Raw genomic sequence first — 57,380 nt, forward strand, 5'->3', positions numbered from 1 at the left:
TTTATTTATTTTTAAATAAATCATTTTTCTTGCATCATAACTTATTAAGATTGTAATTATTTTTGAAAATAAATAAAGGGATACTAAAGATAAAAATGCACTGATAAAACCAAAAAACCACCTTTGCTTTTTTATTAAATTATTAATGTAATTTATAGAAATCTTATCATTAAAAGCATCACAAATTAAACCCACTGAATCTTTTGAAAACCTCACTGAAAATTCATCTTTATCACATTGTTCTTTGGTAATGCGCCAATCCTTAGCATCATTTTTGATAAAATTGTATTCTACCGCCTCATGGCTATTAAACCAAAACCACCCAGTGTCATCAAACTTGATCAACCCAGCTGGTTTTACTGCTATTGTCGTGCTATTTGAAAAAATAAACGCGATTATGATTAATAGAAAAAATATACTTAATGGGATCAGAACATGTATTTTTTTTACCTTTAAATATTCAATATAAAAACAAAATTTTAGCTTTGAAATAACTTTAAAATCTAGTTCATATTTTTTAACCCAAGATTCAAAGTTATATTTTTGCCTTTTCGATATTGCATTCATATTGTAATCATAATTAAATTTTTCAACTTCTTTTATATCAGACAATAAATCATCATTACTTTCAATGTTATGTCCAGTCCAAAATCTAAAGAATCTATCTGATATCGAAAAACCTGATTTTGCTTTGTTTTTTATAAACCAAATAGAACCTATAATAACAAGAGAGATTAGAATAAAAAGTAAGAGTTTGTTTTCTAAAATAGAGAACAAAGGTGAAATTAACGCATCTAGCATAGTGTTCATTATAATCATCCATTATTATGGTAAACTTAATTATCAAATATATAATATATAAACATCACCTTTCAAGTGTTAATATCTGAGAATTTTGTGCTCTACTCGATTTTAGCAAGTTCAAGGCAGCTCTTTCCCTTTAACTGTAATTAATTTCAAATCCATTTCAGGAACTATTTGAAATTTAGAATTACCCCACAATAAAACCAGCCTTATTTAGGAAACTTTCGACACCATTAGGGTAGTGATATCTTACTTTCACACCAACCCAAACTTATTCTTTTCTTAGCTGTTAATAAAGGCTCAATCCTTGGCAATTTAAGCTACTTAATCCTGCCAAATGAACACTGAATATCCATCACTTACAAGGGGCTTAATTCTAGGCCGGTAGTAAATGCCCGAAGATAGCTTTTTCAGCCCGCCACTGCTGTAAAACAATCGAGCCAGAAGATGTATGAGTAATCAGCCAGTTTATTTTAGATGACATTTTTACACCTTAGGTATGAATATGATATAAATAGCAAACCCATAGTTTATTATTTGTGATATTTTAACACCTTTAGTGTTAAAAAACACAAAAATATAAACCACCTGATATAGCTTATATTCTTATTTTTTTAATGTATTCAAATCTGAAACTAACAAAGACTCTCTGAACTCAAATAGTGCTTGTTGCGCTACTTTCACTCCTTCTTGAATATCTAGCTCGTGCGCTTCGAGGTTTTTTGCACTTCTTACATTCTTGCAAACAATATCATGCCAAGAATCAGTTAATAAGCATTCCGTATATTTAGCAACTAAATCGTCATGATTATTGACATACCATTCAACGGAGGTCTTATCATTACAGCCTGATGTTGTGATAACAGATATAATAATGTTAACTAATAAAAAATATTTGGTCATTATACGTATCCTTACCGATTTTTTTGAGTCCGATACGGATGTATTTAACAGCTCAACTCGTGCTTTTTTCTTTTGTCGTAACAGTAAATTAAGATTTCCAAAGTCTGACTAATATTTAAATAACTTCAGCTAAAGCCACTTCTGGAACGCAAACATTGCCTTCAAATAATTTTCGGGCAGTTCGGAGCACAGCAGCTTGAGTATTTTCGATTTGATTTCCATCCTTTAACAATGAAACTATAATTTTCCCACTTGGATGCTCAATAGTTACAATATTAGTCAATGCATATGCAGGTTGGCTGCTAATGATTTTTTGCGCAACGGAACCTTTTATTATTGTTGCAGTTGAAATACCAATAGAACCTGTAATAGCTAGTGACTTGTGGCAATTGTGAGGCATGAAATAGCGAACTTTTATCGTACCATCTTCCGTAGGTTTACTAAGAAGGACTGGCTTTGGTATAACTTTGCCAGTTACATCGCCAAATCCCATTGCCGCTCCGGCCTTAAGGCGGATTTTTTCAAGTCGTTGCATAAACACCAAGTCAGAATCTAGTTCGGATGGAGATTCACCACCCATTTTACCCATTTGATGTGCATCGATTAAGATCATTGGCATTGCCATATCAATACATGTAACTTCAACGCCATCAAATACATCAATTGTATTGCCAGTAGGAAGCAATTTACCCGTTTTACAACCTGCGGAATTTAGAAACGTCAAACCAATTGGCGCAGCTGAACCTGGCACACCATCAATTTGAGTATCTCCGTCATAAGTCACTTTGAAATTAGGGGTCTGTACTTCTGCATTAACTAATGTTCCAGTATTGAGATTCCGAATACGTACCGTTGTTACTGGATTTTTGGGAGCAACTAATCCCTTTTCAATCGCAAACGGGCCAACTGCACACAGCATGTTTCCACAGTTTGGAGTTGTATCAACTCTCCTCTCTTTCACCATGACCTGAGCAAAAAGGTAATCTATATCAGCATCAGGGCTATCCGAAGCACTCACAATAGCCACTTTACTGGTTTGCGGACTTCCCCCACCGATACCATCAATTTCAAGCTCATGACCTGCTCCCATCAAATTCAGCAGAACAATATCTCTCTCTTGAATGTTATCAGGCAAATCACTCGCAAGAATAACTGGCCCCTTAGAAGTACCACCACGCATCAGAACGCAAGGGATGTTGAACATAGTTTTTTCTCTTTCCACATGTTAAATGATGCGCTAAGCGTCCCATATACGAATAAATAACTCTAATGCCAAAAAATGAGAGATTAATGCGTTTTACACATTAATAGGCCTTCGGTTACTATGATTTAATTCCGGTATAAATGTGAGGTTTGAGAAATGCAGCATGAACTACAGGGGATTCAATCTTTTGTTAAAATAGCAGAAACTGGGTGCTTTACAAAAGCATCTCAATTTTTACACATATCCCAACCCGCGTTAACGAGAAGAATAAAAAAGCTTGAAGATAGTTTGGGCGCAGCACTATTTGAACGCTCTACTCGGCGAATAAAATTGACTGCAGTAGGAAGAGACTTTCTACCTAAGGCAAAAGATCTCATCGATTTTTATGAAAACTCGATACTGAGTATTAAAGAAATGGCTACGCATCAAACAGGTGTAGTTACCCTATCCTGTTTACCTACCGCCGCCTTCTATTTCTTACCCTCTGTTATTCGTGATTACAATGAACATTACCCAAATATACGTATCCGTATACTTGAACATAGTGCCAGCGATTGCCTCGAAGCTGTACTCAATGGAGATGCGGATTTTGGAATAAATATGATCAACATCACACACCCGAATATAGAGTTTACACCTCTGGTTAATGAACCTTTCGTTCTCGCCTGCAAACGAGACCATGAGCTTGCAAAAAAATCCCTTGTGATGTGGGAAGATCTTGCTGGACTCAAACTTATTGGAGTCCGTAAATCGAGTGGTAACCGAATTCTGATTGATCAAGCCCTAGAAAGTTTTGACTGGAAACCAAACTGGTTTTACGAGGTAAGACATCTATCTACTTCACTCGGGATGGTTGAAGCTGGATTGGGTGTTGCTGTTGTACCCAGCATAACAATGCCTATAGATGAGCATCATATACTGGTTAGCCGACCACTTATAGAACCTGTAATCAGGAGAACGCTTGGATTAGTATCAAGAAGAGGAAATACTCTGAGTCCTGCGTCCGAGAGATTACGTGAAATGTTGATGAAACTTTGGTCTCAAGACAAAACCAGCCTTTGGATTGATAAATTCAGTAGCTAAGTTACAAACTTGCACTAATACTTATTTACCACCTATGTACGAAACTGAACTATTACGGATAGTATTTTATACAAAAAATATAATTCATTAATATTTTAGTATCTATTTTTTATAATCTACTAATATTTTTCTTTGATATTTATAGCGTTAGGTTATTATCCCCTCAACCATTTGACACAATAAATGGTGTAATTGTGTAGTTATGGGCAAGCACATAGCTACTTCATTCAACTAGCAAAAAGAGAGTCTCTTATGCTAAAGATTAAATTTAGTAAAAAACGAGGTATTGATGTCAATAAAATACGAGGGGAACCTCAATGAAAAAATAAATGAGCTTGTATCTGCGGAAGGTCGTGGTGAGTTGCAAGTAAGAAAAGCAATTGCTGAGAATTGCGAATACTTCAAAGTACAAGCTGAAAGCTACGGCGGTAATGGTGTCCATTTTAATAAGACATCCACAAACCGCTTTTCGTTATCTGACCATGCAAAGGGGGTTATGTACATAGCTGACTCCCCTCATACTGCATTGAATGAATTTTATCAGGAAGATAAATTTATCGATCAGTCAGATTTCACAAACAACTGTATAGCTGAAATCCAGATAGCCCGCCCTATCGTTGTATTTGAGGAAACCGCACTAGCTCCACATATTGGAGTGCCCGTGGGTGACCTTATGGGGCCTAAAACTGTTTATAATGTAACACAGCAACTGGCGAAAGAGCTTTCAAAACATGCTGACGGATTAGAGTATCTGTCACGGCACACAGGGAATAAATGCGTAGTTCTCTGGTCGGTTCAAGAAGATGGAAATGGGATGGTAACAAGTAAGTCCGTTACTCCACTAAAAGAATACTCTCATAAAGGGAAAACGGCCAAAGAAATACTTAAGTCTCAATTAAACATAAAAGTTGTTTGAGACCTCAAATGGGCCTAAAGGCCCATTTTTTAAACCGCATTTTGTGTTCCTAAATTCTCAGCTAGGATCTTGAAATATTCCATTTCATCTTTTTTAGCTCCTCTTCGCAAAACTTCGAGAATAGATATTTTCTCTTCTGTCAATGGTAATTCAACTTTCTTTAAGAAAAAATTACATTTTCTCACCGCACTCACTTCATGTTTCATTGATGCCAATAACTCAGGGACACCTTTCAGCATACCTTTTTCGCTATTTTTTTCATTTGTTGAAAATTGAAATACGGGATAGAGATTTTCAGCCCCCCAATTCAACACAATAAGTTTATTTTTCTCACCGTACTTAATAACTGTAGGCACACTTGCATGAATTATTTTTTCAACAGCAGAGGATTTGTGTACACCTCCGTATTCTTGCAAATACTCCATGAATGCCACTCTGTTCTCTGCAAACTCATTTTGCTCAGTTTTTTCTGGTGTAGGAGTTGAAATAATTCTTTCGGCAAGAGTTTTAAGCTGAATAGCAGACCAGAAATCTACATCACGTAAAGTCAATAATGACTGTTGCTCTTTAACAGAGAGAAGCTCCAGGGAGGATTCAATTTCTAGTCGAAGTACCTTAAGCCTCTTTTTCAAGAGAATAGTGTCTGGCGAGCCTTTCGTTTTCAAAGATGTTGTTTTCATATCAATAGCGCTCCGCTAGATTAACACACTCGAAACTTTAAGATTTAATAAATACATTATATTATAAATCTTAAAATAAGCAAGCTAAACATAAGCACACCATAGGTATGAGCACCGAGGCAGAGCTGCTCTATTTCTAGAAAACTCCCTTCCCTTCTTTTATACTCTACTCCGTGTATATTCCCAGACCTGATAAATTATTATTTCAATACGACGATGGATAGAATCGCTTCATCGATAACAACCACCTAGATGAATAGCAACTACTCTCTGTGGGGCCAGCACCCCTTGCTCCATCAGCCGCTGACAGCGGTGATCTGTTTTGGCCATGCGGGACAAAATTAGGTCATATTCAGTGATGTTAGCTTCAATATGATCAACGTGTTCCTGCAAATCATCAACACATTGCTGAACCTGAAGCGGCAAAGAGCTATTTTGCACAGAAACCATGTGGCGTAGGGCATCAGTACTTTGTGGCGCGATGACACCGAATTCCGATATCAATCCTCGCAGACGATTATACGTTGCTGTTTTCTCTTCGATAAAGCCCTGACGGGTACGATGTAAACATTGCATGGCCTGCTGACTCTCATCTTTCACTGGTATGAAGCACATATGCGGACGACGAACAGCTTCACAGACAGCCTGAGCATCAGCTGCATCATTTTTTCCTGATTTGCCAGCCATACGATAAGGCGATACAAACTTAGCTGCCATAAGACGCGGCTCATAACCATATTGCCGAAACAATCTTGCCCAATAGTGAGTCCCTGAGCATGCTTCCACCCGATAACACAGGGAAGCAAACTCGCAATTAACTCAGGAAGTGCAGCACGCGATACTTTAGGCTTAATCAGAACAGTTCTACCATTTTGATCAAACACCGTGAACAGCAAACACATTTTTAGCAAGACCGATACCGATAGGCGTGATTGTCATAACGAATTCCTCTGAGACGATGTGCACCCCATGATTGAACAAAAGTTCATCAGATGCATAATCAGGGGAAGTCCCTTCCATTCGTTAAGGCTGTATTTTGACTTTTCAACTTGGGGTGTTTTGACGTAAAGAACGGTTTGTCCGATGAATTATTTTAATCTCTTATAATTCAATGGATAAGACGAAACATTGATTTCTTTTTTGAGAGACACATCCTATTCAACCAATTGAATTTTAATGGTTTTAAATTTTTTCGAAATTCATAGTTTAAAGGAAGTTATTGTATAGCTATTAACGACCGTTAAATGATTTTCACCTTATCTAAGCAATATAGTCTATAAGTCATACTCAAAATGTTATGTTTTACGTGGAATTTCTGGTTAAAAGTTAACACTGTATAAAATATCAGCTCAATACAGACTATTTTTATCTGAAATATCTATTAATTTAATGAAAACACCAAAACTAATAGTTTTTTATATTCATGTAATTAAGAAACTAGAAATAAAACCAACGAAAGATAATTAACCATGTAACATACTGTTTTTTAATCTAAAAGTTAGCAAAATCCGACAAACCGTTCTTTACGTCAAAGCCCCCCATAATGGTGAGCCAAAAACTCAGTCCCACCATTTTATTTGCAACAGTGCCCGTTGATTCCATATTACGTAATTCTATGCTACACAATATATCTATGCTATCACCAATCGACCAAGAGTTTAAGGCACCAAAACGCCATGTATATTAGCCAATTATCTATCGTTAACTATAAAAACTTCAAACAGGAAACGTTTAAGTTCCGAAAAAAATCGGTAAACAACATCATTGGTGAAAATGCATCTGGTAAAACCAATGTTTTCCAGGCCATGAGATTGGTTCTAGATGATTCATTACCTGCAAATGCAAAATTTCTTACCAAAGATGATTTTCACCGAGGACTAGGAGAGCCGTTTGGGCACTGGATAATAATCTCTCTCTATTTTTCCGGTTTAGGTGATACAGAAGAACAACAAGTTTTAGCAAACTACATATTAAATGATGGAGAAGACCAAAAGACCTCAACAAAAGGAAATTACACCTTCATATTTAGGCCGAAATTTTCATTCCGACAAGAGCTTCACGAAATTAGCAATGCTCATGAAAACCTTTGCACTCGCAGAGATAAAATTCTTGAGTTTTGCTCCTCACATGCAATATCAAGAGAAACTTATGAACCAGTAGCCTTTGTTCGAACAAAAATCGATCTCACTGACGAAATCGTATACAGTAACCACGTCGGAGACTTCAAACAGTATATATTCCCAGATCCAAATTTAGAAAGCGAAGAGCTAGTTGGGAACAAAAAACCTCCATACTTTTCTTTAATAAACGAAGTCGCTTGCACATACGTGAAAGCACTTAGAAATGTCGTTGCAGATCTCAAGTACTACAAAACTAATCCGCTGTACAAGCTACTAACACTAAAGAGCAAACAGATAAATGATGAAAAAAGTATTGTTGACGACATAGTTAATATAAACCAAAAAATTTCCTCGATACCGGAAATTGAAAATCTCAGCAATGATATTTCTCGCTCATTGATAAATACCATAGGATCAACCTACTCGCCTAAGATTCAAGTATCATCACAGCTTCCGGAAGATTTTATCGAATTAGTACAATCACTTGGTTTAGTAGTGGAAGATTCTTTAAGCTATCAGGGAACTGGTAGAATAGAAGATCTTAGCCTAGGCGGAGCGAACCTTATATATCTAGCTCTAAAACTTTATGAATATGAAGCAATTCGTGACAGTGAAGAACATATAACACACTTCTTGATGATTGAAGAACCTGAAGCTCATATCCATACCCACATCCAAAAAACACTTTTTGAAAACTTCAACTTTAAAAATACACAAGTATTTGTATCAACTCACTCTACACAAATAAGCTCTGTGTCAAACATTTCATCTATGAGCATACTTTCGAGAAAAGATACAAATACGGAAGTATATGCGCCCTCTAGCAACCTAGAACCTGGAAATATTCGGTGCATTGAAAGATATCTAGATGCTATCCGAGGTGATATCTTATTTGCAAAAAGCGTAATACTTGTAGAGGGTGACGCAGAATTAATACTTATACCTGCACTAGTAAAAACGACGCTAGGTGTGAGCCTAGAAGAGATGGGCATTAGCCTAATAAAAATGGATGGAACTGTATTCAAGCATATCTCTGATCTGTTTCATGAAGATAGAATTCGCAGCTATTGCTCCATTCTCACTGATTTAGACAAGGCATTCATAACCCGTGAAAATGACTCTTTTGCAGATGCTGAATATATAAAATCACAGTTAAATGCTCAAAATTCAGGAGCAGAGAGGCAGACTGCTCTAGATGAGTACACAGCTAACAACAGCTACGTCAGTGCTTTTTATGCGGAAAACACATTTGAAACCGAGTTAATTAGCTACTCCGAAAACGTCAACTTGTTTGAGTCGGTGATAAAGACAACCTATAAAAGAAAAGCAGATAGCGAAGCAGTTATCGCCAATATAACTTCTAGCGATATACCTACAAAATATCATCACGCATTAAAATTCGCAAAAAAGATAGGGAAAGGATGGCTTGCTGCTGAGATGGTAGAACATATAACAATTGAAAACATAATCCCTGAGTACATCCTAAAAGCAATTAAGTTTTCGCTTTCTGATAGAAACATAGATGCAATAGCTCTAAAAATGATGGGGTATAATGTTGAATTGATGCGTCAAGAAGAACAGGATGAAATAAATGCAAGTGATAGTTTTGATGAAAAAATAAATGTTTATAAGACCCATTATGATAATGATACTTTCATACGTTTTTGGAAAATATAATGCCTTATAGGAACTTAACCGATGAACAGATGGATGCTGTCGTACTCAATGACAGCATGTTGCTATCAGCCTGCCCCGGTTCAGGCAAGACCAGAACGCTTGTCTCAAAGCTTTATCATATAATAGACAACTCTGAAAAACTTTCAATTGGGAAACGAAAAGTAGCAGCGATTACATACACCAATATTGCCGCAGATACAATTCAAGAAAGGCTTCTATCCTATGGAGTTGAAAGAAAATCACTCTGGGTCGGAACAATCCATGCGCTCTGCCTTCAATGGATAATAAAGCCAAATATCAACATGATACCAAGGCTATGCGGCGGTTTTGTCGTTATAGATGAACATGAGAAAGAAACTAAGTTATCAGAACTTAAAGAAAAATATAAATTCCGATTTTATGACAACATCGACACTGCTCTTAATCAAGATTATAGAACAAAATACCCAGCAGGGACTAGAGAGCATAACCTGACCCTTGACTATCACAGATATTTAGCAGAAAACAATTATATTGATTTCAATTTAATACTAAATATCAGCCATAGACTTCTACAATCTAACCCTAAGCTATGTAAGCGCCTAGGAAACCTTTTCTACCATATACTTATAGATGAATATCAGGATACCTCGGTAATGCAGTATGAGATACTGAAATGTATTATCATACAAAAGCAGACAAAAATAACATTAATAGGAGATCGAGAGCAGGCTATTTACACAGGCCTAGGCGCAATTGTTAAGAACAAACCTGAGCTAGAGAGTTTTTTTGAGCTCGATTCCCCTTTGCAAGAAAAACGCCTGACGGGGTGTTTTCGCAGCAGTCAAAGAGTAATTGACCATTATCTTAAATACCAGGATGAAGGCTACAAAATAGACTCTAAATCCGATCTAATAAACCACCCTTCTGTCGTTCATTTGGAGAGAAATCTTCATAAAGACAACCTTGCCGATTATGTGGCAGATATTGTTACACAGCACCTTGCACAAGGCATTCCTGAAAAAGAAATAGCAATCTTATGCCCTAGCTGGTTCGATGTTATAAGTCTCTCAAACAGCATTGGTGAACTAAATAAAGACTTTAATATTGACGGCGTCTTAATCTCACCGATACCAAAAAATCAAGATAACTTTTGGCTTACATTAATAAGACTAATTCTTACTAAGCCAAGCATTAAAAATTACATAAAAAGAAGACAGTACGCTAATGAACTTTCAGAAAAATTAAATAATATATCCTTTGATGAAGAATCCATAAATCCAAAAACTATCCTCAGCGCAGTTAATTCTATCTCCGTTCAATTTGACAATGAAATTGATGAGTGGATAGAAGAAGTTATAGCTAGGTTTTGCGAAATACTTAGAATAGAGTTGGCAAAAAACAACTTATTTAATGAAGAAATGAAAAGCATATTAAATTCAACAAGGGACAGAATAAATAAGTATAAAATGAACTACAAAGCTTCAGACCTAGAAAAATTTTTCTCCTCTTCCAATGGAGTAAAAATAACAACTGCGCATTCAACCAAAGGTGACGAATATGAAGTAGTTATATGCACCGGATTGTTGAGAGGAAAAATACCACACTGGAATGACATAATAGATTGTAGCGATGTACATCAAGACTATGTTGCTAGAAGACTGCTGTATGTAATTTCCTCACGCGCTAAAAAACATCTTTACTTAATTTCTGAGCATGGGCACAAAACAAATAGGGGAACACCATATCGGCCTACAAGGCAACTATAGTAGCTTCAATAAAAGCTTAGAGAAAGCAGACAAGCTAATACCCTGATGGTTTTCAACCTTAACGGATAAGGTGTATTGTAATGGTTAACAAATTCTGTAGAAGATCTAAGCGGCATTTTTAAGTTCATGATATTTTTGATGTGGTGTTAAATAGTCTATCGTTGAATGGCGGGGATAGAATTGGGATCAGGAGCCCGCGGCGTGAGCGTGCAAAGTTACAAACTTGTGGTCATTAAGCGTTGTTGGCCAAGATTAATGAGCCATTCAAAATTATGGACAACACAGCGGTGAAACCGTTTTTGTTTCAATGCTGTTTGTAGCCAGCGGAGCAGAAAAAGATTTTCATACTAGGCGTTTAGGGTCGCTTTTCCATCCCATAGAGCTAGTTTGAGCTCCATAAAAGCGGCAAATGCTAATTTACCTAACCAAATATTTTTTTCTTCAACAGAAATCAGGGAATGGGTTGCCTTTGTCATGCGGTTCGTGATTGTTGTTTAGCCAGTTTTTGTATGCGTTTTAACGTATCGGCGACATCCGATTCCGTGACAGTCCCGTTCGGTTGACCGTCTTTATCGTATCGTACCGCGCCAGGCATAATCGTGGTGCGATATTTCACACTGTGGCTAATGGCCGCAAGGCTGCGCTTTAGCTTTTTGATCGAAATTGGCAATTCACGGGCTTTTTTATCGGCAATTAGTCCTTCACGCGTGCCTACCGCCATTGGTCGAAGTTGCCCATCAGGAAAGAGGTGTGGCCAATATTCTGAGAGGTTCGCGATAGCCTCCTCTAATGGGAGATGCTGTTTCGGTGGCGTCGGGGGAATGACTTTTTCCTCTAACGGGATGACAACAGCTTTCTGTTTTTTCGTCAGCTGGGGGGGCACTTTTTTAGAGGGTTGGGTAGGCGCTGTTTTGTCGGGTTTATTGGATTTACGCTGCGTATTGACCACCACCTGTTTACGGCGACGCCTAATACCGAGCTCGGAATTTTCCGCGACGTTTTCGGTCGGGGGGCGTTTTAACGTCAGTGTTTTGCGTTCCATTTCATCCTTACACCAAAATCGTGTTTATTCTCAATACATTAATAACCAGAGTATCACGAAATTTCACCGAAATCACCCGCCCAAAGGGCTGTAGACGGCAAAAAGAATCACAGAGAACGGATTAAGGTGAGGGCCGTCGAGATCCGCGTCAGCGGTTAGGCTTTGTTTAATACCCCAATCCGCCCCCTGGCCTGGTTAAGCCTAATGAAAGTAAAACCGTAAATTTGTTTTTTGACCCTTTGAAAAACGCAGTGAGACGGGCAAGAGGCGTAGCCTCGATGAACGGCTGTATCTGCGCGTTAAGGTGGCCGTAGGCCACCTTAACGGGGGCAATGGCACGATATTGACACTGTTATCTGAGCGACAGCCATTTATGGCTTGTTAGCGAAGGCTTTATTGGTTCTATCGCTTTAGAGTGTGCGGCTTGAAAAAGCAGAGCCGCAACTCCTTATTTATAAGGTCGTTTAGTTCAGAACCTAAAAACGAATTTAACGATAAAACCCGAATATTGTTCGAAGTTAATTGAAGTAAATGAAAACATTCGAAGTTAGTCGGTTAAATAAAGAACTAAAATGTTCGTGGGTACACCCATCTGAATAATTGAAGCATTAATATAGCCATCCTATCGCTCGAAAAATGAGCTATTTAGATTTAGGGCGAACGGAACCACCGCCAGTCAAGGCGGTAAATTTAACGGGGAAATTAGGAGTCGGGTAAGTGTTCCAGATAATGCAGGTAGATAGCCAGCCCTTGAATACTCGGGTACAAAGCTTTCATTTTGCGCTCAAAGGCCATGACTGCCGCAATAGGCTGCGTCACCTTCCAGGCTTCAAAGCGACGCCATGCGGCATGCTCTGCGCTTTCTGGTACTTCCAAACTTTTGGCTAACGCTTTCTTTTCCTTCAATGCCTTGGCTAAATGTTTCTTCTCTTGTTTAAGCGTTTCATCTTTCCCAACCACGAGGGTTTTTAGCTTATTGAGCAGGTTGCGAAGTTTATGCTTAGTATCGAGTGATGCCACATTCGCGCGCGCGAGTCGTAAAACATGTTGGGCGTAGCGTTTTTGGTAGCTCTCTTTTAATCCCTTTTTTTCCATCCAACGGCTAAAGCTAGCGACCAATTCGCGCAGTTCTAACGCCGAAAACCCGAGTCCATGGAAAAATTCAGGACGTATCCAAATCCGCATGGCTTTATATTGTTTAGCCTCGATATCAAAATCGCGGTCAATGACAATGAGGTTGGCTTGTTCCCAATCGCGCAAAGCATAGAGTATGGGGTCATAACTTTTACGCCCACTGTCATAGCGATACAGCTGACCACACAATTCCGCCAACTTCTCCACCGAACACATCACTTCAAACAGCGCGTCACTTTCAGGGTTATAATCCGCATAGGCAATCATGGCCATAGCCAAGGCATCAAAGGTCTCTCGACGCTCTGAACGCACGGATATCCGCTGCTTTCTGCTATAACGTAGTTGGTAAATATGGGGGTTTCGGTTCCAATCGTGACGCTTTAACGCCGCAGAAAAGCGACGTACAGGTACCAATTTCGGTAATTGCCCTAAAAATTTTGGCGCATAGTGACGATGAATTTTACCGATGGAACAAGAGATTGCAGGAATTGAGTTCCCATTATACATGTCTCTCCGCACTTATGTTGTACGGAAAGAGTTGAATTTTCTTGCGCATAATTCTATACTCCCCGCTAGGAGTTCAACATTACCCCTAGCGGAATTGCTCTGATGACCCCTGATAATCTTTACGTCCCGCCAAGAATGTAGAAGATTTCAGGGGTTTTCTATTTGGGTTCACAGCACATTTTTGTGTGTTACATCCCATCGCTTGCCACTTTTCGGCGTGGCGACCACAAAATTCACATCAATTGTCGGCTAATTTAGCACTCTATGCGCATTCAAGCAACGCCTTCACGATAAAGACGCGATTTATTCACAAAATTTGTGATAAAACTTGAGGTTCGACGCGAGAGAAAACTAAATAGAACTGGCGGAAATCGTCAACAATCAATGTGGTTAAGCAGGGTTATTTGCGGTGTTTAGCAAGTCCAGCAAGATACCAAGCCAGTGCATTCCCATTGTGGGAAATCACCTTCAGTGTCACCAAGTTCGCAATATGCGCCTCAACAGTGTGTGCCTGTGCCGCGCCCAATATATGGATTAAACTGCGACGTAACCCCGTAAGTTGCTTCGGAAAACCGTTGTTACGTTGGAAAAAGGGCGTTTTAAGTACCTTTTTGGTTTCCTCGAGCGAAAGTGCCACTTTTTGCTTGGTTTGAATGACCCCTTGCAGCGTACAAGATCGCCCGAGTTGTTTTACCGTATTCACTAAGGGCGTAAGCCCTTTATCGTTGGTAAATACGGTAAAGTGACACGTTTTATCCGCTTGCTCATGCGCCTGTCCTAAAGACCAGGCAAGGTGAAAGTCCACATTATTCTGACTGACTTGGCTCACTTTAATGATGTTGAGAATATAGCGGGCGGTTGTTTGTACGGGTAATTTGAGATTGGCTTGCTTGGGGCCTGCAAAAATAAAGACTTGCTGATACTGCTCAAACGCTATCGGATCTAAATGCGGGACATTTTCTAAATCGACAAACGCCCATTGGGTTTTGGCTGATGTAACTGGCTTTTCCATAGATAATCGGCATCCTTAATCACCAAATTCACGGTCACGGGATTTTTCCATCACCATTTCACGCTCTTGTTGACGCAAAACGTCTCGTTGTTGTTGCTGATGTTCACGCTCAAACTGAACGGCCTTTTCAATGACTCGCTCTTTCGCCTCCATTAAGTCATGTTCCCCTTTCAGTAAGCTATCACGCTCTTGCGCCATCACCTGCCTCAGTTCGTCCTCACTCAGTTCTGGCACTTTAGGCTCGCTGTTTGCTTGCTGACGTAGGGCAGCTTCAGCCTCTTTTAAGGCTTTATCAATCGCCTGCTCCTCGGGGGTTTGCAGGTTTTTCGGGTCACTGTCCGCTTTATCGGTTTGCGTGGCACTTGGGTTTGCATAGGCGTTATCCACTTCCCCTTGCGTGATTTTCTCAATCATGGCCGTGTGTAAACGTTCATCAGGATTGAGTTGCACCACCACACCCTGTTCGGGTTGCTGTGCCATTACCTCAAAGGCTGACTCTAGAGTGTTCACAATCACGGTTTGTCCGTTTTGACTGGGTTTGACGACAATAAATTGCGCCTGCTCGCTCCCCAGTAAACGCCCTTCAGCACGAAGCCCCTGCAATTTATCCTCTTCAAGTTCAATCGCTTGTAACACGGTGCCTTGGGCTTTACCGTGTTCATCAAAAGCGGGCCACGCCACGTGCGGTTCGGGATGCTTGGTGGATGGATAAACAAACTTCCCTTCATGGGATTCACCGAGCCCCATTTGCCGACTTAAAGCGCGACCAATCGCCGTATCATTAAGGGGTTTCGCATGGTCAAACAGTTGATTACCGACTTTGGCGGCACGGTCTTGCTCAGCCAGCAACACATCATGCGCGGTCTTCCGGTTTCCGGGGTTTTCAATGGCTTTTGTCCATTTATCCAAATCATCACTGTAGGTTTGCACGTGCGCTTTAGTACGAGATAAAGCCACATACGCATCACGTAAGGTGGCCAGCATACGTCGTCCTGACTCCACACCCCCAAGGACAATCACATACAAGCTACTTGCCCCTTGCGCTTTGTGTGCCGTGCCCGCATAACCGTAATCCAGATGTTGGTCTGTCAATTCGCTATTCGGGCTAAGCACGCGTGACTCATCGCCCTTAGTAATGGTGATTTGCCCGTTACCACTGACTTCACTGACCGTCCAGTCACTGTTCATCACGCGTCCGCGCTCTTTATCCGTGCGAGTAAAGTTGATTTTTTCCCCTGCGGCGATATGACGGGTTTCTTGGCGGTAAATACCAATATCCAGCAAGCTACTTTCAAAGGCCGAAAGTAAATGCCCTTTGCCTTGTTCATCAACCAGGGTCACAACTCCGTCACTGACGTCCTCTTGAGTCACCTCAATCCGATAGTACTGCTCTTGGATGAGGGCAATTTTACCGGCATGTTTTGCCAGTCCTGCCGTTGATAACAAGGCCTCTGTGCGCGTACTTTAACGCACCAATATCGGGACGTCTTTTCCCCCTTGTAATTGCCCTTGCTCGACTAAGATTTGATGAATACCGCGATTAAGTTCATCTTTATCGCGGTTGGTTTGTGCCACAATCAGTGTCTCTTTTTGGGCTTCAACCGTTCGTCCGCGATAGTCATCAAGAATATGTGTGATGACCTTGTCGCCTGAATTTATCACCGACTGTTCGGGGTGTTCCGCCCCCGCGCGACGGGGAACCACATCCGGCGTCACGCGATTCATCGTATCCATCGCAGTTTGAATATTACCGGCTATGATGGCTTCAATGGCAGGGCGAAGCTCGGGTCTTTGCCGCACAATTTCGTTCACAACCGTAGTCGTCAGTGCTGAACGGTCTTGCGCGAGGGAAAAAGGTGTACCACTGTCCACCGACAATAACTGCGCCCTATCCCCTGAAATGGGCGCTCGCCCGCCACCGCGCCCAATCACGTCTAACACCTCAGTCATAATTTTGTTACCGACCATCGAACCTTCGTCGACTAAAAACAGGGTGTTTTTAAAATCCAGTACCTCCCCTTGCTGTTGGCGTTGGTTCGCATCCATCAAAAAGGCATGCAAGGTTTGTGATTTCACCCCCACAGCGGCCATTTCCCCCACCGCTCGGTGTGTGGGTGCAAGACCTATCACTTCCGGTCGCTGCGTCTCAGGGAGTGTGTTCAGGGCCTTGAGAACAGCCTTCAGCTGGGTCGTTTTCCCCACCCCTGCATAGCCTTGTATGCCGACAAACTGGTCGCGAGTAGTTAAAATCAATGTGGTGGCGGCCTTTTGCCCCTCCGTTAACCCTTCCAGTACGGCATCAGGGACAGACTCCATCAGCGGGGTTTGTGTTCCTTTGCCTGCTAAAATGGTGGTCAGGATTTGCTTTTCCATCTCCCACGTACTGGCCGTCACGTAATGTTGCTGGGCGGCACCTTTACCACTGGTTACAGGGATAATGGCTTTTTGGGCAACTAAGCGGTCAAACGCTTTACCCAGCGATTGACTATCCAGCGCGGTGTGTAACGGCAACGCTTTGGCAATCGCATCGATACGCGAGAAAAAAACCTGACTCTCTTGCGCTAATTCCATGCCTTGTTGCAGGGCTTTTTCGGGCTTAGACAATAACGCTTCCGTAGCTTTATCGGCCGCTTGTTCAATGGCTTTGCTGTCTACGCCTTCAACCCCCGCTAACTGCCGCGCTTGCTGATAGACTGGCGAACGCGATAAGCGACGCTCGGTTTCCATCTTATCCAGTGGCGTATACACGGTAATATGTTCACCACTGCGTGCAGCCGTATTAAGTAAAGTGGGCTGTGTATCCCGCGCTGATGCGGCCAATAACACAGTGCCCGTATCGTTAGCCTGTTGCCCTGGGGCAGTAACATAGCCATAATCGGCTTTGACACCGTCCCGCACATCAATTCGATGGGTTTTACCGTTGAAATTAACCATTATTGCGTTAGGCATAAACCCAGTTACCGTGACCCTGTCACGTGCAGAAAGCTTGTTTTGTTTCGCCAGTATCGTTAACTGCTCGCCTTGCTTGATGTCCATCGTTTGGCGTTGATACGCACTCCATTGGCCATCAAATTGCTGCGGTTTCATCACCTGTTTTTGCCCTTGACTGTCAAGCAACGTGACCGACCGAGTTTCAGGAGTGACGCGGTCAATGGTGTAGCGTTCAACCTCTTTCTTGTCCGCATTCCAACGCTCCATCACCATGCCTTCACGATAACTGTCGATTTGCTTGCGTGAATGGCTGTCGAGCCACACGGGTTTGAGTTGTGTCACTGTCACCGTTTTTTCACTGAGCATCCCGCGCTCGGTGAGCGTTTGGCGAATGGTATCGGTCACGATTTTTTGCTCCCGAACGCCACTGACCTGCGCAACCACGGGTTTCATGTCGCTGTGCAGCTGTGCATAATCCGCCGCCAGTGCCGCATAACGATGATTTTTATCGGGAATATGTGCCGTTTTCACCGTCAAGACAGCGGAAGATTCGCCCTGAAAGCGCGGAACGCCCGCATCTTGTAAGGTGGCCAACACGTTCCCCGTGCCTTTGCGCCCGCCACTGTCCATCATGAGCACTTGCACATTGGCAGATTGCGCACTTTCCAGTAGAGATAAGGCCGATTTCAATGACAGTTTTTCGGCATTGGCAACCACCAAGGTACTGTTGGGTTTAAGCAGTTGATCATCACCTAGGGACATTTTAGGCACAGTGGCAAAGCGATTATCATTGGTAAAGGCTTTAGCACTGGTCGCATCAAGGGTCATCACCGCCACGTCACGCCCTTGTGATTGCGCCATCGTGACACCGTCTAATACCCCATCCCGCTGTGCTTTACCCAGTCCTTGACTGGCCACAATCGCAATATTGGGTAAGGAATCCGCCACTTTTTCCATGACTGGCGAGAGGGTTTCTGTCCGCACCTGAAAACTGACGGTACGGTTATGTTGCTTCATGTCGGTGGCGATTTGTTGCAGCTTCAGCTCGTCCATTAAATGAATGGACGAGGTAAACAACCCTTTTTTCTCATCCAGTGGAATAAGTTGACGCTGTTCAATCGCCACATCAATCGCTTCACGCACCTGCGCTATCATGCCCGCACGGGCTTCCAATCCCCCAAGCGTTTTAGCCAACACTTGGCTGTAAGTCATGCTGAGTTGCTTGTCGCTGAGTAACGCAATCGCATCAGTGACGGCGCGGGTAATATCGGGCTGTATATCCCGAGAGGTATCACCCATCTGGCCTTTGGCAAGACGCTGCTCGGCTTCAGCGTAAAACGCTTTGCGTTCTTCAGGGCCAAAGCCATTTTTATCCAAGCGGTCAAACCAGTCAGTTAGCAATTCACTTTTTTCAGGGGTTGTTTTCGCCTGACGGGTATCGAGGGCGGCCACATCACGAGATTTGAGTGAGGCTTCATGCCCCACCGCATCCATGATTTGGTAATGCCGCTGAGAAAACGGCACAACGGGCACGCCTACAATTTCCCATAATCCATTCTTGCCTGTTTCATGGGTTTGCATGCCAAAGCTTTCCACTCGCTCACGTAAAGCATGGCGGTAGATTTGCCCTAATGACACTTGCAAGGCATAAACCGCTTCACTGAAGCCGCTCTTTTGTTGTGTATCACTGGATAAGGTACGCCACTCGCCATTGTGTTCGGTCATGTTCATCACAAGGGCATGCGTATGGACTAAGGGGTCGTGCTCGCGAGAGGTATCATGGTTAAATGCCGCAATAACCAGGTTTTTGGTCATTTCCAGTGAGGTTTTGCCCTCAACCATCACTCGCGTTGACGCGAGGCTCTCCACCTCTTTCAGGGCGACCTCGACGGCATGATTATGTGCATCAATCATGCGTTTATCGCCCAGAACAAGCCCTAATACCGAGACACTCTTGGGTGCCGAAAAGGTTAAGTCTTGCCCTTCGCGGTGGACGTTTTTACCGTTTTCCATGCGCTCAAGACTTTGACCATTGGGTAAGCGCCCCTCCAGGATTTCACCCAGTTGGTCTTTCGTGACTTCCCCCTCTAATCCGAGTGATTTAGCGCCTTCCCCCATCCAACGAGCTTCAAGGTTGCCGAGAAAATAATAATTATCTTCATGGGTATAATAATTTGCCGCATTGTTGGCAATCGGTGCAACAGTTAGCATTACCATTTCCCCCAACCATTATCATGTTCGCGATCTAAATTTGGTGAAGAATTTGAATGACTTGCATGGGAATCGCCCACAATTTCCTTTTCGTCCTGACGCATGCGTGTATAACTGTCATACAGGTCTTGGGGGTTTTCTTCGTGCTCTGCGGTTCGCCCTAATACTTCTCCCGTCTCGGTGTTCACGCGCAGATTATCAACAACAACCTCTCGTCCCCCTTGGCTTTCCGTCAGGTTCTCCGATGACGCGGTTTCTGACGCTATCGAAATAGGCTTTTCCGTCACTGAATTCGGTGTTAGGGCCGCGACAGGCTGAGGCTGAGCAACTTCCGCAACGGGGTTGTTTTGTGAGGTATCAATGGGTGCTTCAATCGGTTTCCCGCTAATTAAGCTATCTATGGCCTGATTGACCACGTCAGGGAGCGCGCCCATGCTTAACCGCTCATCAATTTCTGTCTCAATCTCTTGGTCTAAGCTGTCATTGACGTGTCGGGGGATAAACTCTTCCGCGACGACTTTCAGCTTTTCGTATTTCATGGCAAGTTTAATGACAGGGTAGTCCCCAGGAAGCGTGATATAACATGTTAAATCGTACAGTTTTTGCACATCGGAGTAGTTAACTAAATCCACATCTTCTTGCTGCTTACTAAATGACACCCCGTCCCGCACGGTTTCAGGACCAAAACTGTATTGCTCGCTGGCCACTTTTTTACGAGTTTGCCCCAGCTGCCCTCGTACCCAATTGGCGATACTTTCATCGGGAGAACGAAAGAAAAAACGGGTATTCAGCAAATCCATCATCGCATCGGCATTATCATTCCCATACGTCACATTCAGTTGCGCCTTATTTTGAAAGCCAAGAATAAAACAACCGCCAAATTTTCGGCCTTGTGACAAAATGAGGGGCAAATTCGGTAACTGGTGCAATGAAATCAATTCATCATAGATAAACCACACACGGCGCTCTCGGTTATCACCCATTTCCAATAAGGTATTTGCGGCTTGCGATAACCACATGGAAATTAACGGTTTCAGTGACTCATGCTCCCGCTCATTACTGGTGATCCACAACCAACCGTGACGTTTTTTCGGTTCATTGACGGTTTTCATCCATTCACGGATAGCAAAAGGGGGTTTGCCATTACGCTCAATTCCTTGTAGGTAACGCAGGGCTTTGACGTAATTGGTCAAAACACCGCGAATAGAAATCGCGGTCTTTTCTACCTTCTCTTCCATCAAGTTACTGGCTTCCGTCCCCGCCACATACGCGCGTAACGTTTTGAGATCAATGGCCAGTAACGTCCGTAATAACTTGTTATAACTGCGCTTTGGATCAGCGCCCAGTTTTGAGGCCACCGTAGTGAAAATAGTCCGCGCTGAGCCCGTCCAAAAAGGGTCTTCTGAAGTACTTTGAGGGATAAGGGTATTGGATGCACTGTCAAAATCAGGTGTCGTGACACATTCACTCCATAAATCCCAATTTTCACACCGTTTATCCAATGGATTCAGTAATTTATCAATATTCTCATTGTAATGCTGTTTTATTAATGAACACCCTTTATCATAAACAATCACCATATCGCCCCGTTTGCGGAGCTGAATAAGTAATTTATTCAGGGCATTGGACTTTCCTGACCCTGGCGTACCGTGCATCAACATATTTTGGACTTCACTGTTGAGCTTCAGAGGTAATCCGTCAAAAGTAATAGGTGACGCTTCGCGTCGTGCATGAAGCAGGTTACGAACGGACTTAATATCTTCAGTTAATGTACGCCCACCAATCACATCATCATTCGCTTGACGCTTACCTAATCCATGAAAGACACGGTAGATAACAAAAAACAGCACAATAATAACAATACACGCCCATAGCAGAGATAACCCCAGTTCTTGCAGTGCAAGATTACCTGCATAGATCATGTAGTCGTCTTTTAATATGGCTTCCGACGTAAAACGGTAAAGCTGTCCATCAAAATCGACTTCATAAATGGGCGCCACGCGATATAAGGCTTTTTCACCGCCTGCCGTTAAATATAGCCACCAATATAATCCGCCATTTTTAATTTCTTGCAGTGGCACTTTAAAATAAAAAATAATCGGGAAGATAATTAAGAAAAGCAGAATAAGCCAAAAAGATATTCGTTTATTCACTTGCATGAACATGCCGAGCATATAGCTAAAGACTTGTCCACCTTGCGTAATATGCTTGGTTGAACTCATAATAAGATCACTCTGAAAGTAAAAGGAAACCATAGAAGATAATGAATAACCTCTTCATTATTTCTTATTTGATATTATCGATGGAGAATTAGATTCTCAATTAAATAAAACGGAGTTTTTATATTTATTTAACGCAACCATTTCAATATAAAAATATCACACAAAGAATTTTGCGTTATAAAAAAGAATTGAGTTTAATTAAAAATGAATTTCACTCAATTTCATTGAGATTTAATTTTTCCTTTAAAATAGGTAGATGTTCCTGAGTTTGAGTCGCGCACAATGTCACCCCAAAATCACGCTCTAATTCAAGTAACGTAATGAATTGCCCGATATTTTCAGATGACAACAATTTAGGGTGTTGGGTGAGATAGTCACTCATCTTAGTCGAATTCAAACCGTGCTCACCAAAATAGGTTAGGTACTCACGAATATAAAAGGTATCCGACTGATTCGGCTGTTGATGACCAATAACATACCGTGCACATTGGGTAATAACTTGTTCTGAGTAGGGGCTTTTCATTTCATGACTGAATGCGGTGCTGGATAATAGGTAAAGTGCGCTCAAAAGCACGGCTTTATTAAACATTGATTTTTTCATTATAACCTCGGATTTTTATCGGCATATCAAAGAATGGAATAATTCACAAAATTAGCTATCGGGAACCAGATAATTCGGCCCTCTCACTACAATGAACACAATATTGCACACCAGGTAGCGCCATTCGGCGAGCAACAGGAATTTGGTCACCGCAATCAATACAAGACACGGCACTTTGACCTTGGTATTGTTTTCGCTTACTCAGTCGTAAAGATAACAAAAAATCACTCTCAGCTTGAGAGACATCAATTTCATCAGCCATTGGAAACCTCTTGAGACGAGACGGTTTATTCCCCTTAAAAATTTATTATTTAGGGGAATAAACTGTTAACAAACGAAGTGCGTTAGTAATTAGATTAGAGTTGCTCTAATTCACGATTTTTCTTTTCTTGCTTCATTTTATTTCTATACGCATCCAACTCCTTTTTATACTTTTTATCCATATACACAACATCCATGTTAAAGCTCATATGTGGTGCATCAATCCAAATTACCACATCATCTTTTTCAAATCGTGCATATTGATTACCCACAAACGGAACATCTTTCTTAATTAATTTATATTTACTTTTTAATGCATCAAAGAAATAATTAAATCGATATTTTTCGACAACTAACCAAACGCCTTTCACATGATCATCTTGAAATATGACCTCTGCTTTTTTAATACCCTCAATCGGAATATCATTGCGTTTTAACTCCCAAATCGCACCATCTTTATTATCAATGTCATATTTTTTTTCGATATCCTCTTTTGTGTCTTGATTAATGGTTATTCCAATAACACTCACTTCCGCAAAGGTGAAGAACGAGACAAATAACATTAACAGTATACTCATTTGCTTCTTTATCATTTACGCTCCTTATTATTGTTAATGGCAACGGTTGGTGGCCAAGTCGGTTGCAATTCAACCCGCTCTTTTAAATTATCATGATCGGGCAGTAATTTTTGATTTTCTTTTTCCTTAGCAAGTCCTTCTTCGTGTTTTTGTTTCTTGTCTTGGTATTCTTGTTTCAGTTCAGCGTGTTTTTGTTGGATAGGGCGTTGACCTTTATCAATGTATTCTTTGGTGGATTCAATATCCCCCTGAATTTGATTTTGTTTCGCCTCGACACTCGATTTCACATTGTGTTTAACCCCCGCATCATCCGCTAAACCTTGAATAACCTCATTATTGGCATCATATTGATAGCGAATATCCCCTTCTGACATCCCACGATAGCTCGATTCCGTATTGTCCATGGATTCAATTTTGCCGTGGTTGCTTGCATAATCTGATTTCAATTTCGGAAGAAGATTGGTATCGACAAACTGTTTTGCCAAACCATCCACTTCTTTGGCGACCATCGGATCACTGGTATTACCCAGTAATTCATCGGCACGATCAGGCGCATATTGGCGAACAAAACTGGCAAATTGCTGGTCAAAGACACGGTCGATTTGTGCGCTATTATTTTCCGCCCAGCTCGCCATATCACTGTATTCTTGGCTCTTCGTTTTATTCAAGGCATATTGTTCATGATACGTATCAGCGACATTGAGGGAGGCAGCAAATTGTTGGATATGGGAATTTGCTTCGTTATCATTTTGGCTCGCACCGGTTGTCACGCTGTTGCGGTCAAAATAATCTCTTGCTTCTCTAAATTGCTGTTGTAATTGTGCATTTTGGTCATGACGCATGTCTTTGCTTTCATTACTGGATTCTTGCGTGCCATGTGACGAGCCCGTTGATCCAGAAACATTGGCATCACCATAAAGCCCTCCTTTCAATCCAGTTAAACCGCTTAATGGCAAACCAACTTCACCTTTAGTACCTGCAGTGACGGTTCCCCTTGATGAATTATCCATCAATTCATTATAGGCCGCTTGGGTCGTTATACCATTGGCCTTACCGTAAGCCTCAGCAATACTCCACACTTTCTCCATAGCAGCTTGATGATTGACACCTTCACCACTATCGCTTTGTTTCGATAAGGTTGAACTGTCGCCATTTTGTTTATGAAATTGCGATAATATATTCCAACTGCTGTTCACAGCATGTTGGTTCATTTTTTGTGCGTTCATCGCTTGCACTTCGGCATGTTTCGCACTTTGCTGTAACGAACTTACCGCCGCGTTACTGCCTTTAATCGATACAGCCAGTCGTGACATTGCCCCACTGGTGTCCATGACTTCTTGACCACTGCTCGTCAATGTACTGCTTGCCCCGCTGGATAATTGACGTGTCATCTGACCATCACGGAAGCTGGCATTGGTATCCCATTTATTGCCCGCTACATTGCCCGTTTGCATATTATTAAATGACCAGGTTCCATCCGCCGCTTGTGAAGAAGTGGAGGTTGCAGAACTGTTGATGGCGGTTCCCAAATAGTTACCCGCTTGTGCAAAGGTCGGCCCGAGGCCTTTGACTATCGCAATGGCAATAAACGGTATCGATATGGACAACCAACCCGCGATTAACCCGATATCACTGTGCATCTGCTGGATACTGGCTTGATTGGCTAAATTAAAATCAATACCACCCGTTTTCCCCTGCAAGTAAAAGCTGGTCGCATAATTTAAAATAGCAAACATGGGTGGCCACGATTGCAAGTAAATGATGGACATAATGTAGTTGAATAGCATCTTGACCGATAATGAGTGAATGACCGCCAGTAAGATAAAGATAGGAAACAGCGCTATCACTAGCGACAACAAAATCGTATTCAATATCGGCACAAAGGAAACGGCGACCTGAGACGATGTCGCCCAGCTTAAGCGCATTTTATTGTATGAAGACGTCGAGGCTAAGTTGACTAAGCTGGCTGTGTCGCCACTTTGTGCACTGTAAGCGCTGATACCGTTTTTAAGGGCATTCATCACCACCGAACTGCGCATTAATTGACTGGCCGTTTCCGACCCTTGGTAATAAAAATTATAACTGTCTCCCATCATATTACTGTATAGCACATTGGCATCCGGCCTGCCCCCAAAGACTTGCTTGACCATGTAATTCCACGTTTTTCCGCCTGTGGTGGTATCGATGTTTAATTTCGGCATCAAAACATGTTTCGCAATATCTTCACAGGTCCAAAAACCACTTTGGGCGACACCACTTCCACCAACCGCAGCGGTGTTACCGTAGGGCACAATAATCCCTCGCAAAGGACTCGGTTTTTGGAATATGAGGGTATAAGGGTCTCGGCTACTCATCAGCTCTTGGAACGAATACTTATGGTTAATTAAGATGTCGCCTATCACACAGTTTTTGGTATAAAGTCCCATGAGCTCAGCCAAATCCCCATCAACCATCATCGCATCACTGAGATTACCAACTAAGTTCGCCCCAAATAACATCCCTGTTTTACTGTAGGTCAGCGAGTCCGGAGTATGAAAAATCATGTCATACAGTTCGGTTAAGCTCGTTCCAATCGACGTAATAAAACGCGCGGGAACCGCCAGTCCCAGCGGGACATTATCCACTAAATACACGCCTGTCGGATTGGTGCGGTCAATAATCTGCACGGTGCGTTTAGGCACCAATAACACACTGGACACCAAAATAATGATGGCGGCAAACTTGACCAATTCTTTGGGGTCGTGCGCTTTCATAAACGACATCAAGACTGACACCGCAGAAATAAATAACACAATGCGGAACATCGAGTCCCACGTATCAGAGCCTATTAATGCCGCAACGCCGTTGAATACTTGCATCATGTATTCACCGCCACCGAGCACATAGACAGTATCTATCACGGCCATATCTAGGCTCCTCTATTTACTGGCTTCAGGATTGACGATATTGAATCGGGTATTTTGCATAAACCGCTCTTGCAGCTGACTGGACGTTTGTTGGCGCAAGTAACTCATTTGCCGCTCCAGTTCAATCAACACATTGGCTTTGGTGTTGACCATTTGCTGCAGAGATTCCAATTGGCGAGAGGCTTCGGCGATATTCTCCCGCAGCGGCTTCACCGCTTCTTCCATGTAATTTCGGCTGCCCATTGCCCCTTTCGCTTGGTCAATCAACTCCTGCAGGTACTGCAGTAAAATGTCGTAAGCAATATAATCGGCGAGCGCGGGTAATAAATTGGCTTGGATATTCAGCTGCATCGGGTCAACCAGGTACTTCAAAATCGGAATAGAGGTACTTTGAATAAAGCCTTTTTCTTTCGCACTTAACCCCTCATCACTGCGTAACTTGCCTTGGATACCCTCAATCATGGTTTTGGTCATCGAGATAAGGCCGTTTTTACTGTCGATGGTGATTTTTTTACTTTTGAGCTCCAGACAATCTACGGTAGAGACGCACCCCTCAATGGTCATGGTGCCGCCTTCCATCAAAGTTTTGATGAGTTCTTGACGATTCACTTTGGGAATAGTGCTTTTGACATTGCCTTTGGCATCAAAGATGAGTGTACCCGTGAGGTTCATGACCAATTCTTTTAACTCGTTATCACCGGATAAAAACTGACTTTTGGCTAAGATTTCCCACATTAAGTTTTTATTTTGCATGATTTGGTCTTTCATGTTTTCAGGGGCTTTATTAAACGCATTGTTCATTTGCCCGCCGACCGTACATCCTTGGCGAGATGCGGCCCAGTCTTCAAACAGGCTGGTTGCCCCGCCAATGTCTTGACAAATTTTTTGCGACGCCACGGTATTGGTTGGCCACAATCCACCAATGATGCCTTGTGCGGCCTGACACGATGAAATATTCATGCTATTGATATCTGCCGCCATTTTTTGCACAAAGTCTTTTGCCGATTTCAACTCGGGCACGGTGGTTTGCAACGCCAAATCAAATAAATACCCTGCACCATTGGTCATCATCTGTTTGATAAATTGCTGCAACTGCTCACTGTTCATATAAGAAAAAGACCCAAGGTATGCGTCAATTCCGCCACAACCGGCATTAATCGACGGCGGTGTAAATGAGGCAATTTGCAGTTGCTTCACTTGGCTTCGCAGGAATAAATTTCCGCCTGTGGCGTACCCCGCGGCTTGTCCTTCCCAAGCTCGGGCATCCGTGGCATTGCCTTCAAAACCCAATTTATTGAAGAAGTTATTCATGTCGCTATTCACATTGGCAAACGCCGTCGTGTGGTTGAGTAATGCCGCACACAGCACAGGAATGAGTCCTTTACGCATGGAGGCCTCCTAATTGAAAATAAACAGGCCAACACGAGAATAAGGCAGGGTTTATCGCCTTATTCCGGCAAGGAATAGGGTTAATTAAATCATTCATTGTGGGTAAACCTTATAGAGCGCCATTCCCCGCAACGTTGCTGCGTGTCGGCATTAAAGAGTAAAGTGAGATTAAAAGTGATAACGAACTAAACCGCTTTATTGGATTGGAAAAATAGAACCAAACTCGGTGATGAGCATCTTCTCGATAACCGCAAAGTCATGATTGATTGACGGCCGCCAGTAGCGGTAATACCACCATTTCACCTCGTATGCGCGTAAAGCAAAGCACAACTCATACTGTCGATTAAACCAACCATCAATTTTCCATGCCCATCTAAGTGAGGAATTGATAGATATCATCTCTTCACGGAGTCGTCTTTCTAATCGTGCTGCTTTATTTGGTTCGGCTTTAAATGCAATATAAGGTTCTGTATGGTCTACGGGCCAACGATGCCCTTGACAGGACGCAAACGTAGTGAAACCACATTGATTAAATGTATTCACTAGTGGCTCAATCAGTGGGTCGATGATGTGATAATCTCGCTTTTTCATTTGGCTAACTTCCTTTTCACGAGATATAACTCAAATTCGAGATAACAGATATTCAATAGCGTGATGAGCATAATGCACGCATTTTTGGCTGCCATACCCCAAAAACAATAAGGCACGACATACATCGCAACATTCCAAATGTCTTTAAATCGTAACTTATCATTCGGAACATCAACATTACCTGGAAAAACAACCCCAAACTGCCAGTGCATTAACGTCCATAACGCAACCCCAGCAACGATATAGCCCATTAAACTAAGAAAAGAACGGTAAAACGGTGTGTGTATTACTTTTTGTTCCTCCTTTAATTCATGTAACTTTGTTTGTAATGTTGCTCTTTCATTCGTTTGACTCTCACATTGAGAGGCTTGATTTAATGGCGTGTTAGTCATTTTAAATTCCGATTGTGGGGCTTGGTGGGCGCAGTCATAACCCCACCAAAACCCAAGTAAGGTGTTAGAAATGATTTTTCGATGGGTAACAAAGAAATAATGCCGGTAGCAAATAACGCTAGGAGTCACATTAACTTACTGAATATCACCACCGACTTTATTTTGAAATTTCTTTTTTAACCATGAATGCAATGCATCAAGCCACATAGACACCTTATATATAAACACTATCGCGAAATGTTTCGCCGCCAAAGCCCAAAAAGTATAAGGCATGGCATACATCATGATATTCCATAAATCTTTGAATCTAATTTCATGTTCGGGTACGTCGCCTAAGCTTGGCCAAATCGAATTAAAAATAAAATGCAACCATACCCAAGATGCATAACCGGCAAAAACATAGCCGATAAAATTCACAATGCTGGCGTGGTAAGTTTGAATATTAAAAGCACCCTCCATTTCCAATCTTTTACGCTGCTTCTTTAAATCAACATCTTGATTATTTAAATTTGCTAAGTTGGCTGGGTTATCCCTATTTATGTCAATCTGTGATTTTTTCATGATGATGGCCTTTTGTATTCTTCAGTAAAAGTAGGCCGAAACCTACTCACTTCGTTTGATGACTCAGAAATAAACACCATAGTTTCAATTGGATAAAAATTCACTGAACGTTTATTTTGCATTGCGTCTTTTCATCCAAACATCTACGATATTGAGCGCAATACCACCATAAATACAAGCCATCAGTAATACTCTCCCTAACGCCAAACTCAGAAGGGTTAATGGTATGAGATACGCAAACTGAGACATCAGCACCCCCGGTAATGACTCCGCCCCACTCATTTTGCTGGCAATTTTCAGTATCCACGGTGTAAAAAAGGCATTTAAGAGCACCCACGATACGTAGGCCGATAACAACAATGAGGCAAACGAATAAAAATGCGGCCTTAATGCTTTCTTATAGGGCGTATCAGCCGTGACTTTCTCTTTTAATGCGTCACTAAATGACACAACACCACGAACGGCATTTGCGTCAAAATTCATTTTTTCTGAACATTTTTTCATGGTTAATTTCCTTAAATTGAAGTTACACGTTATGGCTGGCTCATTGGGAATGAGTCAGAAACGGAATAATTGATATTGAGATATTTGAGTACTGAAGTGACTCAGAATACTGAATTGAATTAATTAGGTATTTTAGCGAACTTCTTTTTAATCCGTTGTATATACTTATAAATGAGTCTGTCGGCCATATAAAAAAACACAATACTGAGACTTGAAAGTGCTAACACAAAAAACAGCTCACCAAGACAGCGAAATGCAAACTTCAGTTGCGATTGCACTTGTGCTGTCAACCAGGTTGCATTTTCAGGTTTTCCCGCCTCTGTAATCAAGAAATCATTAAAAAAGTAAAACGTGAACAATGTTGCAGCCGCAAAGAAAAAAGCCACATGAAGATATGCATAAACCACATTGTCATTTTTTCGTTTTATATCGCGCTCAATACGTGGGTTTATTTTTTCGCTCATTTAAGCCTCCTTTGTCCCTTTATTGTGTCGCCAACATTAAGTTACTGTTTATCCGATTAATCACATCCTGCATATCGGTCAGGCCTTGTAATAGGGGGTAAGTCCGTAGCGTATTCACCTCAACTAAAAACACAGAAGGCGTCACGACTTGCATTCCAGCCCCAAAAAAAGTCTGCACGACTTCGGCAGGTGCAGGTATCGCATTGGGAAACGCCATATCCCCTTGACCATCAAGCGTGTACGGGAAAACCTTAAATCCCGTTTGCATCGACAATAAAGCTAATTGTGGATCAAACTGCTGGCAATACGGACACTTGGCCTGCATAAACAACACCAAGGTATAATCATTTAAATTCACCACTTTTCCATTGGGTAATCGGTACGGTTTAACCGTAACGGTATTGGTTTTTGAAGGGGGTGTTTCTTCTTCAATGACTGCTTCACGCTCCGTAGGGGCAGTTTTGTGGGCTTCAAGCTCTGCAATATCGTCCAGTACACTCGCTTGCACTAAACCGCTGAAACACAGCATCATCACTAACATCATTATTCTCACGATGTTTTCTCCTCATCCTCCGGAAAGATTGTGGGGGCTTTGATACGTTGCCAGGCTTTAATCACGGCATAGAACAGACCTGCTAAGCTGGTTGCCGCCCCAATGGCAAACAAGAACACCATGCCTGAATCTTGGATTAGTTGCAGCGTTTGCACCGTCGACTCACTGAGTATTTGATGACGTATGTCCATTAACAGGTAAATCAAGCCATAGAAAATCAGTGAGGCAAAAATCAGGGTGATGCCAAGGTAAATCAAAGTATTTTCAATTAATCGTTCTTTGAACGTCGGTTTCATCTTTATCTATCCTTAGTAACTAAAAAATGACTAAGCTGGTCATTCACTCTCAGACACAGTAAAAATCAGTTGATCATCGGTAATGTTCAAGGTGTTAAGTCGGTATTTATCAATGAGCATTCGAACAAAATGGAAAATATCGACACTGTCAACGAATTCGACTTGCTTATGGTTTAAAGCAATGTCCTCCTCTGTGATTGATGTAAAAACGGTTGGACCAAGCCCACACTCCATCGTCAGAACAAATCGCCCTTCCTGATGGTCAATCACTAATTCATGGATTTCATTGTCGGCGCGATAACTCGACCAAGTGATCCGTGTGATAACGGAAAAATAACGCTTAATCTCACCAAAAATGAGCTTTAACGCGAATGACGCGGTCACGCTGCCATGTGCATAGATCTGAAACAGACGTGAACGACGTATTTTTTGATGTCTTTTCATCATGTAGCCCCTCCTCAATAGTTAGGCTTAAAATCTGTTGCAACATCTAAAAAGCGACGTGCCAACGCATCTTGGGTCATAAACCCATACGCAAGCGGTTGGTAATGTTCACTTTTGGGGTCAACGAGGAACAGTGCTGGAAAATGGGTGATACCCATTTTGGCGACTTGCCCCGTATCCGGTCGCGTGTCAGGTAACGCTTCACTGCGAACCCCATCAACCGACACGGGAATAAGTGCAATGTTGTGTGATTGCGCAAAGTCCCGCACCACCGTGGCTAACTGGTTGTCCAGTGGGTCTTGCCCGCGATAAAAGAAAAACACGCCATACTCAGAGGACAATGACTGAATAGCGGCTTTTTCCTTATTTTGCAGTTGGGATAATTGCAATGGCACCGTACTGTTGTAGTGACTGTGTTCCAAGTTGTAATCAAGGGCAGGGTCAAGCAATAACCCTTTTTTCACCGACCGCTCAAATTTACCGGACTGCTCTAGCCAAAAACGTTGATACGCCATGTATCGCAGGGCATTTTGTGGAGAAGGCTGCATAATCGCGGTATCTAAGGCTTCCTCCGTCAATTTTTGCATCACTTTTTTTTGCAGTGTCGGGGATAAACTGGACAGCGGAATTTGCTCAGGTTCAGGTGGCTCCTCATCCTCCTCAGGCTGCGGCTCGTTGTACCAGTGCCAACCGACGATGGGTTCATCCACATAGGTTTTCGTTTCCACTTGTTGGGGGTTGTCGGCCTGTGCGGTGATTGATATCACCAGTCCGATCAGTCCCCATACTAAATGTCGTTTCATCCTTGCCCTCCCTGACCTTGTAGGCCATTGGCGATTTGATTTTTCACGCGATCAATCAATTCTTGATCTGCGGGAATATCAGAGCCAGACTCTAAATCGGAATAGAAATCGGCAAAGTTGAGTCGGTCAAAGTTAATGGCCTGCAACTCATCGACGGTAATACCACGACAGTCACTGTTTTTGGCGCTGCCAAAACCAATGCGCAGTTGCCCGCCACGTCCTTGCTCTTGCACGATTTTGGCCAGTTTACTGTCAAACACGCAGTAGGCTTCTTTCTTCTGAAGACACACTCCGAGGACTTTATTCGAGCAATATGAACCGACATAAATGGTGAGATTGCGGCTTTTGGCTTTCCCCAAGGCTTTTTCTTCACTGTCACAGTGCGCCAGCCCCACATCACTCCCCCAACCGCCACTTTTACAACAATTACTGAACCCCGCTGCGGCTTTACGACAGGTATAACGCTGCCCCGTAAAGGCTCTGACGTTTACATCGTTGAGCTCTGCCACATCTTCCCCTGCAGCCGCCACGGCCGCTAACGCGGACACGGCTTTTTGAAAGCTATTAGCCTTGTCATTCTTGATTTGGTCACACTCACCACTGGCACAAATCAGTTCAACACCGCACATTTTCCCGCCTCCGGTCAGCCCTTTTTCACAGGAAAATACCGCTTGCTCACGCAAACAGGTACTGCCAACAGATTCAATGCAAGTGGTTTTCACAATGGTGCAGGCGGGATTTTTCATGTAATCACCGCAGCTGCCGTTATCTGCCGACTGCTTGGCGTAATAATCGGTGTACTGCCAACATTCACTGTAAACATCGTACTTTTTACCACCCACCGTGACCGTTTTAGTACCCCCTTTTTCCGTACATTGGGTTTCCACTTTCACTTCTTCTGACTTATCAAACGGACAATGTTCAACCCATTCAATTTTCGGTGATGGCGTTTTAACGTTGACCGTCACCATCATATTTAAGGTTAAGGTCGCGGTTTTTGTCGACGCAAAAGCTTGATAGACCAATTCTTGAATACCGACTTGGCACAATTCGCCATTGTTACCGACACAAATCCGATTGGAGGCAATAATTTCTCCCTCTTTCAACGCCATATTTCGTGCATTTAATGTATAGCGACTTGCATTTAACATTTGAAACGTCGTATTCATAAAAATGACATGCTGATTAAATAAAAATCCCGAGTTCAGTGTTAAGGTTGCACTTTGAATGGTGCCCGTGACGGGGGATTTAAAAGAAAACGACCAGCGGTCACCATGCCAGTGGTAAGCAAAATCAGAGGGCGGCACAACAATCGTTTGGTTTTCCCACCCGTCAACCTCCTCCCAGGTGATTTTGGCTGTGCGAGTACAGGCTAAACTGGCGGCGGGCGTTCGCTCACATTGGTGTGACGTGATTTCGGTTTTATCCAGCGTCACATCCTGACAGGGCACCGTAATTTGCCCGCTTTCTGACTCCGCTTTTTCCCGCATATCAATGCCCGCTTTTAAGAACGGCGCGTCTAAATCCAACTTATCCGGTGGGCGATTTTTCATCACCTCCATGGTAGTTTGCCCCGCCTCCGTGTCATTCATCGCTTTGACACCCGCATTTTCCAATCCCGAGGCCGCGCCTGACGTCACACCGCCGTAATAGCCACTTTCGGATGGATTAGCGGTATAGTTCGGAATGATATTGGCGGGGTTGGTGTTTTTTATCGTGTTTGTACCCGTGTTTTTGAGACCGTTAGCAAATTCCGATCCCGCTTTATAATCATTGGCCGCAACCCCAAGTGACACTGCACCCAAGCCACACAACACAATCAATAACCGTTTCATTATCGCTCCTTCGATACCAGCCAATCTCGTGCAACTTCATGACAATCGCCACTGCTGGCAATTCGCTCGATGGCGGATAACAAACGAATATTTCCGTACAACACATCAAAGCCTTGTTCACAGCGCACGACCAGTGCAGGCGCTTGTGTAACGCCATATTGGGTAAAGGTTTTGGGGTCGATTTGGACGCCGCCTTCACCGTTATCTTTGGTCAGTTCAAACACCGCCGTGGCCGTTTTACGAAAATCATTGTCAATCAACCCATTAATCAAAGTGGGGATACCAAGCTGCGTGGCCTCTGGCACCATCTGTTTGAGTCCCGCTTCAGGAATAGAAAACGACACAAAGTAGACAAAGGGGCTTTCCTGCTCAGTTTGGGCTTTAGCGGTATTCGCGGCCTGTTGCTGCGCTTGCTGCTGTTTGGCTAATAAGCTATCAATCCAGACTTTATCCTTGGCGGAGATTTCTGGGGGTTTAAAGCCATCGGGCGGCAAGGACTGGTCGAGCAAGGCCGCGCTTTGGTCGCGCATTTGTTCTAAAAACTGTTGGTCATCCGTTAAGGCGTGACTGGTCGGCGCAAGCATCAGGCTTGCGAACAAAAAGAAAAAAGGTTTCATGAAAAGGACCTCGTGTTAGAGGAAAACGCAGTTACGTTTACGCCAGATGAGATAACCGAAGTTTTGACGACTGTTGGGTGAGGCATGCCCCGTTTGCCAACGCATCACCGAACGACCAAAGGGATGACACTGCGCGGTATCAGGGTACATATTCACCATTTGATAGCGATAACGGTCTTTGGGGATAATCGGTGACGGGTAGGTGTAACACACCTCCTGGTTTTTCCCGATGCTGTTCATCACCAAACCTTGTCGATGTAACTTAAACGCCATGCGCTCGGACAGCAGAACCGATGAAGCCTGTGGACTAAATTGATTGCTGGTATACCCCGTAAACGGATACATACTGCCTTGTGAGCCCGCACACCAAAAGAGCGCATTTAAGGGCTTACTGCCAATACTGGCAATCGCATCGGCGGCACAGGCGCCTTGCGCAATCGGATTGGCAAACACAAACGCTTCAGGGGCAATAATCGACGACAAGGAACTGTCATTCCATAAAGGGTCTAGCTCGGACAAATAAGCAATATCCATATCCCCGCGCTCTAAACAGCCTGCCGAAGTAATGATATTGAGCCAATAGGTCAGCGGGTATTTGTACCAATGCACATGGTAGAACGCTCCTTGGGTCGCAGGGTCATTTTGCGTGCCTTTCCCCCCGCCCATCTTGCCGACATTGATGTTAAATCCCCCTAAATTGACCATGCAATACGGTGAGCGGGTCACATCGGTGAGTGCAAATGGCTCCCAATAGCCAATGGCGAGACCAATACGGTATAAAATCCCCATCGGGCAAATCTGGATAGGACTGGACGGGTTTTCCGTATCCGGAGCCACACCGGGAAACACAGGCACATTACCAATGGTCATGGGGAACAAACAATCCCAACAAATATCGGTGATCGGGTTAACGAAATTCCCCTCACACATCACATCGGCTTTGGCTGGCGTTGTCATTGTCACGCAACCGAGTACACAAGCACTCAGTAACCAACGGGTGAGTTTACTCATCGCCCCTCCTGCATTGCCGCCGAGACGATTTTGAGCTTGTCACCTTCTTGGGTGACGACTGCAGGAATGTACTGAAGCCCAAGTTGGCGACTTAAACTACCCCCTTGGTCAAAGAACACGCGCGTATTGAGCGCCTGTGTGGCTTCCTTGATATTGCCGCTCGTTAAAATGACTTTGTAACGTAAGGTCGCAGGCTGTTGCGCATTCATCCACGCGATTTGGCGCGGATCATCCGCATCTAAAAAGTACAGGGTTTGCCCGAGTGCCACGTGACTGAGCGGGTTAATTTTGTCGCCTTGACGGGCAAACACCACGCCATTGTGGTCAGCATAATCGCCTTGAACCGTAAACGTCGGGTCATACCACACCGTATGGGATTCAGTATCGGTGCTAAGCCAATCCACAGGCGGTGGACGCAGGGTATTTTCAATCACGCGGTCTTTAAAATCTTGCTGCATCTGCGCGATTTCCCCAGAACCCTCCATCTGCTTTAACCGCCCCTGGATAAAGTCCAACATGCTTTGCTCTTGAACGGGGTAGACATCCCCCCATACCCCGAGGTCTTTGGCGGTAACAAGAGAAGGTAAACAAAACAAGATTGCTAATGTAGCGTGTCGTAATCGCTTCATTTCCCCTCCTTATTGCGCCATTTTGTCGGCAATTGCGGCTTGAATATCGACCGTGATGTCTTCTGCGCCCATCACCACCGCAGGAGTGACGAGAATCAGGGCCTGATGCATTTGCTGGTACTCGGATAAACTGTCACTGAGCGCCACTTGAAAACGGTGAGTGGCTTCCGCGATTTGCTGCTCACTGAACGGATTTTCACCGTTAAACTGCAGGGCCATTTGTTGTTGATATTGATTGACCGTGCCCGTCATGTCGAAAGTGACGGTGACAGGGGCAAGCCAGCGCACCACGAACACCGAAATACTGAAACTCAGAACCACCGCAATGATCATAAAAAAGCTCATGGCTTTTAAGCATTGTTTACGGCGGCGGTTCATGCCCCGAGCAGGTGCTTTTAGTGCCTTGTCGACTAATGTCGTGTTTGTGTCTGCCATTGGGATAAGGTCTCCATTTCTTGTGGGAATTTGCGTTGAGCCAGCGCCAATAACGCCTCTTGTTGGGATCGTCCTTGGGCGATTTGATTTTCACGAAATTGGAAATCATCCCCATCCGTTGAGTACAACGCCCGGCTAATCGGGTCAGTCACTAGCCGATGGAACGAGGAGCGCCCCGCAATCCGCAACATAAAGGCACTAAAGTGCGCATCCCCCGCTGCAGGGAACCCTTCAACAATGGCGCGTTCAACGGGGTTGAATTGGTCATTATTTTTTTGGTTGTATTTACGGAAAGCTTCCATATTTTGGCGCATGATAATTTTGAAGGAGGAGTTACTCCACGCGGCTTTCGCGGCGGTACTGGCGCCATCACCGTCAAAATCGTCGATACCTTGTGAGATAGTAATGTACGAGCCACCGTATTTACGGGCCGTTCGATAGCCGCCTTCAATAAAGTCAGCAACAAAGTCGCCCTTGTTATCCAGCAGTTTCCAACCTTCATCGATCACCGCGAGTTTTTTGATATTACGCGGGGATAAATACATCCGTTGCTGGATGAAAATCATCATGGAGAACATGACCGCCGCTAACAGATCAGGTTTGTTTTGCAGCCCGCCCATTTCCAACACCGTAAAGCGCACTTGCTCATTCAGTGCCGGTTTGTCACTGTTAAAATACGCCCCGTACAATCCTTTGGTGGTGTATTTTTTCAATGACACAATGATTTCTTGCATCTTATTTTGGACCGTACTTTGCGGGTCAAAATAAGCCGCTTTCACTTGGGCTTCGAGGTAATCGTGAACGTCGTCAATCAGGACTTGATTCTCTTTACGTCCGCTTGGGGCTTTTCCTTCCCACACATCTTGAACCGCATTAAGTAGGATGGATTTAGACACATCATCCATGCTGCTTGATGGACTAGCCAACACAATCAACAGGTCACGGATACTTTCCGCCGCCTCTTTAATGTCCACCACACCCGCGAACGGGTTGAATTTGAGGTCTCGCGCATCGACATAAACACCGCCGAGACTGTGACACAACTCTTTATACGAATCCCCCATATCGAGCACATACGTCCAACCGCCCGCATCTAGGACTTGGCGAATGAGGGCTTGCATGATGAACGACTTGCCACTGCCTGACGTGCCACAAACTGCCGCATTAAAGTTGTCATTACCGAGACCTGAACCCCGCTCAAAAATGTCGAGAAATGAGAGTTGGTGACGATATGACGGAATAGGTAATCCTTTTTGGCAAATTCGATTATCGGCGACAACCGGCAATAAATTGGCGACATTAAACGATTTGGCCCTGAGTGTGCCACCTGAACGTACCATATCGCCCCAAAGTCCCTCTTGCATGACAAAAGGAAAGAGCGCCAAGTAGTTACGTAATTGCATAAAGGTCGGTGGACACAACGTTAAGCGATTGGTGGTGTAGGTATTCATCAACGCCATTTCCGCTTTTAACGCTTTATCATCGTCGTCTTCGCAAAATAAGGTGATGCCGTAACTGTAACGCGCGAGGGCAATTTGGTTCGTATCGAGTCCACTCTGCAAGCCCTTCCACTCATCGGCTTTACGTTTTACCCCTGGCACCCAATTGATGTACTTGGAGTTGGCCCGACTGTTATTGGTGATAAACTTTTTCTTGGCCTCGTTTTGGGTTTTCACCAAATCTTCGACATACACGGTCATCGTAATGGCAAACGGACACGACACACTGGAGGCAGGATCAAGCAAGTTACTCAAGTTATCGCCCGTTTGCCACAAGGCAAACTGGGTCGGGTTTTTCTCCAGCATATAGTTCATGATACGGGTTTGGCTTTTTTGCCCTTTTTCCATCGACAACGACTGGTGAATGGCATCGGGGCGGATTTCTAGCGTTAACGAACGGTCAGCACATTGGTCATTCAATGCCTCATACGGGTCAACGTGGCTACTTGGCAATGCAATCTGGTCATGCCGGAAATTACTGATTTCACGTACCAGTTGCAGCAACCCTTTGTCATTCATTTGCTCACAATGCAGGGATGCGCCTGCCAAGGACTCCATGACGATACTGAGGGTTTGATTCACTTTTTGTAATGTCAGGGCATCGGCTTTTTTATGCTCTTCGGCATAACACACAAACAACCGATAATTACGTAACGATAGCGGTAAATTGAGTTTGTTATTCAATCCCACCAACGCACCGCGCTCGTAAAAAGCCCGGGTGATATGGTTAAATTGGTCTGCTTTTTCTCCTTGCCACCCAAAGTCTTTCAGCCCATACCCTAACTGCTCACTGATGCACTTGCTTCCCAATAACATAAAGGTTAAGGGGATTTTGCGAGGAAGTTTATTGCGCAGAAAATAATCCAGCGCATCGACAATTTTGTCATTGGCCCCCACTAAAGGCGTGCACTCTAATGCAAAACCAATGGTGGTTTTATTGATAAACAAGCCGGATTTTGCATCATAATTGCGATACGGTAAGAGGCTGCAAAAGGAGGGGTAATCCATGTTATCCAAGGCTTCAGCCGCCCGCTTGTTTCCATCCGGCTCTCGCCATGCGGTAAATAAGTTCTTGAATAATGCTTCTTGTAACGACACCGGTTCTGGCTCGTCATCAAACACAATGTCTTTTGACTTAGGTAAAAATGGGGCAAGCAGTTTATCGATTAAGGACGGTTTTTCGTTCATGTTACTGGACTCTCCACTGACCATCTTTCACCACAAAAGAGACAACCGCAGGTTGATACAGGTTGTCTTGCTCATCTATCCACGGCGCTATCCATAAACGCGCAGTGCTTGTCGGTAAACGTTGAGGTGGCGCCATGCCAATATCGCCCCAACTCGCCCAGGCTTGTGTCGGGTGCTGAACGGGCGGCAGTGAATTCGGCGGCACGGACTTTTTAACTGGGGCTGCAGGTTGTTCAAATGCACCCAACGCGGCAACTGTCTGTGATGACGCCCTATTACCCTGGGGAGCAGAACGAACAGCCCCAGAGGTGGATGCCGTTGTCACGACAGGTACAATAGGTGTTGCCAACGGCGCTAACCGCGGCAACTCAGCTCGCTTTTGGGATGCGCCCTCCCCATTAGCAGGATGGTTCCATGTCACATTTTGCTGTGCCGCTTTTTGATTGGCTTCTTCCATCGTCATGCAACTGTCTTGCGCAGTGGCATTACAATCAAAGGAGTCTTTCATCCCTGCTGTACAACCAGCGAGCAGGGTTAATGCGCCTAGAATGAGGAGTTTTTTCATAATTAAACCTTTTTGGATACAGAGTTGGTAAAAAGAGGAGGTGCGACGAAGAATGTCGAATAAAACAATGTTATCTAACTGTGCTTAATGGCGAGTCCTATAGAAAAGAAAAGCACATAAACAAAAATACATTTGACGATAAATAGGACCATTTTCTTGTGTGAAGGAAATCCCACTTTCCCAGCAAGATAATCTGGTTTTGAGTATTGCCCTAAACCTAAACAAACGAAAACAACCACCGTGCTTGCCGCACACAGCAAGGGAATATAATTAAGATATTGAGGTGACGGGATAAAGAAGCCCCTCCCCCAAACGCTCATGCTCACTATTGCGATGAGAAAATTAATAATCTCAAAGGTGCGCATCACTTTAAATTGAAACAGTCGTTCTTCAGGACTGGTCATACCCCCTCCAATGAAACAAAGTTAAGTAGCTGGTAATAATGTAATTTGTGAGATAAATAAGTTTCCAACGATTGTGCAGAATTAAATTTAAGCTGGGGATCATGTTATGTTTCTGTCGTATACCACACGCGAATACCTTGAAATGATCGCCCCATCCTCATGATAGAACTGGATGACTTATCTTCTTCTGTTTCGATATTGATGATTTTAATATTCAGTGCCTTATTCTCTGCAAGCCATAAATTAAGGGCTTCACACGCCAATTGCTTACTAAAATAATCATCAGGTTTCATCGAGAGAGTAAACGTATTAAAGTCTCTAAATTTAACAAGTTGCTCCACTGTATTGTCCTCTAAAGAGCGATATATCATGTTATTACTATCAAAGGTAAAACCTAGCTTTGTGTAAAAGCTTAAAACTGATTCATCGTCAACTTTTCCTTTAAAACAGATAACCTCACTGCCTAGAAATTGGTTAATAAGCCGTTCTATTAATATGCTGCCAATACCTTCTCGCCTAAATAAGGGGTGAATAAAAATGTAGCGAAGATACAATTCGTTTCCCTGAATAGACACAACTGCTTTCCCTAACTCAACCTCTTTATAAATGGCTAGGCATCGTCCGGTATCACCAACTTGAACATAGGAAGTGCGATAACCTCGAAGTATTCGTCTTTTATTCAATAACAACTTAAGTTTAACAACCAACTTATCGAATAAATTAAGTTTATTTATCAACCACATGAATAACACCTATTTAAAGTCATTAAATTGTTCAAGATGACGCGGAGGATACTTATCAATATTGTCCTTGATTTCTTTTAAAAACAGCTCGAAGGTGTGTTCCCAATCATTCGCACGGATTGGCGAGATAGTTTGTAATAAAGTTAAATACGCCGTTAAATAACGATAAAGGTAATTTTGAACCAGACTGTATATTTCAATCGCATAATTTTTGTCGCACTCAACAGATGGCGAAAAATAACGAAATTCATTAACCAATTTAATTGAGGGATAGTTTCCAGCGTAGTAATACGTTTGCTCAACAAATTGCTGATAGGCCTTATTTTCATGTTTTAACTGTTCAATCTCTCGGTTAAGTCGTTCAATTTCTAATGCTTGCTGCGCTTGTTTATTACGATTAAAAATTTGCATATTTATTCCTTTAGTTAAATAAAATCTAATAATATTTTTTATCCGATTAATTGACATTTTATTTCGTATAACTTTTATTTTTCAGATTTCTTTCACCACTAACTCAAATCATCATTAGAAATAGAGGTGCTTAACCGCCCTTTAATTTGGGAAAACAACTCTTCAACTGTCAGTTCCAATTCAATTGATTTGTCATTGGTGAATTTAATAAAGGCGTTTTCTTTGTATTCACCTGCGCTGACTCTTATTTTAATGGGCTCAACGAGCCGAATAAGCGAGGTTTGAATAAGATAGGTTTTACCTTCTCGGTCCTGAAACTTCACTAGATGATTGGGGTTGCAGGGCTGAATTGACGTAATATTTTGGTCGACACTATGATGATTAAACATAAGTATTATCACTCTATATTGGTCATTTATACATGAGGGGTAAATACGAACCCGAAGGCTGAAATGAATTTAATCCTTCTCTTCGTATTGTTCGGGTATTACACTGATTCAAGAGTATTGAAAATAGCATAAGTAGTTACACCGCCGCAGATAGTGCAATACCAATATAGGCTAATCTTGATTTTTCTTTAAGGTAATATATTCATCCGGTGACAATGAGCTAATAAAATAACCTACATCACAAGAGTATCTATAATCTTCAGTCGCTATCTCAGATTTCAGGGGAGTATGACACTGTAATTCGAATTGATTGAGTTTATCAAACTGCCCTCGACTTGCCATATTCCAGCTGCATACTCCCCCCGCGACCAGGGAAAGCCAAAACACCACACATATAATACCCAATATACGTTCTGTCCTCCAAAGGTGAATTATTGAAAATATGGCCATACAAGCAAGCACGAATATTAAGAACCAAATGATATACTGCATAAAAGTTAACATATGAATTCCATTATTTAATTGGCTTTATCATTAGTTGAAATTTATAGGTTGAGTATAAATCCAAATAATGAAATGAATCTCAAGCCGATTTAGGGGTATTCCAAATTGCATAGGCAACGCCATTTTCAACGACCACAATGCCTTGATGAGCACAGCCCGAGCAGGTGATTTTATCTTTCTCAAACAGTAAGTCTTCTGAGCCAAATTCGGTTTCGACAATACTATTTTCACTGCCACAAACCACGCAGCGCCCTAGCCAGTTAATCTTTAATTTGCGTTTCATAGTAATTTTAATTATTAGCTAAAGATTCTTTTAGCTTGATGAATTCTAAATAACCGTATGTACTCATTTCTACATATCCGCTTTCACACGATAATTTATACTTATCATTATCCACTTCAACCCGATATTCTGGACAGGTTTTTTAAAAGGCTTTTCCTTCATTCAAGCTGTTTACATTAGCAACGTAACCAATGAGTAGAGCCACACCAAAACCAACAATTAAACCAAATATAAAATTACTCATAAACACCTCCAATTAGATTTATTTTTTACGTATACTCTCTTGGTAAACTTTAATTGCATAATCGTAATCTATTTTAGAAACTTCGATTTGATTATTTTCATCACCCAAGTAATAGATAATTCCCCCATGTCGTTCAATTGACTTAAAAATTTCAAGCTTAGAATACCGCTCACCATTTGGAATATGTTTTTCAATATCCTCACGTTTTCCCGAGTAAGCTAACCAAGCTAAAAGAGCAACAAAAAAAATCACCACATAAAAGAAAATCCAAATTGGGTTTATCTCCATACTCACATTACCTTTTATTAAACTTTAAAAAATTATTAATTCCATTTTTACTTATCAATATTATTTTTGATTTTTTTTATTAGTGCTATGAGTTTTGATTTTTCCGCATAAGCCCAATGTCCCGTCACAGGGTCAAAGACAACGAAATCAGACTCAACAAATCGCAATCGATAATAAATAGTTTTTTTCAATTCAAATTCACGCTTCAAACTAGCATTTTCTTCCTCTATTTCTTTATTTCTAGCTCCCGAAAAGTAAATGCCATACACCGCAGTGCAAACTATACCAAGAACAATCAGTGTGATACTGGTAATCATTTGGTATTTTTCGATATTTATTACGGGCATAACCATAAATAGCAACATGATAAAAAACATGGGAATTGCCAATACATTATAGTCTGCAGGCCTAAGCTTTGGTGCCTTTTCCAGTACATCTAAGTTTCTGGCTAGTTCAGATCGTGATACTGATTGTCCCGCTGCACCGCCAACGACGAGACCACCACTTCCGACACCAACACCCGCCCCATTCCAGTCATTATTTTGCGTCCCTTTTGCTACAATGCTTGCTAAGGAAACGCCATCCGTTGGTAAATACGTTCGTTTCATCACATCCCCTTATATGACCTATTTTTTACTGTCCGTAAATTGGTAGTGCTTTGGTTTAGCTTTGTATTCGTTATACGTTTCTTTTTCTACCGCAATCCACTCCTCCAAATAAACAGGGAAGTCATCCGGATTTTTAGCCGTTTCTTTCTTTAAATGGTCGTATGCTTCTGGATTATTTGGCTTATATTGGCTGAGGAGTTTATCTAAACGTTCATATTTATCAGGGAACTTGCTTGCCAAATTAAACTTAACGCCCATAATGGCAGCAATAATAAACGCAAGAACAATTACTGAAACATAAACTGGTAGATTTAAATCATTAATTAAAAGAGAGCCTATCCAATTTAAAATATAAACCATAACAACAACGATAAATAGATAGGTCAAAATAAATGTTCTAGCTTGCCTTTGATTAAACACGTGATCAGGAATATTGTTTACCATCATAATATAGTTAAATAACTTTTTATTTTTCACGTTGACTTTCCTTATAAGCGTTTATCGCCAAATCATAGTCTATTTTATTAACTTCAATTTGATTTTTATCATCCCCTAAAAAGTAAAACACCCCCTTCTCTTTTTCCACCGTTTTGATAATTGACAATTCAGAGTAACGCTTTACCTCGATATATTTGAAATAGGATTATTGAAATAAAGTGGATAACAAATTAGGTAGGACAACAGTAAATAATGAATATTCATTTATTCGCTTTTAATTCTTGAAACTTTTCAGGTGATAATGAGCTGGTATAATAACCCGCATCACACTGATAACGATATAACCCATCTGCCAATTCATGCTGTACAGGTGACGTGCAATGTTTTATAAAATTATTGATGCGGCGATACTCTGTGTTCTGGTCCCAATAGATCATTAATTTCGCACCCAAAAAACCAAATGCACCAATAACACAAATAATTATAATAGTTTGCAATCGTTCCATTATTTTCTCATTTTATTAATTTTGAACTTAGCGATTAGTTTGTGATTTTTTATAAGCCTTGATCGCCTCTTGATATTCATCCACTGACACATTTTCAATCACATCGCCACACTTGAGCTTATTAGTATTTGATTGAAATAATCCATTATCGATATTAGTTTCAATTAATTGGCACTCAGACTGATAATAATGCCCCTTATCAGCAAGTGATTCTTGATTATCTATATAACCAATCACCATACTTAAACCCCAAACAATCCCCATTAACGTAAGACTAACTATAATCCGTGGAGTATTACCTTCACTGATTGCACGAATAAAAACCCAAAACAATACAACAGCAAGGCAAATCAAAATAACAACAATAATAAGCATACTATTCCTTTTTTTAATGTATTACGGTTTATTAATCAATTTTCGCTGATAAGCTTTAAGCAGAATCATTACCGAGAAGGCTATGTATACTATTATTATAACAATAGTAAAGAACAGTCCGAACATTGACTGAATCATATAGAAAAGATACGGAGCAAAAAAGAAAAACATAACAACATTAACCCCATCTAGAATATTTAATATTTTATTCGCGAGGCTTTTATTTTCTTTTTTATTTCTAAATAACATTATCATAAATGATAAAGCACAAATGCTTATCATAGTTAAAATGTAAGCACCAACATACGTTCTATTATCGAAAAAACCAATATATATTTCGAGCATGCCTCTATCCTTAAATAAGTTTAAATTTTAATAAATTAGGGCTCCATTTCTAACAAATATTCACGCTTAAGAATGATATTGAATAAGCTAGATTCTTTTATTTTACTGAAGCAATTACTCTTCAATCATTAAGCTGTCTTGATACGCCTTGACAGCTTCGCGATAGGATTGAATATCAACATAGTTAATTATAGGTATCGGGCCGCATTGAAGCTTATGCGTATGTGGATAGACAGGATTAATTTCAACGTCTGTTTCTAAGATGTGACACTCCTCTGTGTAATATCGCCCTTGTTCAATTAGCTTGGGCGTTCCATTTTTCATTAGTGAGTAAGCTTCGCTTCCCAAAATAATGAAAAGTATCACGAAGGAAAAGCCAAAAAACAGACCGAGAAGTGGCTCTTCTGACATTATCTTACCAACAACACACATCCCTAAAAGAACCAAGCACAAAAATAAAACAACGAATCCCATTTTAATCACCATTACCTTTATAGGCTTGTATGGCTTCTTGATATTCATCAACAGTGACATTTTCAATCACATCACCACACTTGAGCTTATTAGTATTTGATTGAAACAATCCATTATCAATGTTGATTTCAATCAGCTGGCACTGTGTTGAGTAATACTCACCCTTGCTTATCTTTTCAGTTTTATTCTCACCACCAAAAGCGATGAAATAGATAAAAACCATGATGATAATAATAACAGCTAAGCCCATCCCAAATTTAGCTTCACCTGCACGAATAGCCCCAGCTAGTGCTACCCCTAAGAATATAATGGCAATCACAAGTATCGGAAAAGTCATTGATTCCATTAGTACCTGTCTCCTTAGCCTGTTATTTAATAGTTTCAAAGCTGCGGTTATCGACAACTTTGGGAACTTCTCTATTGAGAATATTCAGTAATAAGACGGAACGCGCCTCACCATCTGGCTCGTTATAAATCGCTTGAATTCCCGCAAAAATACCGTCTGTAATCACTACTTCATCCCCTTTTTGTGGCAAGTTATCACTCAACTCTTTAACGAAATCAGGAACAACTATTGTTGCAATCACTTCATTGGGGACAATCACGGGACTCTGACCAAAACGCACAAAGTGACTCACACCGCGTGTTGAGTTAATGGTCGAAAAATGGATCACTTCGTAATCGAACTTCACAAACAAATAGTTGGGGAATAACGGCTCCATCACAGTCTTACGGCGATTTCTTACCATTTTTTCAGTTTTATACGTGGGGTTATGCGCGCTCACCCCTTGACGTTCAAGATGTTCAATGGCGCGTAAAACTTGGTCACGTTTACAATACAACAAATACCATTTTTCCATGATGACTCACTTTAGTTGATGGTCAGCACTCAGGATTTGTACAACCCAAACACTTAACCCGCTGTAAATCGCTAAAAAAATGACCGAATCCCAACTCACATGGTGGGAAACAAATAACGCGGCCGGACAAATCGTAATGAGCATCATAAGTAGCGTACTTATACGCATCCGCTTTTTTAGCTGACGAATTCGGTTTTGCATTGGGTTGTACCTGAATGAAGACACTGAAAATTAAGAATTAAGAATTAAGAATTGAAGAAAAAAATTGCTTTACTGCGGGGCATTCTCCATCGGGATAGTATCCCCTAAAGAAATCCGCTCTAAGGCTTGTTTTGAAACGGTAATACCTTGGTTAATGGAACTCTGCAGTGAGTCATTGCCTTGTTTTTCCGATTTAGCTTTCTTCATTTGTTCAACGAACTTCAACTGAAAACCTTCTTGGAAAACCACGGTAATTTCAATGCCTGCCCCAATCGGAATAACGGGATGATATTGCTCAGCACGTTTAATCAAATATTCTGAAACCATTTTACCGGATTGTTGCACCCCACCTCCGACACCACCACGAGCTGCATCACCAAACGTGGTGGTGTTACTGGCTCCCATTCCCACAGAGGTTGAACCCACTTGAGAAATACCTGAGCCTAATGCTTCAATAAATCCGCCTGCAAAGGCATAACCCACTAATTGGCCATTTCGGATGACAGGCTCCCCTTTAATCCCGTTTTTACCCATAAAAGAGACATGCCCTTTAAAGGGAATATCGACGGTATGACCAAACAGTTTGCAAGAGAGTCGGTCAGTGCGAACTAATCCGCGCTCACTGGAAATATCCCCATACACCCCCGCCGTCACCGCACAACCACTTAAGTCATACTCTTCATCATTTGGCATGATGAGTTTTCCCGTTAACCGAAATTGCATCGGGGAAGGATTACTGTTTCCCGTCACGGAAGCATTTGCATCGGCCCCTTCAATCACCATGGCTTTAGCGAAACTCCCTGACGGGATGTAGGGTAAGTCGGGCAAATCGGTATTTTCTTGCTCATCCTCATACTCAATCGTCATCGAGGATAAACCTTGCTTTAATACCGGATTGACATTAATTTGCGGTTGCCCGACAGGGTATTGCCCGCCTTGATAAAAGGCCGTTGGCGGCGGAATAATCGGTTGGTTGGCTTGAACGTTAGGCGTCGGTAAGGTGCCTACAGGCAATTGCTGCGGTTGTGGCACACCATTACTTGACTCACCGTGTATCAAATTGCTTCCCATAGTGGTCATATCGTCTTGCAGTGCGATTAAGTCTTTATCTTGCTGCTCGATTTTATCGCGGTACGCTTTGTTTTCTTGCTCTAGCTTAGCGATACGCGCATTGACCTGTTTCATTTGCTTATCCATTTGAGATGCTGTGGATTGCAAGTCGGCCATGGCCGATTTTCCGACATTCTTATCAAATGAGGAGGTGACGACCCCCGTCATATTCGGTGCAGGACGCACGGGTTTCGTGGCCGTTTTGGGTTTTGATGGTAAGCTCATGTACCACGCAGCGCCACCTATACCCGATAAACCTAGGGCCAGTAATACAAAAAGTGCCGTTTGTTTTCGCTTTGCTCGGACATTAATATTTGCCATTTTCAACCTCATTACTGACGGTTAACCAGACCGTTGCCGTGGCACCTGCTAACACAGTATCGCTATACGGATAGATAACGACTGAGCGAACAGCGTGCTGATTGAACAATCGCTCACTTAACGGTTGTGAGACTGAACTGGTGTTCATCACATCCAGTTGGTATACCCGCAACTCACCCCCATTCCACATTTTGTTTGCCGTCACCCGATAAGCTGACGGTAATTGGAATGACGGTAAGGCCGTTACAGGCGCTAAAATAAACCCATTCGGTGTTTGTTGATTCAGTAACGCTTTATGGATTTCAACTAAGACGCGCGGATACGGTAAAGCGCGTTCCCAGCGTTTTGCTACGGCACTTTGTGCCGGTTGATTGGATATCAGTTGCAGTACACGACCATCGCGTTTTTGTGGAACTGCGACAACCGACACCGTTAAGCCCCCTGCGGTTCTGACGAAAAAGGTAAACGGCTTGGTTTGTGCCGTCATTAATACCACGCCGCCATTCGAAACGCCTGTCGCTCCTTTTTGATTACCGTTGATAAACATCCCTTGTGCACTATCGATGGCCACAATACGATCCCCTGGTACAACCAACATATTCGGTTCACTGTTACTGAAATTTACTTTAATTTGAGAATCGGGTGACACGGGGATTTGAGTTGGCAACTGAGCCATAGGTTCGGCATGTATCGTTGACGCAAAACCACAAAATGCTAATGCGAGACAAAGAAGCTTTATTGGGTTACTTTTTTTCTTCATCAATGATGTCCTCAAAGCTGATCACTTCACTAATTCCATTGGCATACTTGATATGCAACCGCAATTTCTTATATTCAGGCAACGATTCACGCTTACCTATCCACGTTTTCAGCTCACCTTGAATATCAATAATGCCGTCAGAGGGGTAGACCTCCAGTTTGGTCATGTAAAAGGCAGAGGTGACGTTGTTATTGATAATTTCTTTGGCTTCGACCGCTAACACATCTTGCATTTCGGGACGTGATTCTTTTGCCACATACCGTAATAAAGATTGATGGTTTGCTTTGACCGATTCGGGACTGACGTTATAGCGTAGAAAAAGTAATGATTGTGCGACGGATTCAAGGTAGTTCGCATCCGCATGTGAGCGAGTTAAGGTAAATGGTGTATCAAAGAACATCGGGATATAGGTTTCTTGTCGACTATTGAGTAAGTCATCTAATCTCAGCCACGCGAAAATATTACCTGTCAAACTGAGGCCTAACATAAAGGTCAGTGTAATAAACAGTATCGAGGTGTATTTCGTGGCGGATTTAGCTGCGCTCAGTTTCATGGCAGCCTCCTTCCTTATTTTAAATAAAGTCTGAACGCAGAGTCAGGGAGAGATTTATAAATGCTTTTGAAACAGTAAGCGGGTAAGTACCAGTAACACGCATTGAGTAACCACTGACTTCCCCGCCCTTTTTTGAAGTACCTCAGGGCATACCAGAGCAACGTACCAACCACCAGGCCAGTCATGTAATGTCCGTCATAAAAGCCCCATGTCATGGGGCCTAGTAGAACGGCGGTTTCATCATTGGGTAATGGGAGAATACCGCCTTGCTCGGTTAATGTCTGAGGGAAAATGAAACGCTGTGCACGTTCGTCTTCCATCATCCAACTCCTAATCCATCAACCGCCTGTAGGTGCTTCGATTAAACCAAAGACGATTTTGGTTCCCACAATAAAGACAGGAATTAACAGGAGTAACGCTGGGTTTTGTGCTCGCATAAACGCTAAGAAAACCAGAACCGCTTCACCAATCATGATGTAATACATCACGGATGACCCTTCACCGAAGGTGTCACCAGCGTCGCCTGCCCCCGCTTTCGCCAAGTCTTCTGCTTGCGCAAAACCACGTGCCGCCATCCATAAGATTAACGGTGCAGCGACATATTTATACAGCGATTTTGCCGCTTTGGAGTTCAATGAAGCCCAAGCACGTGCAAAAATACCCTTGCGCTTAGTGACTGGTGAATCAATAGCAATTTGACTCATGTTTATATCCTTTTATTAAGTGATAGATTGAATAAGCATAAAAAGTCTTTCAAACAACAATTGAGCTAATTAGCTCGTTTTATTCCCTTATCCATAAAACAAAAAATAACACGTAAAAAGATAAAGAAATAAAACGCGATAATTTTCCCTGGCTTTGGGTAAAGCTACCGCTCCGGGTGTGCACTACCATTTTTTAGGCAAAGCGATCCCGTTGCTGTGTGTAACCAACAAAAATAAAATTCAAAAAAGGAATAAAACCAATAATCGAGTTATTAATATTTAATTAATAACTCTTGGTAATGTCCTTCTAAATGTTCAACAAGTCGTAGATGATCAGATAATCGTAAAACGGCTTCGACTTTTTTAGAGCGTCGTGCTCGTTTGGCGGATTCTGTTAATAAACGATTTGTTTCAGCACTAATCGGCACACTTATTGTGACCGACTTATATTCTTTTTCTTTCATGGGGATCTCATTTTCCTTAACCATGAAACCATCATATATAAAAAAAAAATCCTCGGACACCCCTACGCTTGGGGTGTGAATTTATACAGTGTCTTTTAAAAGTGATAGTGGCACATAGCAATCCCAATAAAGATAAAGCCCTACATCAGATAACAAATAACGATCATATAGATCCAATTTATACATACCTAGTATCCGACTCACAGTATCATTTATCGTGTAAATGTTTTTATTTGTAATTTTAGCTATTTCTTTATTTGTTAACCTATGAATAATCAACCATCCCACAGTCCATTCATGTTCTGTAAATGTTATCCATGGAGTTGTATGTTGTAATCTATTAATCGAATCTGAAAAATATAATTTATTATCAAACTTATCTTTCCTAGTGAAAAGGTCAGAATAAAAAATTCTAAATTTAATATTAGTATTTCTAATAAAGTTATACATTCTCAAAAAAACAATTTGACTATTAATTATCATTTTAAAACAATTAACTTCTAATGATATTGCAATGTTAGAATGAGGAAGTGGAACCAATTCAATAGATGGAAATATAAATTTATCACTTTTAGGTGGGATTTTTATAGAATTTAAAATTGAGTTAACATTTTCATGAGAGCTACAGGATAAGACATGATTATCTTGGTCAGTAATCATCCAAAAATAAGCATGATTTAAAAAATTAGGTAGGTTTTCACGAAAAACCGCTTGTTTTATTGCGTCGAGATCAATAGGATCATGAATAGACATGTAACCATCCTCTTAGGCTTCGGTTATCTGTTTAGCTCAATAAGGGAGTTCGTACCTCCTTTATTGGGCGACTCTTAAATTTCAATTAAGCAATTAACATTACTTAAGGTAAATATACCTATATTTACAGATTAAATCAATCATTATATTCAATAAAAACTGCATCTCCATACGCTATAATATAGCTTGAGATCCAACTACTACCTACTATTTGGATTGGCCCTGTTTCCACTCTAAAATTAATAATTGCATTCCCACCATTTTCAATAGAAATACTCATTAATTCATTTTTTAAAAACTCATCATCATTCAAAAATTTACCAGCTTGAACTGTTATAGATGCTTTAACCAATCCTAAATTTATAATTGACTTTACATTACTTACTGAATTTCCAATAAATACTCTCTTGTCAAAGTTTCGATAAATTTTTGGCTCTGTGTTAAATAATCCCATATATTACTCCTAACTCTAAGAAAAATACTCATCTAATATAGATTAAGCTCTGTTTTAAAGTTTTTCAACACACTCAATATAAATTAGCTTTTATTAATGATTAATAATACTGTTCTAAATTTTATATAAATATGTTTTCATAACTAATATCACTTATCGTTAATATCAAAAAATTGCTCAATCAGCTTTTCAGTCTCCTTTTTCATCTCTGAAATTCCTTCCCTAAAATCATAGCGACTATCTTCTTTTATTTCATTAATATTAAATAACATCTGAAAAATCATTTGAATGCATTGTCGTGTCTTGGTTGAATCTTCTAATATTTGCTTCTTATAAAGCTCTTCCCATGTCATTCCATCATCATCAGTTTCTTCAGCCTTCTTTTTTAAATTCATTGTCACTCGAACACCAATATCCAACATTTCAGAACAAACGCTCGACATATTTGCGTCTGCATGACTTGCCCCATCAGCTCGCCGTTCATCAACAATAGTTCTAATTGCATCATAAACTTTTTGTGACATATATACGTTTTGTCTTGCCATTTATTTAACCTATTTATCTTAGAGCTAATTGAGTGCCTATAATAATTAATACTATCACATTTTTAGTGCTTTAAAAGTGCTAATCATGGATTTTTTAAGCACTACTTTAGTGCTAAAAGCTAAGCACCAATAGAGCACTGATATTTATAACTTAATATTTTTATTAGATTAGCCACATAATAGCCACAAAACAGCACTAACTTAGCCACAATTCAGCACTGTTTTAGCACTTAACACAAAGATTTTTGAAATTCTCACCCATTTATTTTCAATTAACACCATGATTTAATGATAAATTCTTGCAAAATAAAATTTTGCGTGGGGTGTGATGTCTTAATGTCAGAGGAGCGTATTTATTGCTCCTCTTTTCTTTTGGCTTGCATTTAAATAGTGCTTTATTTTTTAATTAAAATGGGCGATTCTGAGTTAAGATAATTCATTATTTAATGGGGTTTTACATGCGAATGATCTTTATTCTCATTGCATTAATTTTTTCACCATTTTCATTTTCGTTCGATTGCTATGATAAAGCAGGAAAAGATTATAAAATAGACCCTGATTTATTACGGGCGGTTGCCTTTCGTGAAAGTTCATTCCAACCGAATGCGATTAATCAAGCATCCTCGACACGATACGCTATTGGATTAATGCAAATTCATTCGCAAAACTTTAATGAGTTAGCGCAGTATGGCATTACCGAAAATCATTTAAGGCAAGATCCATGCATGAATATTTACACGGGGGCATTTTATCTGGCGAAGTTTATTCGAATACAAGGGGATATCTGGAAAGGGGTTGGCGCATATAATGCAGGGTTAAAAAAATCTGCGGTTCAAGAGCAAAAAAGAAATCAATACGCGCTTGAGGTCTATCACATTTATCTCAATATTAAACAAAATAAATAAATTTAACGCTTTTACTTTCTTTTTTTATCGCTATAATCAGGTTCAATATTAAGTAATGCATGTGGCTTAGTATTAAAACGAGAAACGCGCCTTTATGGCGCGATTTCTTTAATAACTTGTTTTTCTTAATACACGGTATATTTCTCCGCCTACCCCATCATTTCCAATAATTTGTTCTCGTCCAATTTTGTATAACTTCCCTTGATGGTAATTTTCAACGGTCATTAACGCAGTATCAAATTCATAAGACTCGCCATACTTTTCAATCAGTGATTTGATTGCCAACGCGATTATTTCATCACTGTAATGACGATTTGTAAAAATATAATCAGCACCGCCATAAACCATATTAAATGGCGAGCTTTCATTGTAAGAATAATCAGTATAGCAATCGAACCGTGACGTTTTATATTTTTTGACAATCGAGTCGACTTCATCCACTGTCGGGCCATCAGTCCATGACACATAATAAGAACTGTAATATTGTTTACGTACCGAAAATTTAGTGTTTGGAAAATGTTTTTTTAATTCAGCACGGATATTTTTACCGACTATTTTTACTTCATTGTCTAAATTAGAAGTTATCTGAGTTAAGTGTGAATATTGATTATTGTTTTTTTGAAATTCGACACCTTGATTAAATTCAGTTTGTTTTTTTTCTTCCTCGGCTTTTTCCGTTTGTTCAAATTTTTCTGACTGTTTAATTAGTGATTCAATTGTTTCATTATCAACAAATTCATTTTTAACTTCCCACTGAATCCCCCCCCTTAAAATAGATTCTGGTAAGCGATTCGATTTATCACCATTGTAAAATACAATATCAAATTCTGCATTGCCTCCACTCACAATGACATTACATAGATTCGTCACTGTATCGGGTCTTTGTTCTCCATGGATTTGAGTGATCACCCCCAAGCCATGATTATATAAATTCGTATAAACAACCTGCCCGACTGATAATAATGTTTGCTGTTCCATAATTTTTCTCTCTTTTGTTAATGAAGTTTGATTAAGCGCAAGTCTGAGACTTGCGCAGGATTTAATTAATCAATCGCATTCAATATCTTTGTTTGTGATTCAGGGGGTAATGTGAAAATAAAATCGCGTAATTGGTGAAAATAAGCAGAAATACGCTCACAATCTTCTTGTTGCCCTTTTTCATATGTGACAAATGAGAAATGACTTAGCATCATTAACGTGACAATGATCCCTGCTTCTTGTGCGGTTACATCATCCATAAATCCATTTGGAGAAGTGATCATATAACCTTTTGGCGGTTGCATATAAAACCCGCCATTAGACAACTTAAAAAAATCCCAAAACCCGCCGTTATACGCCAGCGCGTTCCTGTCCATCCAATTAAAAATGGCATTTTCAAAGGCAATACATTTATCCCGCAATTTAGAGAATAAAAAATCTAATCGGGCTTGCGGTTTAGTCACTTCAATAGCGGTGATTACAGTTTCGTCTTTTCCATTTCTTTCGTTAGATTCTTGAGCTGCAAGGTTTTGTTGTTGAGTCATTTTAGTGCCTCCGTTGGGTTAATGATTTCTTTCGTCGAGTTCCTGCGCTGCAAAGGGCGTGCATAGACGAAACGAGGAAGGAAGCAAGGGCGGAAGCAAAATTGTTGGAAAGCGCAGCGGCAAGAATTTTGCTGGAGTGCACTTTACGCTTGCTGTATGACGAGTTGAGTCTATGTTAAAGCCCAAGCGGAGGGGCTTGGCGAAAGATTAACAACACAGTGGCTGAAAATGACGCAACCCGCCTTGCGGCGAGAGAATCGAACCGCAAGGCGTCCTTTGAGCTTAACAACGTTAAGCGGTTTATCAGGGGCAGCTCCCGCAGGGAGCTTGCATCCCTGCCCTTTGCGCCACGCGTCAGCGTAAAAAGGCGCAGGGGTTGGCGTTGTCGGATTGAGCCTGGCTCGATGCCAGGATTAAGCCGATGCGCAAAAAAGGGGAATAAATCCCCTTGAAATAACGTGAATTAAGCTGTTAAAAAGGATTTAAAGCGAAATGAATTTAACATTAACATCGGGGTATACAGCGTTTGACGAACGTCCAGTGTTAAACTGTTACCAATATTGACAATGGCAGGGATCCCCAATAATGCCAGTTGGACGTAGCACATTCGGGCGGCAACCTCATCAATATCGGTACACACTGCGATCATTTGCATTTGCGGATTAAAACCTTGTTGCAACACAGAATTAGCACAGGCAATTACCATTCCGCCCGCGCCGCACGTAGGCTCGCACACACTGATATAGCCATTTTGTTCAATTATCGCCCCACAATCCCCGATTATGAGATCACTCATGAGCTGGCTGATATGAAATGGGGTAAAAAATTGCCCCCACGCCCCTTCGCCTAATTCAAGTGACATAAACACCGCGCCTAAAAAATCGGTCGCTTGATGGTCTAAGGCGTTAACACAAAGGGCTAATAGTTTCGCGAACGCATCCAAATCAGCTCTTTCATAACGCGCAATCACGTTAAAGTAAGTTTGTTCCAATTCAGGGCACTGTTTCACACTGTTTTCTAATGAAATCGCGGCAACATGAATAAAATCCCGAAACACCTCTACACGACCGTGATAACATGCGGTTTGATTAAATAATTGAATAAACTCGGTGTAAAAATCGCGCTTTGACTTGGTACTAGCCATTGTTAGGGTTGCTTTTTCGACTGTTTTGTCTGTATTTGTATCTATCTTACTGGGTGAGCCTGAGATGATAGGACTGGGTGTTTTCGCGGGTTGGCTTAAATCTACATCAAAAAAACTCAATTGTGACATATCGACGCTCCAAAACTGCCCCTGAAAAGGGGCAGTGAATTAACTTAAATCCACGATTTACGCAGTTCTAAACAGCGCAAGAGTTGCCCCAAACAATGGTTATTCATTGCAGGAATGCGAACGGGCTGTTTACGTTTAAGTTGTTTGTCGATATGTCGCGCCATTGCCCGATAACACGGTTCAATTTCGCTGATTGTCATATCGTGACGCACGACCCGACGTTTTGACACGACGGGCATTTGGGGCTTTACAGCATGATTTAAGGATGTTAAATTTTGTTGGTGCATGGCTTGATCTCCATGTGTATCAATGAACCGCCTGAATTTTCTATCGCAAGCAAATTCAGGCTTGGATTAAGCAGGCGCAAGCCTGCTTTTTTCATTGTTGCGCCAGCAATCCAGCACAACGCACACGCGAAATAATTTGCGCGTGAGATAACGTAGATACATCTCGAAACGTAAAATAACGTCCGTCCACTTTGACAAAAATGTCAGTCACGTTCCCCAAAAACATCTCTTGCAATTTAAAGGACTCCGTATTGTTATTGCCTTGCCAATCCAACGGGGGCATAACGGATAACGCATCCATAAATTGCATTAAAGTAATCTCTGTCGGGGCAGTTTTAG

65 protein-coding genes and 2 pseudogenes (2 of these 67 cut by a window edge) are annotated in these 57,380 nt (G+C 41.7%); 5 read left to right on the forward strand and 62 right to left on the reverse strand.

The window, feature by feature from the left end:
• From J6836_RS22285 to J6836_RS22295, 4 genes and pseudogenes are all read right to left on the reverse strand, one after another.
• On the reverse strand, positions 1–810 hold the 5' portion of the coding sequence (locus J6836_RS22285; RefSeq protein WP_219249780.1) for a DUF6216 family protein. 21 nt of this gene lie to the left of the window's left edge; only the first 810 of its 831 coding nucleotides appear in the window; its start codon is at positions 808–810; its stop codon lies off the left edge, out of view.
• 117 nt (positions 811–927) lie between these two features.
• Positions 928–1,288, reverse strand: a pseudogene (locus J6836_RS22870) (hypothetical protein); the annotation flags it as partial.
• Positions 1,289–1,410: 122 nt separating this feature from the next.
• The gene (locus J6836_RS22290; RefSeq protein ID WP_219249781.1) at positions 1,411–1,707 is read right to left on the reverse strand and encodes an EexN family lipoprotein; all 297 of its coding nucleotides are present in this window, start codon (positions 1,705–1,707) and stop codon (positions 1,411–1,413) included.
• A 115-nt stretch (positions 1,708–1,822) separates the two neighbouring features.
• Entirely contained in the window at positions 1,823–2,911 is a 1,089-nt protein-coding gene (locus tag J6836_RS22295; RefSeq protein WP_219249782.1) for a 4-oxalomesaconate tautomerase, read from the reverse strand.
• Between the two features lie 156 nt (positions 2,912–3,067).
• Between J6836_RS22295 and J6836_RS22300 the strand changes: the two genes are divergently transcribed.
• Both J6836_RS22300 and J6836_RS22305 read left to right on the forward strand, forming a co-directional pair.
• Entirely contained in the window at positions 3,068–3,994 is a 927-nt protein-coding gene (locus tag J6836_RS22300) for a LysR family transcriptional regulator (protein ID WP_219249783.1), read from the forward strand.
• Between the two features lie 289 nt (positions 3,995–4,283).
• Positions 4,284–4,910: an RES family NAD+ phosphorylase gene (locus J6836_RS22305; protein ID WP_219249784.1), complete on the forward strand. Its 627-nt coding sequence runs from the start codon at positions 4,284–4,286 to the stop codon at positions 4,908–4,910.
• 29 nt (positions 4,911–4,939) lie between these two features.
• Here the strand turns inward: J6836_RS22305 and J6836_RS22310 are convergent, their stop codons facing one another.
• Both J6836_RS22310 and J6836_RS22315 read right to left on the reverse strand, forming a co-directional pair.
• Entirely contained in the window at positions 4,940–5,590 is a 651-nt protein-coding gene (locus tag J6836_RS22310; RefSeq protein ID WP_219249599.1) for a hypothetical protein, read from the reverse strand.
• Positions 5,591–5,845: 255 nt separating this feature from the next.
• Positions 5,846–6,529 (reverse strand): annotated as a pseudogene (locus tag J6836_RS22315) (IS110 family transposase); the annotation flags it as partial.
• A gap of 737 nt (positions 6,530–7,266) precedes the next feature.
• On the opposite strand from J6836_RS22315, the gene J6836_RS22320 reads away from it, so the two are divergent.
• Together J6836_RS22320 and J6836_RS22325 are read left to right on the forward strand one after the other, a co-directional pair.
• Complete coding sequence (locus tag J6836_RS22320) at positions 7,267–9,387, forward strand: ATP-dependent nuclease (RefSeq protein ID WP_219249602.1); 2,121 nt, start codon at positions 7,267–7,269, stop codon at positions 9,385–9,387.
• The gene (locus J6836_RS22325; protein ID WP_219249604.1) at positions 9,387–11,135 is read left to right on the forward strand and encodes a UvrD-helicase domain-containing protein; all 1,749 of its coding nucleotides are present in this window, start codon (positions 9,387–9,389) and stop codon (positions 11,133–11,135) included. Before J6836_RS22320 ends, J6836_RS22325 begins: the two co-directional genes overlap by 1 nt.
• A gap of 215 nt (positions 11,136–11,350) precedes the next feature.
• Here the strand turns inward: J6836_RS22325 and J6836_RS22875 are convergent, their stop codons facing one another.
• The 51 genes from J6836_RS22875 to J6836_RS22575 all read right to left on the reverse strand — a co-directional run bounded on the left by J6836_RS22875 (position 11,351) and on the right by J6836_RS22575 (position 53,053).
• A complete protein-coding gene (locus J6836_RS22875) occupies positions 11,351–11,443 on the reverse strand; it encodes a hypothetical protein (protein WP_255586430.1) in 93 nt (30 codons plus the stop codon).
• A 39-nt stretch (positions 11,444–11,482) separates the two neighbouring features.
• A complete protein-coding gene (locus J6836_RS23270; protein WP_255586431.1) occupies positions 11,483–11,611 on the reverse strand; it encodes a hypothetical protein in 129 nt (42 codons plus the stop codon).
• Positions 11,608–12,177: a ProQ/FINO family protein gene (locus J6836_RS22335; protein WP_219249605.1), complete on the reverse strand. Its 570-nt coding sequence runs from the start codon at positions 12,175–12,177 to the stop codon at positions 11,608–11,610. Before J6836_RS22335 ends, J6836_RS23270 begins: the two co-directional genes overlap by 4 nt.
• A 702-nt stretch (positions 12,178–12,879) precedes the next feature.
• A complete protein-coding gene (locus tag J6836_RS22340; protein ID WP_219249607.1) occupies positions 12,880–13,818 on the reverse strand; it encodes a RepA family replication protein in 939 nt (312 codons plus the stop codon).
• A gap of 400 nt (positions 13,819–14,218) precedes the next feature.
• Positions 14,219–14,830 carry a PIN domain-containing protein gene (locus tag J6836_RS22345; RefSeq protein ID WP_219249609.1) on the reverse strand — a complete coding sequence of 204 codons (612 nt, stop codon included), beginning with the start codon at positions 14,828–14,830 and terminating at the stop codon, positions 14,219–14,221.
• Between the two features lie 15 nt (positions 14,831–14,845).
• Positions 14,846–16,276 (reverse strand): conjugative transfer relaxase/helicase TraI domain-containing protein, encoded by a 1,431-nt coding sequence (locus tag J6836_RS22350; protein WP_219249611.1) that lies wholly within the window; start codon positions 16,274–16,276, stop codon positions 14,846–14,848.
• Positions 16,277–16,294: 18 nt separating this feature from the next.
• Positions 16,295–19,972 (reverse strand): MobF family relaxase, encoded by a 3,678-nt coding sequence (mobF, locus tag J6836_RS22355; protein WP_219249613.1) that lies wholly within the window; start codon positions 19,970–19,972, stop codon positions 16,295–16,297.
• Positions 19,972–22,194 carry a type IV conjugative transfer system coupling protein TraD gene (traD, locus tag J6836_RS22360; RefSeq protein WP_219249615.1) on the reverse strand — a complete coding sequence of 741 codons (2,223 nt, stop codon included), beginning with the start codon at positions 22,192–22,194 and terminating at the stop codon, positions 19,972–19,974. The genes mobF and traD overlap by 1 nt, the downstream gene beginning before the upstream one ends.
• A 211-nt stretch (positions 22,195–22,405) precedes the next feature.
• Positions 22,406–22,795, reverse strand: a complete 390-nt coding sequence (locus tag J6836_RS22365; protein WP_219249616.1) for a hypothetical protein — start codon at positions 22,793–22,795, stop codon at positions 22,406–22,408.
• Between the two features lie 55 nt (positions 22,796–22,850).
• On the reverse strand, positions 22,851–23,057 hold the full coding sequence (locus J6836_RS22370; RefSeq protein WP_219249617.1) for a TraR/DksA C4-type zinc finger protein: 207 nt from the start codon (positions 23,055–23,057) through the stop codon (positions 22,851–22,853).
• 94 nt (positions 23,058–23,151) lie between these two features.
• A complete protein-coding gene (locus tag J6836_RS22375; protein WP_219249619.1) occupies positions 23,152–23,649 on the reverse strand; it encodes a hypothetical protein in 498 nt (165 codons plus the stop codon).
• Positions 23,646–26,540, reverse strand: a complete 2,895-nt coding sequence (traG, locus tag J6836_RS22380; RefSeq protein WP_219249621.1) for a conjugal transfer mating-pair stabilization protein TraG — start codon at positions 26,538–26,540, stop codon at positions 23,646–23,648. Before traG ends, J6836_RS22375 begins: the two co-directional genes overlap by 4 nt.
• A 12-nt stretch (positions 26,541–26,552) precedes the next feature.
• On the reverse strand, positions 26,553–27,929 hold the full coding sequence (gene traH / locus J6836_RS22385; protein ID WP_219249622.1) for a conjugal transfer pilus assembly protein TraH: 1,377 nt from the start codon (positions 27,927–27,929) through the stop codon (positions 26,553–26,555).
• A 195-nt stretch (positions 27,930–28,124) separates the two neighbouring features.
• On the reverse strand, positions 28,125–28,520 hold the full coding sequence (locus J6836_RS22390; protein WP_219249624.1) for a hypothetical protein: 396 nt from the start codon (positions 28,518–28,520) through the stop codon (positions 28,125–28,127).
• Positions 28,517–28,912: a hypothetical protein gene (locus tag J6836_RS22395; RefSeq protein ID WP_219249625.1), complete on the reverse strand. Its 396-nt coding sequence runs from the start codon at positions 28,910–28,912 to the stop codon at positions 28,517–28,519. Before J6836_RS22395 ends, J6836_RS22390 begins: the two co-directional genes overlap by 4 nt.
• A gap of 135 nt (positions 28,913–29,047) precedes the next feature.
• Positions 29,048–29,473 carry a hypothetical protein gene (locus J6836_RS22400; RefSeq protein WP_219249627.1) on the reverse strand — a complete coding sequence of 142 codons (426 nt, stop codon included), beginning with the start codon at positions 29,471–29,473 and terminating at the stop codon, positions 29,048–29,050.
• 111 nt (positions 29,474–29,584) lie between these two features.
• A complete protein-coding gene (locus J6836_RS22405) occupies positions 29,585–29,977 on the reverse strand; it encodes a hypothetical protein (RefSeq protein ID WP_219249629.1) in 393 nt (130 codons plus the stop codon).
• 119 nt (positions 29,978–30,096) lie between these two features.
• Entirely contained in the window at positions 30,097–30,441 is a 345-nt protein-coding gene (locus J6836_RS22410) for a hypothetical protein (RefSeq protein WP_219249631.1), read from the reverse strand.
• Positions 30,442–30,460: 19 nt separating this feature from the next.
• Positions 30,461–30,985 carry a type-F conjugative transfer system pilin assembly thiol-disulfide isomerase TrbB gene (trbB, locus tag J6836_RS22415; RefSeq protein ID WP_219249787.1) on the reverse strand — a complete coding sequence of 175 codons (525 nt, stop codon included), beginning with the start codon at positions 30,983–30,985 and terminating at the stop codon, positions 30,461–30,463.
• 5 nt (positions 30,986–30,990) lie between these two features.
• Positions 30,991–31,290 (reverse strand): hypothetical protein, encoded by a 300-nt coding sequence (locus tag J6836_RS22420; protein ID WP_219249633.1) that lies wholly within the window; start codon positions 31,288–31,290, stop codon positions 30,991–30,993.
• Between the two features lie 39 nt (positions 31,291–31,329).
• Positions 31,330–31,737: a hypothetical protein gene (locus J6836_RS22425; RefSeq protein ID WP_219249635.1), complete on the reverse strand. Its 408-nt coding sequence runs from the start codon at positions 31,735–31,737 to the stop codon at positions 31,330–31,332.
• 11 nt (positions 31,738–31,748) lie between these two features.
• Entirely contained in the window at positions 31,749–32,537 is a 789-nt protein-coding gene (gene traF / locus J6836_RS22430; protein WP_219249640.1) for a type-F conjugative transfer system pilin assembly protein TraF, read from the reverse strand.
• Positions 32,534–34,372 carry a conjugal transfer protein TraN gene (locus J6836_RS22435; RefSeq protein ID WP_219249646.1) on the reverse strand — a complete coding sequence of 613 codons (1,839 nt, stop codon included), beginning with the start codon at positions 34,370–34,372 and terminating at the stop codon, positions 32,534–32,536. Before J6836_RS22435 ends, traF begins: the two co-directional genes overlap by 4 nt.
• Positions 34,372–34,956, reverse strand: coding sequence for a type-F conjugative transfer system pilin assembly protein TrbC (trbC, locus tag J6836_RS22440; RefSeq protein ID WP_219249649.1), 585 nt, complete (start codon positions 34,954–34,956; stop codon positions 34,372–34,374). The genes J6836_RS22435 and trbC overlap by 1 nt, the downstream gene beginning before the upstream one ends.
• A 48-nt stretch (positions 34,957–35,004) precedes the next feature.
• Positions 35,005–36,000, reverse strand: coding sequence for a conjugal transfer pilus assembly protein TraU (gene traU, locus J6836_RS22445; RefSeq protein WP_219249651.1), 996 nt, complete (start codon positions 35,998–36,000; stop codon positions 35,005–35,007).
• Positions 35,997–36,629, reverse strand: coding sequence for a type-F conjugative transfer system protein TraW (traW, locus tag J6836_RS22450; protein WP_219249653.1), 633 nt, complete (start codon positions 36,627–36,629; stop codon positions 35,997–35,999). Before traW ends, traU begins: the two co-directional genes overlap by 4 nt.
• 9 nt (positions 36,630–36,638) lie before the next feature.
• Positions 36,639–37,064: a type-F conjugative transfer system protein TrbI gene (gene trbI, locus J6836_RS22455; RefSeq protein ID WP_219249655.1), complete on the reverse strand. Its 426-nt coding sequence runs from the start codon at positions 37,062–37,064 to the stop codon at positions 36,639–36,641.
• Positions 37,040–39,751 carry a type IV secretion system protein TraC gene (traC, locus tag J6836_RS22460; RefSeq protein WP_255586432.1) on the reverse strand — a complete coding sequence of 904 codons (2,712 nt, stop codon included), beginning with the start codon at positions 39,749–39,751 and terminating at the stop codon, positions 37,040–37,042. The genes trbI and traC overlap by 25 nt, the downstream gene beginning before the upstream one ends.
• A 1-nt stretch (position 39,752) precedes the next feature.
• Positions 39,753–40,316: a type IV conjugative transfer system lipoprotein TraV gene (traV, locus tag J6836_RS22465; protein WP_219249656.1), complete on the reverse strand. Its 564-nt coding sequence runs from the start codon at positions 40,314–40,316 to the stop codon at positions 39,753–39,755.
• Positions 40,317–40,390: 74 nt separating this feature from the next.
• Positions 40,391–40,720, reverse strand: a complete 330-nt coding sequence (locus J6836_RS22470; protein WP_219249660.1) for a hypothetical protein — start codon at positions 40,718–40,720, stop codon at positions 40,391–40,393.
• A gap of 104 nt (positions 40,721–40,824) precedes the next feature.
• Positions 40,825–41,463 (reverse strand): GNAT family N-acetyltransferase, encoded by a 639-nt coding sequence (locus J6836_RS22475; RefSeq protein WP_219249661.1) that lies wholly within the window; start codon positions 41,461–41,463, stop codon positions 40,825–40,827.
• A 9-nt stretch (positions 41,464–41,472) separates the two neighbouring features.
• Entirely contained in the window at positions 41,473–41,874 is a 402-nt protein-coding gene (locus tag J6836_RS22480) for a hypothetical protein (protein WP_219249663.1), read from the reverse strand.
• A 98-nt stretch (positions 41,875–41,972) separates the two neighbouring features.
• Positions 41,973–42,263 (reverse strand): hypothetical protein, encoded by a 291-nt coding sequence (locus J6836_RS22485; RefSeq protein ID WP_219249664.1) that lies wholly within the window; start codon positions 42,261–42,263, stop codon positions 41,973–41,975.
• A 583-nt stretch (positions 42,264–42,846) separates the two neighbouring features.
• Positions 42,847–43,050: a hypothetical protein gene (locus tag J6836_RS22490; RefSeq protein WP_219249666.1), complete on the reverse strand. Its 204-nt coding sequence runs from the start codon at positions 43,048–43,050 to the stop codon at positions 42,847–42,849.
• Between the two features lie 262 nt (positions 43,051–43,312).
• Complete coding sequence (locus J6836_RS22495; RefSeq protein WP_219249668.1) at positions 43,313–43,582, reverse strand: hypothetical protein; 270 nt, start codon at positions 43,580–43,582, stop codon at positions 43,313–43,315.
• Between the two features lie 47 nt (positions 43,583–43,629).
• A complete protein-coding gene (locus J6836_RS22500) occupies positions 43,630–44,190 on the reverse strand; it encodes a hypothetical protein (protein WP_219249669.1) in 561 nt (186 codons plus the stop codon).
• Between the two features lie 18 nt (positions 44,191–44,208).
• Entirely contained in the window at positions 44,209–44,667 is a 459-nt protein-coding gene (locus tag J6836_RS22505) for a hypothetical protein (protein ID WP_219249670.1), read from the reverse strand.
• 221 nt (positions 44,668–44,888) lie between these two features.
• Positions 44,889–45,065: a hypothetical protein gene (locus J6836_RS23275; protein ID WP_219249671.1), complete on the reverse strand. Its 177-nt coding sequence runs from the start codon at positions 45,063–45,065 to the stop codon at positions 44,889–44,891.
• A 96-nt stretch (positions 45,066–45,161) separates the two neighbouring features.
• Positions 45,162–45,509, reverse strand: coding sequence for a hypothetical protein (locus tag J6836_RS22515; protein ID WP_219249672.1), 348 nt, complete (start codon positions 45,507–45,509; stop codon positions 45,162–45,164).
• A 459-nt stretch (positions 45,510–45,968) separates the two neighbouring features.
• Positions 45,969–46,328 (reverse strand): hypothetical protein, encoded by a 360-nt coding sequence (locus tag J6836_RS22520; RefSeq protein ID WP_219249673.1) that lies wholly within the window; start codon positions 46,326–46,328, stop codon positions 45,969–45,971.
• A 1-nt stretch (position 46,329) separates the two neighbouring features.
• Positions 46,330–46,674 (reverse strand): hypothetical protein, encoded by a 345-nt coding sequence (locus J6836_RS22525; protein WP_219249674.1) that lies wholly within the window; start codon positions 46,672–46,674, stop codon positions 46,330–46,332.
• A 22-nt stretch (positions 46,675–46,696) separates the two neighbouring features.
• Positions 46,697–47,188: a transcription/translation regulatory transformer protein RfaH gene (gene rfaH, locus J6836_RS22530; protein ID WP_219249675.1), complete on the reverse strand. Its 492-nt coding sequence runs from the start codon at positions 47,186–47,188 to the stop codon at positions 46,697–46,699.
• Between the two features lie 270 nt (positions 47,189–47,458).
• A complete protein-coding gene (locus J6836_RS22535) occupies positions 47,459–48,820 on the reverse strand; it encodes a TrbI/VirB10 family protein (RefSeq protein WP_219249676.1) in 1,362 nt (453 codons plus the stop codon).
• Positions 48,807–49,580 (reverse strand): TraK domain-containing protein, encoded by a 774-nt coding sequence (locus J6836_RS22540; protein WP_219249678.1) that lies wholly within the window; start codon positions 49,578–49,580, stop codon positions 48,807–48,809. Before J6836_RS22540 ends, J6836_RS22535 begins: the two co-directional genes overlap by 14 nt.
• Positions 49,564–50,133 carry a type IV conjugative transfer system protein TraE gene (gene traE, locus J6836_RS22545; protein ID WP_219249686.1) on the reverse strand — a complete coding sequence of 190 codons (570 nt, stop codon included), beginning with the start codon at positions 50,131–50,133 and terminating at the stop codon, positions 49,564–49,566. The genes J6836_RS22540 and traE overlap by 17 nt, the downstream gene beginning before the upstream one ends.
• Before the next feature lie 14 nt (positions 50,134–50,147).
• Positions 50,148–50,456, reverse strand: coding sequence for a type IV conjugative transfer system protein TraL (traL, locus tag J6836_RS23280; protein ID WP_255586433.1), 309 nt, complete (start codon positions 50,454–50,456; stop codon positions 50,148–50,150).
• A 15-nt stretch (positions 50,457–50,471) separates the two neighbouring features.
• Entirely contained in the window at positions 50,472–50,837 is a 366-nt protein-coding gene (locus J6836_RS23285) for a type IV conjugative transfer system pilin TraA (protein ID WP_219249688.1), read from the reverse strand.
• Positions 50,838–51,109: 272 nt separating this feature from the next.
• Positions 51,110–51,301, reverse strand: a complete 192-nt coding sequence (locus J6836_RS22560) for a TraY domain-containing protein (RefSeq protein WP_219249689.1) — start codon at positions 51,299–51,301, stop codon at positions 51,110–51,112.
• A gap of 81 nt (positions 51,302–51,382) precedes the next feature.
• Entirely contained in the window at positions 51,383–52,054 is a 672-nt protein-coding gene (locus J6836_RS22565; RefSeq protein ID WP_219249691.1) for a hypothetical protein, read from the reverse strand.
• 136 nt (positions 52,055–52,190) lie between these two features.
• Entirely contained in the window at positions 52,191–52,508 is a 318-nt protein-coding gene (locus tag J6836_RS22570; protein ID WP_219249692.1) for a hypothetical protein, read from the reverse strand.
• A 149-nt stretch (positions 52,509–52,657) separates the two neighbouring features.
• The gene (locus J6836_RS22575; protein WP_219249693.1) at positions 52,658–53,053 is read right to left on the reverse strand and encodes a relaxosome protein TraM; all 396 of its coding nucleotides are present in this window, start codon (positions 53,051–53,053) and stop codon (positions 52,658–52,660) included.
• A 458-nt stretch (positions 53,054–53,511) separates the two neighbouring features.
• On the opposite strand from J6836_RS22575, the gene J6836_RS22580 reads away from it, so the two are divergent.
• Positions 53,512–53,958 carry a transglycosylase SLT domain-containing protein gene (locus J6836_RS22580; protein ID WP_219249695.1) on the forward strand — a complete coding sequence of 149 codons (447 nt, stop codon included), beginning with the start codon at positions 53,512–53,514 and terminating at the stop codon, positions 53,956–53,958.
• 108 nt (positions 53,959–54,066) lie between these two features.
• Here J6836_RS22580 and J6836_RS22585 read toward each other — a convergent pair whose 3' ends face one another.
• The 5 genes from J6836_RS22585 to J6836_RS22605 all read right to left on the reverse strand — a co-directional run.
• Positions 54,067–54,936: an LPD29 domain-containing protein gene (locus J6836_RS22585; protein ID WP_219249696.1), complete on the reverse strand. Its 870-nt coding sequence runs from the start codon at positions 54,934–54,936 to the stop codon at positions 54,067–54,069.
• Between the two features lie 65 nt (positions 54,937–55,001).
• Positions 55,002–55,481, reverse strand: a complete 480-nt coding sequence (locus J6836_RS22590; protein ID WP_219249697.1) for an antirestriction protein — start codon at positions 55,479–55,481, stop codon at positions 55,002–55,004.
• 463 nt (positions 55,482–55,944) lie between these two features.
• Complete coding sequence (locus J6836_RS22595) at positions 55,945–56,754, reverse strand: N-6 DNA methylase (protein ID WP_255586434.1); 810 nt, start codon at positions 56,752–56,754, stop codon at positions 55,945–55,947.
• A gap of 44 nt (positions 56,755–56,798) precedes the next feature.
• Positions 56,799–57,041 carry a hypothetical protein gene (locus J6836_RS22600; protein ID WP_219249698.1) on the reverse strand — a complete coding sequence of 81 codons (243 nt, stop codon included), beginning with the start codon at positions 57,039–57,041 and terminating at the stop codon, positions 56,799–56,801.
• A 91-nt stretch (positions 57,042–57,132) separates the two neighbouring features.
• A protein-coding gene (locus tag J6836_RS22605) for a hypothetical protein (RefSeq protein WP_219249699.1) crosses the window boundary here: on the reverse strand, positions 57,133–57,380 show its 3' portion. The gene runs 91 nt beyond the window's last position; only the last 248 of its 339 coding nucleotides appear in the window; the start codon falls outside the window, past its right edge; the stop codon is at positions 57,133–57,135.

The organism is Providencia sp. R33 (assembly GCF_019343475.1).
Classification (GTDB): Bacteria; Pseudomonadota; Gammaproteobacteria; order Enterobacterales; family Enterobacteriaceae; genus Providencia.

What these genes read in the sequence shown, in the direction of transcription:
- J6836_RS22290 (WP_219249781.1), bottom strand. Translation starts at nt 1,707, where the DNA reads ATGACCAAATATTTTTTATTAGTTAACATTATTATATCTGTTATCACA.
- J6836_RS22295 (WP_219249782.1), bottom strand. Translation starts at nt 2,911, where the DNA reads ATGTTCAACATCCCTTGCGTTCTGATGCGTGGTGGTACTTCTAAGGGG.
- J6836_RS22300 (WP_219249783.1), top strand. Translation starts at nt 3,068, where the DNA reads ATGCAGCATGAACTACAGGGGATTCAATCTTTTGTTAAAATAGCAGAA.
- J6836_RS22305 (WP_219249784.1), top strand. Translation starts at nt 4,284, where the DNA reads ATGTCAATAAAATACGAGGGGAACCTCAATGAAAAAATAAATGAGCTT.
- J6836_RS22310 (WP_219249599.1), bottom strand. Translation starts at nt 5,590, where the DNA reads ATGAAAACAACATCTTTGAAAACGAAAGGCTCGCCAGACACTATTCTC.
- J6836_RS22320 (WP_219249602.1), top strand. Translation starts at nt 7,267, where the DNA reads ATGTATATTAGCCAATTATCTATCGTTAACTATAAAAACTTCAAACAG.
- J6836_RS22325 (WP_219249604.1), top strand. Translation starts at nt 9,387, where the DNA reads ATGCCTTATAGGAACTTAACCGATGAACAGATGGATGCTGTCGTACTC.
- J6836_RS23270 (WP_255586431.1), bottom strand. Translation starts at nt 11,611, where the DNA reads ATGACAAAGGCAACCCATTCCCTGATTTCTGTTGAAGAAAAAAATATT.
- J6836_RS22335 (WP_219249605.1), bottom strand. Translation starts at nt 12,177, where the DNA reads ATGGAACGCAAAACACTGACGTTAAAACGCCCCCCGACCGAAAACGTC.
- J6836_RS22340 (WP_219249607.1), bottom strand. Translation starts at nt 13,818, where the DNA reads ATGTATAATGGGAACTCAATTCCTGCAATCTCTTGTTCCATCGGTAAA.
- J6836_RS22345 (WP_219249609.1), bottom strand. Translation starts at nt 14,830, where the DNA reads ATGGAAAAGCCAGTTACATCAGCCAAAACCCAATGGGCGTTTGTCGAT.
- mobF (WP_219249613.1), bottom strand. Translation starts at nt 19,972, where the DNA reads ATGCTAACTGTTGCACCGATTGCCAACAATGCGGCAAATTATTATACC.
- traD (WP_219249615.1), bottom strand. Translation starts at nt 22,194, where the DNA reads ATGAGTTCAACCAAGCATATTACGCAAGGTGGACAAGTCTTTAGCTAT.
- J6836_RS22365 (WP_219249616.1), bottom strand. Translation starts at nt 22,795, where the DNA reads ATGAAAAAATCAATGTTTAATAAAGCCGTGCTTTTGAGCGCACTTTAC.
- J6836_RS22370 (WP_219249617.1), bottom strand. Translation starts at nt 23,057, where the DNA reads ATGGCTGATGAAATTGATGTCTCTCAAGCTGAGAGTGATTTTTTGTTA.
- J6836_RS22375 (WP_219249619.1), bottom strand. Translation starts at nt 23,649, where the DNA reads ATGATAAAGAAGCAAATGAGTATACTGTTAATGTTATTTGTCTCGTTC.
- traG (WP_219249621.1), bottom strand. Translation starts at nt 26,540, where the DNA reads ATGGCCGTGATAGATACTGTCTATGTGCTCGGTGGCGGTGAATACATG.
- traH (WP_219249622.1), bottom strand. Translation starts at nt 27,929, where the DNA reads ATGCGTAAAGGACTCATTCCTGTGCTGTGTGCGGCATTACTCAACCAC.
- J6836_RS22390 (WP_219249624.1), bottom strand. Translation starts at nt 28,520, where the DNA reads ATGAAAAAGCGAGATTATCACATCATCGACCCACTGATTGAGCCACTA.
- J6836_RS22395 (WP_219249625.1), bottom strand. Translation starts at nt 28,912, where the DNA reads ATGACTAACACGCCATTAAATCAAGCCTCTCAATGTGAGAGTCAAACG.
- J6836_RS22400 (WP_219249627.1), bottom strand. Translation starts at nt 29,473, where the DNA reads ATGAAAAAATCACAGATTGACATAAATAGGGATAACCCAGCCAACTTA.
- J6836_RS22405 (WP_219249629.1), bottom strand. Translation starts at nt 29,977, where the DNA reads ATGAAAAAATGTTCAGAAAAAATGAATTTTGACGCAAATGCCGTTCGT.
- J6836_RS22410 (WP_219249631.1), bottom strand. Translation starts at nt 30,441, where the DNA reads ATGAGCGAAAAAATAAACCCACGTATTGAGCGCGATATAAAACGAAAA.
- trbB (WP_219249787.1), bottom strand. Translation starts at nt 30,985, where the DNA reads ATGATGTTAGTGATGATGCTGTGTTTCAGCGGTTTAGTGCAAGCGAGT.
- J6836_RS22420 (WP_219249633.1), bottom strand. Translation starts at nt 31,290, where the DNA reads ATGAAACCGACGTTCAAAGAACGATTAATTGAAAATACTTTGATTTAC.
- J6836_RS22425 (WP_219249635.1), bottom strand. Translation starts at nt 31,737, where the DNA reads ATGATGAAAAGACATCAAAAAATACGTCGTTCACGTCTGTTTCAGATC.
- traF (WP_219249640.1), bottom strand. Translation starts at nt 32,537, where the DNA reads ATGAAACGACATTTAGTATGGGGACTGATCGGACTGGTGATATCAATC.
- J6836_RS22435 (WP_219249646.1), bottom strand. Translation starts at nt 34,372, where the DNA reads ATGAAACGGTTATTGATTGTGTTGTGTGGCTTGGGTGCAGTGTCACTT.
- trbC (WP_219249649.1), bottom strand. Translation starts at nt 34,956, where the DNA reads ATGCTTGCGCCGACCAGTCACGCCTTAACGGATGACCAACAGTTTTTA.
- traU (WP_219249651.1), bottom strand. Translation starts at nt 36,000, where the DNA reads ATGAGTAAACTCACCCGTTGGTTACTGAGTGCTTGTGTACTCGGTTGC.
- traW (WP_219249653.1), bottom strand. Translation starts at nt 36,629, where the DNA reads ATGAAGCGATTACGACACGCTACATTAGCAATCTTGTTTTGTTTACCT.
- trbI (WP_219249655.1), bottom strand. Translation starts at nt 37,064, where the DNA reads ATGGCAGACACAAACACGACATTAGTCGACAAGGCACTAAAAGCACCT.
- traC (WP_255586432.1), bottom strand. Translation starts at nt 39,751, where the DNA reads ATGAACGAAAAACCGTCCTTAATCGATAAACTGCTTGCCCCATTTTTA.
- traV (WP_219249656.1), bottom strand. Translation starts at nt 40,316, where the DNA reads ATGAAAAAACTCCTCATTCTAGGCGCATTAACCCTGCTCGCTGGTTGT.
- J6836_RS22470 (WP_219249660.1), bottom strand. Translation starts at nt 40,720, where the DNA reads ATGACCAGTCCTGAAGAACGACTGTTTCAATTTAAAGTGATGCGCACC.
- J6836_RS22475 (WP_219249661.1), bottom strand. Translation starts at nt 41,463, where the DNA reads ATGTGGTTGATAAATAAACTTAATTTATTCGATAAGTTGGTTGTTAAA.
- J6836_RS22480 (WP_219249663.1), bottom strand. Translation starts at nt 41,874, where the DNA reads ATGCAAATTTTTAATCGTAATAAACAAGCGCAGCAAGCATTAGAAATT.
- J6836_RS22485 (WP_219249664.1), bottom strand. Translation starts at nt 42,263, where the DNA reads ATGTTTAATCATCATAGTGTCGACCAAAATATTACGTCAATTCAGCCC.
- J6836_RS22490 (WP_219249666.1), bottom strand. Translation starts at nt 43,050, where the DNA reads ATGAAACGCAAATTAAAGATTAACTGGCTAGGGCGCTGCGTGGTTTGT.
- J6836_RS22495 (WP_219249668.1), bottom strand. Translation starts at nt 43,582, where the DNA reads ATGGAGATAAACCCAATTTGGATTTTCTTTTATGTGGTGATTTTTTTT.
- J6836_RS22500 (WP_219249669.1), bottom strand. Translation starts at nt 44,190, where the DNA reads ATGAAACGAACGTATTTACCAACGGATGGCGTTTCCTTAGCAAGCATT.
- J6836_RS23275 (WP_219249671.1), bottom strand. Translation starts at nt 45,065, where the DNA reads ATGATCTATTGGGACCAGAACACAGAGTATCGCCGCATCAATAATTTT.
- J6836_RS22515 (WP_219249672.1), bottom strand. Translation starts at nt 45,509, where the DNA reads ATGCTTATTATTGTTGTTATTTTGATTTGCCTTGCTGTTGTATTGTTT.
- J6836_RS22520 (WP_219249673.1), bottom strand. Translation starts at nt 46,328, where the DNA reads ATGGGATTCGTTGTTTTATTTTTGTGCTTGGTTCTTTTAGGGATGTGT.
- J6836_RS22525 (WP_219249674.1), bottom strand. Translation starts at nt 46,674, where the DNA reads ATGGAATCAATGACTTTTCCGATACTTGTGATTGCCATTATATTCTTA.
- rfaH (WP_219249675.1), bottom strand. Translation starts at nt 47,188, where the DNA reads ATGGAAAAATGGTATTTGTTGTATTGTAAACGTGACCAAGTTTTACGC.
- J6836_RS22535 (WP_219249676.1), bottom strand. Translation starts at nt 48,820, where the DNA reads ATGGCAAATATTAATGTCCGAGCAAAGCGAAAACAAACGGCACTTTTT.
- J6836_RS22540 (WP_219249678.1), bottom strand. Translation starts at nt 49,580, where the DNA reads ATGAAGAAAAAAAGTAACCCAATAAAGCTTCTTTGTCTCGCATTAGCA.
- traE (WP_219249686.1), bottom strand. Translation starts at nt 50,133, where the DNA reads ATGAAACTGAGCGCAGCTAAATCCGCCACGAAATACACCTCGATACTG.
- traL (WP_255586433.1), bottom strand. Translation starts at nt 50,456, where the DNA reads ATGATGGAAGACGAACGTGCACAGCGTTTCATTTTCCCTCAGACATTA.
- J6836_RS23285 (WP_219249688.1), bottom strand. Translation starts at nt 50,837, where the DNA reads ATGAGTCAAATTGCTATTGATTCACCAGTCACTAAGCGCAAGGGTATT.
- J6836_RS22560 (WP_219249689.1), bottom strand. Translation starts at nt 51,301, where the DNA reads ATGAAAGAAAAAGAATATAAGTCGGTCACAATAAGTGTGCCGATTAGT.
- J6836_RS22565 (WP_219249691.1), bottom strand. Translation starts at nt 52,054, where the DNA reads ATGTCTATTCATGATCCTATTGATCTCGACGCAATAAAACAAGCGGTT.
- J6836_RS22570 (WP_219249692.1), bottom strand. Translation starts at nt 52,508, where the DNA reads ATGGGATTATTTAACACAGAGCCAAAAATTTATCGAAACTTTGACAAG.
- J6836_RS22575 (WP_219249693.1), bottom strand. Translation starts at nt 53,053, where the DNA reads ATGGCAAGACAAAACGTATATATGTCACAAAAAGTTTATGATGCAATT.
- J6836_RS22580 (WP_219249695.1), top strand. Translation starts at nt 53,512, where the DNA reads ATGCGAATGATCTTTATTCTCATTGCATTAATTTTTTCACCATTTTCA.
- J6836_RS22585 (WP_219249696.1), bottom strand. Translation starts at nt 54,936, where the DNA reads ATGGAACAGCAAACATTATTATCAGTCGGGCAGGTTGTTTATACGAAT.
- J6836_RS22590 (WP_219249697.1), bottom strand. Translation starts at nt 55,481, where the DNA reads ATGACTCAACAACAAAACCTTGCAGCTCAAGAATCTAACGAAAGAAAT.
- J6836_RS22595 (WP_255586434.1), bottom strand. Translation starts at nt 56,754, where the DNA reads ATGTCACAATTGAGTTTTTTTGATGTAGATTTAAGCCAACCCGCGAAA.
- J6836_RS22600 (WP_219249698.1), bottom strand. Translation starts at nt 57,041, where the DNA reads ATGCACCAACAAAATTTAACATCCTTAAATCATGCTGTAAAGCCCCAA.